Here is a 56,119-nt window from a genome sequence, read left to right as displayed (position 1 = left end):
GAGGCCTCGGGAACGGTCTTCTTTTTATGAAATAGAGAATTAGGGCGCTGCCGGGTCCGCGGGATGCGGGCCGCGCCCGTTGATGCGCTGCACCTTGAACAACCGCAGCAGAAGCAGGACCGCGCCGACGGCCAAGCCCGCGATCAGGCCCAGCCAATAGCCGAACGGACCAAGCGGCGTGTAGACGGCCAGCGCGAAGCCGAGCGGAAGACCGATGCCCCAGTAGGCGATCAGGGTGATGAAGAAGGCCGGCGTGACGTCTTTGTAGCCGCGCAGCGCGCCTTGGATCGGCGTGGCGAGCGCATCCGACAGCTGGAAGAAAATCGCGTAGCCGAGGAATTGGACAATCAGCGCCGTTACGGTCGGATCCGTGGAATAGATCAGAGCCACCTTGTCGCCGAACAGCAGCAGGACGACGGCCGTGAGCAGCGCCATGAATACGGCCGAACCGATTCCGATGGAAGCGTATTGACGCGCATCCTTATGCCGGCCGCCTCCCGCTTCGTAGCCGACCAGAATCGTCAGCGCCATACAGATCGCGAGCGGGATCATGTACAGCGTCGAGGCGAAATTGATCGCGGCGGAATGCGCGGCCACGGCATTGGTGCCGAAGCGGTTCATCAGCAGCGTCACGGCGGCGAAGATGGACGTCTCGAAAAAGGTGGCGAAACCGATCGGGATGCCGAGCTTCAGCAGCTCCCGCTGCTTGGGCCAGGAGACGGCATACCGTTTGCGGAAAAAGCCGAAGCTTGCGAACGGCTCCGCGCGGTGCATGACGGCCAGGGCGATCAGGAAGATGACCCAATACGTCACGGCGCTGGCGATGCCCGCTCCGACTCCGCCCAGCTTCGGAAAACCGAATTTGCCGAAAATGAGCAGATAGTTGAGCAGCAGCTGCACCGGCAGCGAGCAGAGCGTAATCGCCATCGAGACCCGGGTTTGTCCCAGCGCGTCGATACAGCCGCGAAGCACCGTATAGGCGAACAGCGGCACGACGCCGAAGGCGAGGCAGATCAGGAATTTGTAGGCGGTATCCGCAACTTCGGCGTCCGCGTTCATGAATTCGATCGCCGGACGCAGCAGCAGGGCGCCGAGCAGCAGCACGGCCGCCGAAAACAGCAGCGACAGCAGCAGCGCCTGGAAGACGTTGAAGCGCACGTCGCGCTCCCGCCCGCCGCCGACAAGTTGGGAGACGATCGGCATGATGCCGTTCAGGACGCCGTTAAGTCCGGTCTGGATCGGCATCCAGAGACTGACGCCGATCGAGACGCCCGCCTGTGCGGCGGGACTGACGTGTCCGGTCATGCTCGTATCGAAAAATGCCATCGCGGACAAGGCGAGCTGCGTAATAAAAATCGGCAGGAACACGACGACGAATTGAGCGAATTTTTGGCGAAGCGTGGATGTGGGGCGCATCGGTTTGACAGATCCTTTCGGCAGAGCGACGCCGCATGCGGACGCAGGGAAAAACCCGGCCGTGTAAGGCCGGGTTTGCGCGGTGCGTGTGCCGCGAGCGTAATCGCTTGAATGAATTCATTGAAGCGGACTGCTTGGGGCTCAGTCTTTCGGGCCGTAATTGCCGTCCTTGGTATAACGGTTGGAAGCGTTCCAGAGCAGATATTCGTCCACGTTCATGTCGGCCATCGCTTTGATCTGGGCGTCCACTTCGGCTTTTCCGTACTTCGTATAATGGCCGCTTCCCAGCCAGCTGGCCGTGAAGTCCTGAATCCACGGACGCACGATCGGACGCTGGGATTCCTCTTTGATTTCGTCCAGCTTTTTGAACGTGTCGACCATGGAGCCTTTGATCGTCTTGTAAGGCTCGATATCCGGATTCGTCGCGCCGAACCAGCCCGTCGAATAGTGGCTCGGATAGACCATCGGCGCGATGACGTCGACGTTTTCCGAGATCTTGGTGAAGTCCTGTCCGATGCCTTCGGCCGCCGGGACGGATGCCGCATAGCCGAAAATGTCGACCGATACGCGGACGCCGAGCGGAGCCAGCTCCTTGCGGGCGTACTGCACGAATTCGGACACCGCTTCGGTGCGCGTTTTGTCGGTTTTTTCGTAAATCAGCTCGTCGGCGCGTTTCTCGAAGCCTTCCGCAAAGCGGACGTAGTCGAACTGGATTTCCTTGAAGCCTTTCGCCGCCGCTTCCTTGGCGATCGCGACGTTGTAATCCCAGACTTCCTTGCTGTACGGATTCACGAAAGCGTCGCCGCCGCCGTTTTTCCAGACGGCGCCGCCCTTGTTCGTGAACGACAGTTCCGGATGGTTTTCCGCCAGTACGGTATCTTTGAACACGACGATCCGGGCGATCGGATAGACGTTATGTTTTTTGAGTTTGGCCATCAGGGCATCGATATCGGGAATGAATTTTTGGGCGGTGCCCATTTTCAGCAGTTCCTGATTGTCGGTCTTGTACGTTATGTACCCCAGGTCGTCCTTAATGTCGATAACCATGGCGTTGAGGCCGGTATTATCGAGCAGATCGAGCAGTTCGTTCATCCGGGAACCGCCCGCGCTGTAAGCCGTCACGTAAATGCCTTTTACTTTAGGCGCGTCCGGCTGCGGATCGATTTTGATCGGCGGGTTGTCCGCGTCGATGACCACGCTGTCTTTCTGGGCCGTCAGCGCGCTCAGGTTCCAGGCGGATTCGACCGCCACGGTGATCGGGTTGGCTTGTGCCTGCGCCGGCTGTACGCTGTCCGGGTTGGAAGCGCCTACCGTCAGAGCCAGCAGGCTCCATAAGATGTCCATTTCATTCTCTCCCTTGTCTGTGCGTGATTCGCGGCCGGTTTCCGGACTGCTTGCGGCGTTCCCGTCGGAACAAGCCGAGCCGCCGGCCGGAAGGACCGTTACCAGTATAGCGTTTTTTTGACCGTTTAAAACAACAAATTTGTCACGAATGCCTGATTATTCCGGCATCCGGCATGTCACACCCACTTGAAGACACACCTTCAACCTTTAACCGCCAAGCGGGCGGGCGAATCCGTAAATTTGCGAAAAAACCCCGGGTGCAGCTTCGAACGCATATGTAGGGCCGCTCCCTCCCGAAGGAAAAGAGCGGCCTTATAGAGAAATCTTTTGGAAAAAGACCGTGCGTGAAGCGCAGCTTACTGCAAAACTTCCGGCGACTGATGTTCCAGGATGCTGTGATGGATAATGTCGAGTGCGTCTTCGGCTTCGAGAATGCCCAGGCCGTCGCGCAGGACGATCACGGAATCAAGCTCCTGCTGCTTCAAGAACGTAAGCATGTCGGGGTACCATTTCATCACGATTTGTTCAAGTTTTACGGCTTCCATTTCCATAGTCGTCACCCTTTCTTTTCCGGAATCGTGCGTCATTGTCTGACTCGAATACCTGAGAAAAGCTAACCATGCGCTGCCTATGAAGCTGAAGCGTGAAGCTTGCCAACCCGGGACTCCGGGAAGCCCCGGAAGCGGTACGCGTTCATTATAACATACCCTTATACGGAATTCGATTTTACCTTTTTCCCATAAAAAAAGCCCGGAAAGGGCGGTGGGAAGCGATCGCGTTCGCCTTTGAATTCGGGAAATCCGCACATTAGGCCCGTTCGGATTTCCCGGGTTCAACACGCGACCGGAACGCGCTTTGTCCTCGGCGCCGGAGGCTGTCCGGCGAATGGGATTTTCGGAAAAACCGGTCGACCGGAACCTAGCGCTTGCGGAAAGAGCCCATGACGCCGGCCGTTTCTACAATGTTTACGAACGCCCGGGGATCGGCTTCCTTGATGATGCGCCTCACTTCGGCCAGCTCGTACATGGTCGTCACGGTCATCAAGAGATCCTTTTTCGTATGGGAAAAGGCGCCTTCGGCGGGGATGCGGGTAACGCCCCGTTCGATCTGCAGCAGCCGCTCCAGCATTTTGTCCGTATCGTCCGTCACGATGAACAGCGTCACTTTGATATGGCTGACGTGAATCATGTCGACCACTTTGCCGGTAATATAGATGGAGACCATCGACAGAAGAGCAAGATTCCAGTCGCTCTGCAGATAGCCCATCGCGAGAATGACGAGCGCGTTCAGCGCGACCAATATGGTTCCGACGGGGAAGTCCCGGTAGCGCGTCACGATGGAGCCGAGAATGTCGAAGCCGCCGCTCGATCCGCCGACCCGGAACGAAATCCCCGATCCGACGCCGACCAGGATGCCGCCGAATACGGAAGACAGAATTGGGTCGCTCGCCACCATTTTTTCCGGCACGAGGGCGATCATAATGGTGACGGCCGCGACGGAAACGATGCTGAGCAGAATGAAGCGGCGTCCCAGCAGGAACCAGCCCGCGATCAGCATCGGAACGTTATAGACGAAGTACAGTACGCCGATCGAGATCGGAGTGAAGTAGCCCGTCAGCATGGAAAGCCCGGATACGCCGCCGCTCAAAAGCTGATGCGGAATTAAAAACAGGTTGAAGCCGGCCGCGATCAGCAGGGCGCCGACGACCGTTGTAATAATGTGACCGAACCTAATGAACAAAATGACCACTCCTGAAAAACAAAATGAAAATTCAAAGTAAAAAATGAAAACCGTGAAAAAATGTGACAAACCCTTGAAGGTTTACTGGCTTTTTGATAGCCGCTTATGGTATAATGATTTAGATGTTCTTGAGTAGATCTTTCTCGTTTCCGTAACCGTCAGCGGCTGAACGGAAGAATCACGAGTAAAAGGATAAACGGTATATAATAAAGCTTCGGCTTTTCGGCTTCGGCTTTGAAGAAGCTCCTCCCTTGTCCAAGTGGTGCGGAGAACTTGGCGTCATCAGCATATGAGGAACCCTTCGGTTATCGATCGGTTGCGGCTACTTAAGAATACAGAATCCGAAAGCGGCTTGTCCACAGTTAAAGTGGCGATCCGCTTACAATAAAAGGAGCATGAATCTATTGGCAAATTTTGTAGACTTCGATTTGGAACCAAAGGTATTGCAGGCAATCACGGAAATGGGATTCGAAGAAGCGACACCGATCCAGTCGCAGGCGATTCCGATCGCCTTGACCGGAAGCGACATGATCGGCCAGGCGCAGACGGGTACCGGTAAAACGGCCGCGTTCGGCATCCCGATGATCAGCAAGATCGCCCGCGAAGAAGAAAAAATTTCGGCGCTCGTCATGGCGCCTACCCGCGAACTGGCGATTCAGGTTGCCGACGAGATCGAGAAGCTGGCACGCTTCAAAGGGCTGCGTTCCCTCGCCATCTACGGCGGTCAGGATATCGTTCGCCAGATCCGCGCGCTGAAGAGAAAGCCGCAGATCATCATCGGTACGCCGGGACGTCTGCTCGATCACATCAACCGCAAAACGATCAAGCTCGACGACGTTCAGACGGTCGTGCTGGACGAAGCGGACGAAATGCTGGACATGGGCTTCATGGAAGATATCCAATCCATCCTGAAGCTCGTTCCGGAAGAGCGTCAAACGCTGCTGTTCTCGGCGACGATGCCGGCCAACATCAAGCGTCTGGCCGAGCAGTTCCTGAAAAACCCGCAGCACGTATCGGTCATTCCGAAACAAATCAGCGCTCCGCTGATCGACCAGGCTTACATCGAAGTGCCGGAGCGTCAAAAGTTCGAAGCGCTGACGCGCCTGCTCGACATGGAATCGCCGGAGCTGGCCATTCTGTTCGGACGCACGAAGCGTCGGGTCGACGAACTGGCGGAAGCCCTGCAAAAACGCGGCTACTCGGCTGACGGCCTGCACGGCGACCTGTCGCAGAACCAACGCGATGCCGTTATGCGCAAATTCCGCGACGGCAGCATCGACGTGCTGGTGGCGACGGACGTGGCGGCACGCGGACTCGACGTATCGGGCGTGACGCACGTTATCAACTTCGACCTTCCGCAGGATCCGGAAAGCTACGTTCACCGGATCGGCCGTACGGGCCGTGCCGGCAAAGAAGGCAAAGCGTGGTCGTTCGTAACGCCGCGCGAGCTGGATCACCTGAACTTCATCGAGCGCGTAACGCGCCACAAGATCGCCCGCAAGCCTCTGCCTACGATGAGCGAAGCGATCGAAGGCAAGCAGCGCATTCTGGCGGAGCGCATTTTGGAAGTGGTGCAGGACGGCGAACTGAACGAATACAAAGGCATCGCCATCCAACTGCTCGAGCAGTACGATTCCGTGAACCTGCTGTCGGCCGCGATGAAGCTGATGACCGGCGAGAAGAAAGACGCCAAGATCGAGCTGACTCCGGAAGATCCGGTTCGCGTGAAGCGTCGCAAGCCTTCGGGCAGCTACGGCGGCGCTCGCACCGGCGGCGGCTACAAAGGCAGCGGCGGCGGTTACAAAGGCGGCTATAAAGGCGGAAGCAGCAGCGGACGCAGCGGCGGCTACCAGGGCGGCGGAAATCGCAGCGGCAGCGGCGGTTACAAAGGTTCGAAAGAAGGCGGCTACCAGGGACGCGGCGGCAAGTCCTCGTACCAGGGAGATCGCCCGACCACGAAACGCGATAACTACGAAGGTTAATTTGAACGGTTACGGAAGGGCGGCGCAGCGATGCGCCGCCCTTTTTTTGCCGCAAAAAAGAAGCGGGGCCGCGTAGAAAGGTTTCGAAAGCCTTTTACGCAAGGGTGGTTTTTGCGGGTCGGAATCGGTATAATTGAACTATGAACCGGCATGCAGCGTGTCTCCGGGCACCTTAATGGCGATTATGCGATTTTTGAGGAGGAATACCTGTTGGAATTTAGGGGGCTTACAGGAGGCATTTACCGCTTGACCGAGTGGATTATGCGTCTCTCGGCGACCAATCTGCTCTGGGTGCTGTGTTCGGCGCCATTCTTGTTTATTCTGTACATGCGGTTGGCGATCGATCCGCAGTTCGTGAACGAGGCGCTGACGCTGAATTGGGCGCTTGGAATTCTGGCACCGGTTACATTGTTTCCCGCGACTTCGGCGATGTTTACCGTGACGCGCAAATGGGTCATGGGAGAATCCGACGTTAAAGTCATGCGGACGTTTTTCAGGGGATATAAGGAGAACTACAAGCAGAGCCTGGTAGGCGGCATTTTCTACACGCTGCTGTTCGTCGTCATGTACGTGGACATCACCGTCTATATGGTGCAGTTCCGCAACATGCAGCTGTTCGGCATCCTGATGCTGATCCTGATGATTCTCCTGTTCGTGTCGTTGTTCAACTTCTTCTCGATGGTGACCCATTACCACATGAAGATCGGCGGCATTTTGAAAAACGCGATTCTGCTGACGCTGCTGCGTCCGTTCCGCGTATTTTCGACGCTGCTCGGCGCGATCGCCGTTTTGTACATCTGCTGGCAGATGCCCGTGCTGCTCGTCATTTTCGCCGGCAGCGTCATTTCCTGGTTCGCCTTCTTCAACTTCTACGCGACATTCCTGAAAATGCAGGAGCAGGCGAAGAAGCGGGAAGAGCAGCAGAACCCGGACGGCGAAAACGAACTGATCGAACTCGGCAAGGAGAAAAAGGGGAAATAAGAATCCGCGGCAAAAAGTGCTTGTCGGAGTTTACATCGGCGGCCGCAAGCGCTATAATAACTCTACATCCTGCGATGTACGTTTCGGTTTTTCGTTGTTTTGAACCAATGAATAAGTCTCGGGAGACCTACATTAAGCGCCGCAATGAAAAGCCCTGTCTATATGACATGGGGACTTCAAAGCCCGTTTTGCGGTCACCCACCTGCGATAGCAGGTTCGAGACAATGGCACCGGACGGCAGAGCGGGATCTCTTCCTTTTTATAAGGGAGTTACATAGGCGATAGCGTGATCCCGAATGGGATATGGGCGTCCTTGCACCGGAAGAGTTCCGGAGCGGGACGTTTTTGCTGTGTTTTTCTTTTGTTCTGAATCGAACAATGCTAAACTAAGAAGTAGATCGACGGGAAACGTTAAAGGAGGAAAGATCTTGTCGTTTAAACGTACATTGGTCGGAATCATTCGCAGTCAGGAAGGCACCAGCGACCGCGCGACCGACCCGAATATGAAAACGAGATACTACAGCCTTTCCAGAGACAAAGCTTGGGACGAAGTCAGCTCCACATTGAAAAAGATCCCCGGCTATAAAGTGCTGCACGAAGTGGCCGGCGTCGGCGAGATTACGCTGGAGAAACGCACGAAGTTCGGACGGACCATGGACATTACCGTTTCGGTTCTTGCGGTAGGCCCTGTAAAAAGCGCGGTCGATATCTATTCGGCTTCACGCGGTTCGCTCGGCGACCTCGGCGCGAATTACCGGACGATTCTGAGTTTGTTCGCGATTCTCGACAAAAAGCTGGCGGCCCACAAAACGACAAATTGACGTCCGCGGCCGCGCGAATCGGGAAGGTTGGCGCGTGCCGGCACTTTTGCTTGTTGTCCGGCTTTATGTAAGCGCACCCGCTCTGCGGAGTTCCGCAGGCGGGTGCGTTTTTTCGTGTCCGAATTTCGTTCGCGAGAAAGCGAAGGGAAAGGTTACAGCAGAGCTTTGACGGCGGATATCGCCTGCTCGTAGTCGGGGTGTTCGCTCATTTCTTTCAAATATTCGACGTAGGCGATGCGGTCGTTTTCGTCGAGAACGAAGATGGCGCGCATGTCGAGCTGCAGTTCGTCGATAAGGACGCCGTAAGCTTCGCCGAACGAGCGGGCTTTATAGTCGGAGAGCGTAACCACCCGGTCGACGCCTGCGGCTCCGCACCAGCGGGCCTGAGCGAACGGAAGGTCGACGCTGACGGTCAGGATGACGACTCGCTCGCCCAGATCGGCGGCTTCCGTATTAAAGCGCCGGGTCTGCGCGTCGCAGGTTCCCGTGTCGAGAGACGGAACGACGCTGATCAGTTTGATTTTGCCGGAAAAGTCGTTCAGGGAAGCTTCTTCCAGCAGATTGCGGTTCAGTTTGAAATCCGGCGCCTGATCGCCGACTTTGAGCTCGGGCCCGATCAGCGTGATCGGATTGCCTTTGAACGTGGCGATGCCGGTTCTGTGTTGTGCCATGGGGAACAACCTCCTTCTCTATTCTGCAAAAATCGGGAACTTTGGATTTTCCCGTGCCGTTTCATTATAATATTTGTTAGAGATCCTTTGCAAAAAGACAATAGAGGAAAAGGGGAAAATCATGATTTTTGTAAGGTACGAAAAATGGAACCAGTACCTGAAGTTCTATCCGGTCACGGCGCTGCTTGTTTTGATCAACGTCGTGATGTTTATCGTTCTGGCCGCAAACGGCGCTTACAGCCGCGACGCCTCGGGAGCGATCCTGCTGCAATACGGAGCGCTGTCCAACGTGCAGGGCGTGCCGGGCATCGGAAACGTGGACTCGCCTTGGCGTTACCTGACTTCGATCTTTCTGCACGGAGGCTTCGAGCATCTGCTGTTCAACTGCTTCGCCATTCTGGTTTTCCTTCCTCCGCTGGAACGCCTGCTGGGACATATCCGTTACGGAGTTTTGTATTTGGCCAGCGGTATGATCGCCAACCTCATCAGTATGGGCGCCTATAACCGGGCGAGCGAATACTTTATTTCGGTCGGGGCCTCCGGCGCGATCTACGGCGGGTACGGCGCTTTTCTGTATATGGCGCTGTTCCAGCGAGCGAAGATGGATAAGGGTTCGAGACAGACGGTCTACATCCTGCTCGTCATGGGCTTGATCTTCAGTTTCATTACGCCGAATATCAATATTTGGGCCCATTTCGGCGGTGCGGTTGCCGGATTCTTCTTGTACGGCCTGATGGTGCGCCTTCCGTTAGGGCGAAAGGTCGGTTGAACTGCTCGGACCTGCCGGCAGCGAAATACCGCGTTAAAAAAGAAAAGAGCCGATTCCTTCCGGGATCGGCTCTTTTCTTATGCAAGGCGGATCGTTCGGCGAGTTAAACGGATTGTCCGTGACGCAAGGAAGGGACCTCGCGGAGATCGGCGAACTCGACGCGGTTGCGGCCGTTTCTTTTGGCGCGATACAGCGGCTTGTCGACCTCGGAGAACAGGAAGGGCACATATTCTTCGAGGCTGAGCGGCCGCGGGTCCTGTCCCAAGTGTTCGACGGCGAGCACGCCAAGACTGACCGTAACGTTTACCGGATGAGGGCTTTGCTCCAACGGAACCCGATTGGCTTCCACCGACGAACGGACCCGCTCGGCGATTTGCAGGGCGGTGTCGCGATCCGTGCACGGCAGATACATAATGAATTCTTCGCCGCCGTAACGCGCAAGAATGTCCGTGCTTCGGATGCACGGCTTGACGATCTGCGCGGTGCGGTACAGCACTTCGTCTCCCGCGACATGACCGTAACGATCGTTGATCGTTTTAAAGAAGTCGATATCGAACAGGATAAAGGAAAAAGGTACGCGCTGTTCCAGGTTGGCAGGCATTTCCCGAAAGAGACGCTGCATCAGATAATGGCGGTTATAGCAGTGCGTCAGACTGTCGGTCAACGCCATTTCTTTGAGCCGGAGGTTCGCCTGAGACAATTCGAGACGGGTTCGATCGAGGGAACGGTTGCGCTCCTGCAGAAGATCGTTTTGACGATTCAGCTCGCGAACGAGCCGGCGTTCCTGCGAGACGTCCTGGAAAGTAAGAATGCGGCCGATCGGAGCGCGGTCGGTATCGAGAATGGGCGACGACTGCAGGATGAAATACAGGCCGTTGTCGTGTTCGGAAGACAGCTCGATTCCGAACGAATCGCTGCCTTTACTCTTATAACGCTCCAGAAATTGTCGGCTGCCGCCTGTCGATCGTGCGGAAGCCAAAAATTCATCGGGATTGAAAAGTTCTCCGACGGCGACGTTTGCGAATTTTCGAAGCGCGCGATTGGTTTCCACGACCGAATCGTTCTCGTCGAGCACGAGAATGCCGTGGGGAATCGTGTTCATGATGTCTTCGTGCGCGATCGAGACCAGATCGAACACTTTGTACCGGGTAATTACGAAAACGAAAAACAGATCGGCGCTAAAGATGCCGAGCGAAGTCAAGCCGGGAATGATCGGAAGCCGCTCGCGCAAAACGACGTTGAGCAAAATGTCCGCCGCCACGAAAACGAAGAGAACGCAAATTCCCCAGAGGATGATCCGGATCTGTTTCTTGAGGCTCGGAGAAGCCGTGAACGACCGGCCGGCGCGAAACAGAACCGCCAGGGAAGCCGCAAAGTAACCGGCGAGCACGGCCGCGGTGAGCCAAAACAAAGGACCGTAGGCGCGGTCGACGTAATTGTCGGTAGCGGGACTGGCGAACAGGCGGAACGGATTGGCGATTACGCCGATCGAAACGATCAAAGCGGGGACAAAAAGCAGGCTGACGAACCGGGGATTCAACGCCTGCTTATCCTCGGTCAGAAACAGGGTGAACAGCAGCCAGCCGCTCGCCAGCATCAGGAAAGCGACGAAAGACAAGGACACGCAGAGAAATTGGATATCCGGGTCCTGCACGACGTGGGTAGCGAACTGGCACAGCGGCCAAAGCATCATGAAAAAGTGAAACACGAAATAGACTTTATGTAAGTTCGTGATGCGCACCGCAAAAAAAATATAAGCGAACAAAGCGGCCAATAAGGCAAACAAGAAAAGATCGTACCACATTGATAGGCTCACAAACCTTCTCCTTTATATCCAAAACTTCGATCGGATTCGATGCTTCAAAGTAGTTGTATAGTACCATAATATCAAGCGAATTAGCTAATATTTATTGAAGACGCGTCGGATTGGTAGGACTCGCGTATGAGGTCTTCCTGTTTGTGCGAAGCAAAAAAAACGGCGTCCGCTTGAAGGCGGACGCCGTTTTTTCGTTGAAGGGGTGCAAGTCTTTCGCGGGCTTCGATCAGTCTCTGCTGTTGAAGATGCCGATCAGACGGACCAGCTCCAGCAGCGAGACGAGAGCGGCCGCAACGTAAGTGAGAGCGGCGGCGTTCAGCACTTTGCCGACTCCGCGTTCTTCTTCGTTCGTGATATAGCCTTCGGAGACCATGATCTCGCGTGCCCGGTTGCTGGCATTGAATTCGACCGGAAGCGTAATCAGCTGGAACGCAACCGTAACGGCGAAGAACAGGATGCCGAAGCCGACCAGGCCCATCGCGCCGAACAGCAGACCGCCGAGGATCAGGAACGGAGCCACGCCGGAAGCGAAGTTGACGACCGGGAAAATGCGGTGGCGCAGCGACAGCATCGGATAAGCTTCCTTATGCTGAATGGCGTGGCCGATCTCGTGGCAGGCGACCGAGACGGAGGAGATGCTGTTGCCGTAATAGACGTCTTCGGACAGCGCGACGGTGCGGTTGATCGGGTTGTAATGGTCGGACAGCATGCCCGGCACCGGAACGATTTGAACGTCGTGCAGGCCGTGCGTATCGAGCATATGGCGAGCGGCCTGGTATCCCGTAATGCCGCTGTGCACCGGCACTTCGCGCCATTTGTTATACGTGCCTTTGACCCGGAACTGGGCCCAGATCGTCAGGATAAATGCCGGAATGATCAAAATGTACATAAAAGCGTTGAAACTCATGTAGGGTTCCCTCCATTTGTAGTGAAAAACTTACATCATGGGATTCTGTCCGAGCAGCAGCTTGATCGCTTCCATGCACGCTATTCCCTGCGGAACGAGTTGGGAAAACGTTTTGCGCGCTTGAGCCGGATCGAGATCCTGCAGAAGCGGCTGAAGTTCTTTCAATTCCTTCTCGACCTGTGCCAGATGGCCTTCGAGCAGGGTCAGCTTTTCGGAAACGCGCTCGTCTTCCGTCGCATCGCTCCATCGATCAAGCCGCTCCCGGATTTCTTCCAAAGTAAACTTTTCGGTCTTCAATTCATGAATACGTTTCAAACGAAGCAAAGTTTCAGAACCATATAATCGGTAATTGGTCATCGACCGGTCCCGCGGCTGGATCAGTCCCAGCTTGGTGTAATAGTCGATGGTGCGCTCGCTGGTGCCTGCGGCTTTGGCCAGCTCCCCGATTCGGAATAGTTTCATATCCCCATCGCTGCCTCACCCTTTCCTGCAAAAGTATAAAAGTAAGCTGCTGTAAAAAGATGGTGTTGACAAATTCAATTATATCCAACTTAAAGCATACAGTCAAACGTTATGGTTTCTGTACTTCGGCTTGCTATAGCGCATTAACGCAGATGGAATTTTTCGTTCGAAAAAAAGTCTGAAATAAATTCGCTTTTTTATGAAAATACACTTGTCAGCTTTCTTGCCGCGGTTTATAATGACACCAAGAGTTTCACATAATGTTAGATAAAATTACATGAAGAGGGTGTGGGGAATTTGAAAAAGAAGTGGTGGGCAGCGCTTGGAGCAATGGCGGCAGTATCGGCTTTTCCGGTCAGCGCGTATGCGGCGGAAGCGGTAGACGGCGAAGCGCTGACGAACGGCGTGAACATGGCTTTCGTATTTATCGCGGCGGTACTCGTGATCTTCATGCAGGCGGGATTCGCCCTGCTTGAAGCCGGTTCGGTTCGGATGAAGAACGCCGGGCACGTAGCGGGCAAGACGATCCTTTCCTTCGGCGTCGCGAGCGTGGCTTTCTGGGCGCTGGGCTTCGGCTTCGGTTTCGGCAACGGCAACGGCTTCTTCGGCTTCGAAGGATTCTTTTTCGGCGGCGAAGGACAGGCGGCCTCGTTCGATTCCGTTAACGGTTACGGCCTGCCCGTTTCGCTGATGTTCCTGTTCCACCTCGCTTTTGCGGGCGTCTCGCTGGCGATTGCCGGCGGCGGCTTGGCGGAACGCGCCAAGCTGAGCGTATACATCGTATTCGGCGCCCTGTTCACCATTATCATCTATCCGGTCATCGCCCACTGGGTATGGGGCGGCGGTTGGCTCGGTTCCCTGGGCATGCAGGACTTCGCGGGTTCGACGGTCGTCCACCTGACGGGTGCGACGGCGGCGCTGGTTGCGACGATCATGCTGAAGCCCCGTTTGGGTAAGTACGGAAAAGACGGCAAACCGAACAGCATTCTCGGACACAATCAGGTTCTGTCGGTACTCGGCGTGATCATTCTGTGGGTAGGCTGGTTCGGATTCAACCCGGGCAGCGCCCTGACGGTCATGGACGGATTCTTCGCTTACGTGGCGCTGACGACGAACATTGCGGCGGCGGCCGGCGGCGTGGCGGCTCTCTTGATCTCTTGGGCGGTATTCGGCAAAGCGGACATTCCGAGCATGCTGAACGGCGTGCTGGCGGCGCTGGTCGCGATCACGGGTTCCTGCGCGTTCGTCGAGCCTTGGGCGGCGATCGTCATCGGTCTGGTCGCGGGCGTTCTGACGTTCTTCACGGCTCAGTGGTTCGAAAAAGCGGGCGTCGACGATCCGGTCTTCGCGTTTTCCGTACACGGCATTGCCGGCATCTGGGGCGCGCTGTCCACGGGATTCTTCGCGACGCCTGCCTTGGCGACGGATAAAGGCCTGGGCCAAGCGGGCCTGTTCTACGGCGGCGGCTTGCATCAACTGGGCGTTCAAGCGCTGGGCGTGATCGGCACGCTGGCGTTCGTCGGAGCCGTCACGTTCGTGATCTTCTACGTCATGAAAGTCACGATGGGCATCCGCGTGACGGAAGAAGAAGAAATGATGGGTCTGGATATCAGCGAACACGGCAATTATGGATACCCGGAACAAATGAAAATGGCAGGCGATACGACGTTCAACGGACCGACGACTCCGGAAAAAGGCGGTACGCGTAAGCCGGCGAACGCTTGATAAGCGGATTAAAGGCTTGTATGTGACATATTATGTCAGGTATAGAACTGCGAAAGCCGCAGCCGTAATAGAAGGAAGGGGGAGTTCGGTGAGGCCTACCGATTCGTATACGGACCCGTTATTCGCATCCGGCGAAGACTTATCGCAGATCCGTTCTCCCGAAGCGCTCCGCGCCAAGCGGGCCGCCATGCAGCAGGAACTCATGGAGGCAGGCCGCGGACTGGACATTCTCGGTTGGAACGCCTCCGTGAACGATATGCACGATCGACTGATGAAGCGGGCGGTCGATTTATGCGAGCATGAGATGGGGGAGGCGGGCTACGGTCCGCCTCCCGTCTCTTATGCTTTCGTCGTATTCGGCAGCGCGGGCAGACGGGAGCAGACGCTGTGGAGCGATCAGGATAACGGATTGGTTCTGTCGGATGACGAGCACGAAGACAAAGAAACGTATTTCGCCGAATTCGGACGAAGGCTGACCGACATCCTCGAGGCGGCCGGATACGAAAAATGCGAAGGGAAAGTGATGTGTTCGGAACCGAGATGGCGCCGCACGTCATCCCAGTGGGCCGCGCAGCTCCGGGAATGGCGAAGCGACCTCAGTTGGGAGCCGGTCAGATACTTGATTATCGCTTCGGATTTTCGTTTGATCGCCGGCAGCGAGGCGCTGGCGGAAGCCTGGCAGCGGAATTTTTACGACGGACTGCGCGGCAATACGGAACTGCACGCCGCGATTCTGCGCAATACCGTGCGCCACAAAAAGACACTCAACGTGTTGGGACAGGTGGTGACGGAACGATTCGGCGACCATGCCGGGGATTTCGACGTCAAATACGGCCTGTATATCCCGCTCGTCAACGCGGCGCGTTTCATGGCGCTGCAGCACGATGTCGAGGAGACGTCGACGCTGCGAAGGCTCGAGCGTCTTATCCAGTTCGAGGCGGCTTCCCTGCCGATGCTGGAGCCCGTCCACGAGGCTTTCCTGACGGCGCTGAGGCTGCGGAACATAACGGAAACGACCGAGCGGGACGGGCTGCTGCAGAGCGGCGGCTATCTGCCGAACGAACAGCTTAAGAAAAAAGAGCAGTTTTACGAACTGCGCGACAGTCTGGTTCTGGTACGCAAGCTGCACCGCGTGCTCCAGCGCCAGCTCAGGTTCGCGGAAAGGAGACGCGCATGAAGGAACCGGCCGGGTCGAGAAGCGGATTCTGGAACATGCTGCGCAGCGGAGGGGTTCCTTCCGCGGTAGCCTCGGTGTTCGGGGGACAAAGCGCCCATCAGATGGCGTTTATCCGCTCGCTCAGCCGGGAGCAGCGCAGACCCGAAGCGCTCATTACCCCGCTGTCGGAGCTCGAGACCGTCGTGTTCGATCTGGAGACGACGGGCTTCAACTGTCAGAAGGGCGATGAGATCCTGTCGTTCGGAGCGGTGAAGATGAAAGGGGACCGGGTGCTGGAGGACGAGACCTTCTATACGCTCGTCAATCCGCGCGTCGAGATTCCGCCGCATATTACGGAATTGACCGGCATTACGCCGGACATGGTGGCGGAGGCTCCTTCGCTGATCGAAGCGCTGCACGATTTTATGGCCTTTATCGGGCATTCCGTACTGGTGGCGCACGCCAGCGCGCACGATAAGGCGTTTTTGAATACCGCGCTTTGGAAGACGTCGAAAGCGCATTTGACGCATCGAGTGATCGACACGATGATGATCGCGAAGCTGCTTGATCCGTTCAGGGCCGGCTACGGGTTGGACGAACTGCTGCTGGAGGAAGGCATCGAGATCAAGGAACGCCATCATGCGCTGGGGGATTCGCTTATGACGGCCGAATTGTGGGGCGGATATATGAACCGGGTGAAGGAAAGCCAGATCTCCACGCTCGGGGATCTCTACGCGCGGCTGAGCAGCACATGACAGGAATCTTATTGCGCATTCTCCGGCACCGCGTCAAAAAGCCGGGGAACGCGGCGCTCCGGGACCGATAACGGCCGGGCGTCGCATCCCCCGGCCGAACCTTGGGCGGGCAGGACGGAATTCGCAAGCAGGCGGCGGGTCTGGCGCTACGGTGCGCACCGGAGTATCCGGTATGCATGCCGCCCGCTGCGTAGGCTTCCGCGTCGGAACGGGCTACCCGCATTCCGGCGCGAAGCGGCAAGGCCCAGGATTTACCCCCGCGGGTCCCGAACGGAACGGGCTTCGGCTGAAGGATCGGATTTCGTGCGGAAACCGATCCTCGATTTATGACGAGGCGCCGTTCCCTCAAGGCCTGCGACCCATGTTTACCCCTCTCAACTGGGCTTTCCGCTGCGGCGGCAAGCCTCTTTTTTTGCGTTCTTTTTGTTCACCGGTTAATGGTTGAGCAGTCCGGGACGGGGTTCGGCGGCCGCGACCGGAAGCGCCGGTTCCTGGCCCAGAAGGGCATAGCGCATACTGTCGACGAGCGCCTCCCAGCTCGCTTCGATCACGTTGCCCGATACGCCCACCGTGCTCCAGGCGCTGTCCGCGTCGCGCGATTCGATCAAGACGCGGACTTTCGAGGCGGTCGCCTCCTTGTCGTCCAGCACGCGGACCTTATAGTCGCTCAGGTGCATGTCGGTCAGCTGCGGATAATACTGGAGCAGCGCTTTGCGAAGCGCGTTGTCGAGAGCGTTGACCGGACCGTTGCCTTCGCCGGCCGTATACAGGCTTTCTCCGCCGATCCGCAGCTTGACGAACGCTTCGGACACGACCGGCTTGCCCGCCGATTTTTCCACCAGCATTTTAAACGATTCGAACGTGAACAGCTCGCGCACCTCGCCTCCGGCTTCGCGCAGCAGCAGCTCGAGCGAAGCGTCGGCGCCTTCGAACTGGTAGCCGCGATGCTCGAGGTCCTTGATTCGCCCGATGGTGTCCGCGGCCTGCGGGCTTTTGGGATCGAGTTCGATGCCGAGCTCCTGCGCCTTGGACACCAGATTGCTCTGTCCGGCCAGTTCGGAGACGAGGACCCGCTGCTTGTTGCCGACAAGCTCGGGGGCGATATGCTCGTACGTGCGGGAATCCCGCAAGATCGCGGAGACGTGGATGCCGCCTTTGTGCGCGAACGCCGCGCTGCCCACGTAAGGCTGTCCGGCCGGCATATGCACGTTGGCGATCTCGCTCACATAGCGGGCGGCCGAAGACAGCTGCGCCAGCTTTTCTTCGGGCAGGCACTTCAGACCCTGCTTGAGCTGGAGATTCGGAATAACCGAGCACAGATTCGCATTGCCGCAGCGTTCGCCGTAGCCGTTGATCGTCCCCTGGACCTGCAGAGCGCCCGCGGCGACCGCGCTGAGCGAATTGGCGACGGCAAGTTCGCAGTCGTTATGCGTATGGATGCCGAAGCGGACGGCGGGCATTTCCCGCACCAGGGCCGCCACCGTGCTTCCGATTTCGTCCGGCATGGTTCCTCCGTTGGTGTCGCACAGGACGAGCCAATCCGCCCCCGCCTCCGAAGCGGCGCGCAGCACCGACTTCGCATACTCCGCATTATGCTTGAACCCGTCGAAGAAATGTTCCGCGTCGAAGATCACTTCCAGCCCGCTCCGCTTCAAATAAGAGATCGAATCTTCGATCATCGCCAGGTTTTCTTCCAGCGTCGTCTGCAGCGCGGTATGCACGTGGAAGTCCCACGACTTGCCCACCAGCGTCGCCGCCTGCGCGCCGGATTCCGCGATTCGGCGAAGGTTCTCGTCGTCTTCGGCCGATCCGCCCTTGCGTCGCGTGCTGCCGAAAGCCGTAATTTTGGCCTTGAGATTCAGCTCCCGGACCCGGCGGAAAAATTCCACGTCCTTGCCGTTGCTGCCCGGATTGCCTCCCTCGATGTAATGCACGCCGAGTTCGTCCAGCCTCACGGCGATCTTCAGCTTGTCGTCGGCCGAGAGGCTGATGCCTTCCCCCTGCGTGCCGTCTCGGAGTGTCGTATCGAAAATGGTGATGGACCGTGTCATGGAACTGCTCCCTTCCGTTCGTATTAATTGTCGATTATAGCATGAACGCTTTAAACCGGTATAGTGGTCGGGCACACAATTTTGCGATAAAATAAGGAAACAAACGTTTGCCGGTCAGCGGCGGAAAAGGAGGAGCAAAGGTGGCGGAAGACGTGAACCGGTATTACCCGTCCAAGGGACGGGTCATTTTGCATGTCGACATGAACGCGTTCTACTGCTCGGTGCACGAAGCGGAAAATCCCGAATTGTACCGGGGGAAGATGACGGCGGTCGCCGGAGACAGCGAAAAAAGGCGCGGCATCGTCGTCACCAGTTCCTACCCGGCCAGACGGAAAGGGGTGCGGACGGGCATGACGGCGAACCAGGCGCTGAAGCTGTGTCCGTCGCTGATCCTGATCAAGCCCGACTTTCGGCTGTACCGGGCGTATTCGCGGGCTTTTCGCGAAATTCTGTACAGCTATACGCCGATGATCGAAGCGACGTCGATCGACGAGTGCTATATGGACATTACGGGCTCGAGGCAGTTCGGCACGCCGCTGGAGATCGCGGAACAGATTCAGCGGCGCATTCAAAACGAATTGTCCCTGCCGTGTTCCGTCGGAGTGGCTCCGAACAAACTGCTGGCCAAGATGGCGTCCGACATGAAAAAGCCCAGCGGCATTTCCGTGCTGCGCATCCGCGATCTGCCGCAGACGCTGTGGGGCAGACCGTGCGGCGAGCTGTTCGGCGTGGGCGCCAAAACGGCGGAGAAGCTGAACCGGCTCGGCATCCGGACGATCGGCGAGCTGGCGCAGACCGAAGAAAAAAGGCTGCAATCCGCATTCGGCGTGTTCGGGTCCTGGATGAAGCGGGCGGCCAACGGTCTGGATCAGTCGGAAGTGCAGTCGGTGCCCGAACCGAGCAAGTCGGTCGGCCATACCACCACGCTGCCGTACGACGTGACCGAGTCGTCGGAAGCGCTGCGAGTGCTGCTGAACTTGAGCGATCAGGTGGCGCGGCGCATGAGAAAGCAGCATCTGCTTGCCGGCGCGGTGCAGATCACGATCCGCACGCCCGAGATGAAAACGATCACCCGTTCGCGCACGCTGGAGATTCCGACGGAAGCGGCGGACGACATTTACCGCGAGGCGAAGGCGCTGTATCTGAGACACTGGGACGACGGCAAGCCGGTCCGGCTGCTCGGCGTGGCCGCTCAGAATTTGACCGACAAAAGCGCCGCCGCGATCCAGCTTGATCTGTTCGATTACGAACGGCAGCCGAAAAAGGAAAAGCTGACGGAAATTATGGACAAGCTGCGCGACAAATTCGGCGAAGACGCCCTGATGACCGCCGGCATGCTGGAAGAAGACGGCACGAAGCGCATGAAAGCGGGCCGCACGCCGGGCATTTCTTTCCATGGGGAGCGCGGCGGGAAGCGGGAAAACGAATGAAAATGAAACGTAAGATACATTGAAATCAAAAAAGGTTTATATTATAGTTAGAAGGATGAAAGCCTAGCGAAAGCAGCTTCTTGGCAAAAGAATCGGCACGGCCGATAGAGAATAGAGTAGGAGGGAACAAACATGGCTAAATATACGTGGGTTGACAAAGATACCTGCATCGCCTGCGGCGCGTGCGGCGCGACCGCTCCGGACATTTACGATTACGACGACGAGGGTCTGGCGGAAGTCATCTTCGGCGGCGACGCCAACCACGGCGTCACGGCAATTCCGGAAGACATGCACGAGGATATGCTCGACGCATGCGACGGATGCCCGACCGATTCCATCGTGATCGCGGACGAACCGTTCAACAAGGAAGGCTGATTCGACTCGCAAGCGCCGAATACAGGGCAGATCCGGGATAAAGCGTCTCTCTCCTGAACGTACAGGCGGGAGGCGCTTTTTTTGCGGAGAGGAGCCCTGCGGGTGCATATTCCGGCAAAGGAGCGAAGGGCAATGACCCGTTTTCCCCATTTGAAACAGTATGTGCGCGAACATCCGGACAACAAGATGGCCTGGTACTTGCTGGGCAAGGAGTATGAAGCCGACGGGCAGCCGGGCAAGGCGAACTACTGTTTCAACAAAGCGCAGGAAGTCTACGAGGCGTACGAACATGCGCATGTGCCGGAAGACATTCTGGCCGAATATGAGGAGAAACTGCATCTGGCCGCGGAAAAAAGGCAGAAAAAGGCGGCGGGGCGCCGCAGGTGGCTGCTGCTGGCGGTACTTCTGCTCCTGGCCGGCTTCCGCTACGCGGAGGCGCCGGGCATGAACGTGCCGAGAACAGCCGCGCAGCCGGACGTATTGGCGGGCGCCGCGCCGGACGCCGCGCCGGAAGTGTTCACGGCGGGCGAGACCGGCAATCCGGCTTCGCTCGGAACGGCCGCGGCCGCTTATCTGCAGGACGGGCGCAGGGTGCCCGTTTCCGTTCTCGGTCTGGAACGAAGCGGGAAATGGCTGCTGTGGAACAAAACCGCGCCGGTCATCGCGGAGATCGAGCCCGGGTCGGCTCCCGGGGAAAGCGTGCTGCGCAGCTACGATCCAAAGACGTGCGACTGCGAGGCGAACGTGTCGGGCGCCGAACGCAAAGCGGCTCGCGTCTGGATGAACGAGCAGGAGAGCCTTGCGGCGTTGTCTTCCGCCATCGTCCATTACCGGGAAGGCGCCGGAAAGCTGCCGGGAAGTCTGGAGGAACTGAACCGTCCGTTTCCCCGCAACGTGCTTTCGGGCTCCACGCCGGCGATGAAGCGCTCGTTCGCGGTCATGGCCGCGATGTCGAAGCGCAAAGCTTACGGCCAGGAAGTTCCGCCGCCTTCGGAGGGCGGCCCTTCCGTATCGGCGGCTACGCTCGGCGGCAGCCCGTATCTGGACGAACCGCTCGAGATCGTCGTCGATCGCAGCCGGCACCGCTTGGCTCTCGTAAGCGGAAACGTGCTGCTGCGGAGTTATGAGGTGGGGCTCGGAGGAAGCAGGACGCCGACGGGAACTTATGTCATCAGCGACAAGGTGGTCAACCCGAACGGCAGGTCGGACGGCGAATTCGGAAGCCGAGGCATGCAGCTGTCGGATACCGACTACGCGATTCACGGCACGGACGAACCGGAGAGCATCGGCGGCGACGAATCGCACGGCTGCGTGCGCATGAACAGGGAAGACATCGAAGAACTGTTCGATTTGGTGCCGGCGGGCACCAAAGTGACGCTTGCCGACGACGTGCTGCCGGAAGAGACGCTGGTGCCGAAACAGCGCTTCCGTTCGGAAAACCGGCAGGATCAGACCAATGACAAAAAAGTGTATAAGTGGTTGAACTGACGAAAGCCCGGATTCGGCGGATAGGCCGAATGCCGGGCTGAATGCTGGAAACGCGCCTTCGAATCCGCGGTGAAAAAGGTCAGAGCTGGGCCCAGACGATCAGCGCGCTGACCACGAGAATGAACAGCGCGATGCTGCCGCCGACCCAGAGGGCGGCTTTGCGGTTGATCTCTTCCTTTTTCTGCTGCAGGGCTGGCGGTTTGCGTTTGGCGGCCATCGACATCGACTCCTTTGAAATATCGGTATACGATTATTGTAAATCTCTTTGCGCCGGATTGTAAGTAGCTTTTTATCCGCTTCGGCCGGGCGCGGAGCAGGAAAAACGAAATCCGGAACGCTTTCCTTTTAACGTGGTTCCGGGTAAAATTAAGAGACTTGGAACCTGCCGGAAGCAAGCCGACGCGGCGTGAGGATGCGGCCATGCCGCATTCCTCCCGTTTCGTTCCTTGATTTCGGGCAGTGGTTCCCAGAAGAGAAGAATGGGAGTGAACCGCTTGCTGTATGAACGCCTTGCCAAACCGTTATTTTTTCGGATGGACCCCGAGAAAGCCCATCACCTCGTCATCGACGGCATGCGCCGGGCGGCCGATGCGCCCGGCGGCCTGAAGCTGCTGCGCAGCATGTACGGCGTGGAGCGCGACGAAGCGCTGGTCTCGGAAGTAGCCGGATTGTCCTTCCCGTCCCCGGTCGGCCTGGCCGCCGGACTGGACAAAAACGCCGAGGCGGTGCCGGGCTTTTCCTCGGTCGGATTCGGCTTTATGGAAGTCGGCACGGTCACTCCGCTGAGCCAGCCGGGCAACGAGCAGCCGAGATTGTTCCGCCTTCCGCCGGATCTGGCGCTGGTGAACCGGATGGGCTTCAATAACTCGGGCGCGGAAGCGATGGCGGCCCGGTTGGCGGGACTGAAGGAACGGCCGGTACCGATCGGCGTCAATATCGGCAAAAACAAAGTCACCCCCAACGAGGAAGCTTACCTCGATTACGAGCGCTGCATCCGGGTTCTGTACCCGCACGCGGATTTCTTTATCGTCAATATCAGTTCTCCCAACACGCCGGACCTGCGGCGCCTGCAGCACGGCGACGGGCTGCGGACGCTGCTGTCCGCGGTGAAGGGGGAGCTGGCGCGTCAGGCGGGCGAAGCCGATCCCAAGCCGGTATTCGTCAAGATCGCTCCCGATTTGAACGACGGCGAGCTGGAGGAGACGGTGGACGCCATCTTCTCGAGCGGCGTATCCGGCCTGATCGCGACCAATACGACGCTCTCCCGCGAAGGGCTTACGCACCGCAACCGCGGCGAATCCGGAGGCCTGAGCGGCCGGCCGCTGACGGGGCGTTCGACGGAGATCGTCCGCCGGGTGTATGCGCAGACCGAAGGCCGGCTGCCGATCGTGGGCAGCGGAGGGATCTTCACGCCGGAAGACGCTTATGCCAAAATTCGCGCCGGCGCCAGCCTGGTCGAAATTTACACGGCCATGATTTACAAAGGTCCGGAAGTCAATCGCCAGCTGCATGCCGGGCTCAAACGGCTGATGCAAACAGACGGGTTTGCTCACATTTCCCAAGCGGTCGGCGCCGACCACCGCTGAAAGGGCGAAGGAAGACGAGGAGGCACATAGCATGGACGGTAGAAACTGGGAAACATTTTTGCTTCCATATGAACAGACGGTCGAAGAACTGAAAGTCAAGTTCAAGACGATGCGCTCCGAACTGAAAAAGCGCGAAGAATACGCGCCGATCGAGTTCGTCACGGGACGGGTCAAGCGGATTTCCAGCATATTGGAAAAGGCCGAGCGGCTGGACGTTCCGCTGGACAAACTCGAGGAGGGAATCGAAGACATCGCCGGCATCCGCATCATGTGCCAGTTCGTCGAAGATATCCGCCGGGTGGCGGAGTACATCCGGGCCCGCAAAGACTTGACGGTCCTCTACGAGAAGGACTATATCACCAATTACAAAGAGAGCGGCTACCGAAGCTTCCATATGATTATCCGCTATCCGGTCCAGACCGCGCTGGAGCAAAAGATCGTGCTGGCCGAAATTCAAATCCGGACGTTGGCCATGAACTTCTGGGCGACGATCGAGCATTCGCTGAATTACAAATACCGCGGCGGGCTTCCCGGCGATATGCGGCTTCGGCTGCAAAAGTCGGCTCAGGCGGCTTCGGTGCTCGATAGCGAGATGTCCAGCATCCGGGAAGAAATTCTCGACGCGCAGAAGCTGTTCGAAGACGACGCCAACATCGTATCGACGCTGCTTAAGACGATTCATCGTCTGTACGCGTATCATCTGGTCGCGGAAGCGATCGACTACCAGCAGAAGTTCAGCGAGCTGTTCCTGGCGCGCGATTTCGAAGGGATGAAGGCGATGATGGCGGAGATCAAGGCTCTGATGGCTTCCAAGCACGAGGAAGAACCGGAAGATGAAGGTTGAACCGAATCTGGCCGCTTTCCTGGTCTATTTCAATCGCGACCGCGATTATTTCGAGTGCCATGAAGTGCTTGAAGAGCTGTGGTTGGAACGCGGCCGCGATCCTCTGTATTCGGGGCTGCTGCAGGTAGCCGTGGCTTTGTATCACTTTCGCAACGGCAGCGTGAAGCGGGCCTACAACAAAATCGAAGGCGCGCGCAAAATGATGCGCAGCGCGGTGCGGAAGCTGTCCGATTATCCGGCGGACAGCCTCGGCATCCGGATGGACAAGCTGACGGCGGACGCCCGCGAGTATTTGGGCAGGCTGGAGCGATACGAGCGCGAGCCTTTCGCGTTTTACCCACTGGAAATCGAGATCGCCGATCCCGAAGTCCGGGAGCAGGTGCGCGCGGCGGACGAAGCCATTGCGCCCAACGTGCCGCAGCGCACGGGTTACTCCCGCGGACCGAAAGCGAAGCCGGGACGCGGCACGGACGGCGAGGAGTAAAGCGCGCCGAGACATTCGGGCCGAGTCCCGACGGCGTTGTCCGACCAGGCAAGACAAGGCCCGCTCCGCCGGGCAGCGGCAGTCGGCCGCGAGGCGGGGCGGGCCGTTTTGCGCCCGTATTCGGGCCGTAACGGTCCGCGGATATTCAACAGCAGCAGGAAACGGGAGGAAACAACATGAGCATTCAGCTTCCGCCGCTGTTCGAGTCGCGCATGCAGCGCTGGCTCGGCGGCGAGTACGAAGATTTCGTCGCCAGCTATGACCGGCCTCGCCATGCGGGAATCCGCGTCAATACCCTTAAGATCGGGCTGGAAGACTTCAAGGCGGCCAGCCCGTTCGGACTGAAGCCGATTCCGTGGTGCGAGACCGGCTTCTACGTGGACGAGAACGAGCGGCCCGGCAAGCATCCTTATTATCATACGGGCCTGTATTATATTCAGGAACCGAGCGCCATGGAACCGGCCGAAGCGCTTCGGCCGGAGCCGGGCGACCGGGTGCTGGACCTGTGCGCCGCGCCGGGCGGCAAGTCGACGCAGATCGCCGCCAAGCTCGAAGGCCGAGGCGTTCTGGTGACGAACGACATCAGCGCGGAGCGAACGAAAGCGCTGGCGAAAAACATCGAAATGAGCGGCGTCCGCAACGCCGTCGTCCTGAACGAGACGCCGGAGCGGATCGCGCAGCGGTTCCCCGCTTATTTCGACAAGATTCTGATCGACGCGCCGTGCTCCGGCGAAGGGATGTTCCGCAAAGACCCTGACGCCGTGCGGCAGTGGGAGAAGCATTCGGTGGAAGTCTGCACCGTCATGCAGCGGGATATTCTCGATACGGTGGCGTCCATGCTGGCGCCCGGCGGGCGCATCGTCTATTCGACGTGCACGTTCTCGCCCGAGGAGAACGAGGCCATGATCGCGTTGTTCCTGGCGCGCCATCCCGACTTCGTCGTCGGCGAGATGCCGCATTCGCCGCTGTTCGCGCCGGGCCGGCCGGAATGGGCGGCCGGCCTGGCGGAAAGCGGCGGCGGGCTGTCGCCGCTGCTGCACGAGCCGGCTCAAGGCGGTGAGCCGGCGCTGCGGCCCGAAGCGCTCGCGCAGACGGCGCGGGCGGCGCGCATTTGGCCGCATCTCGCCGAAGGCGAGGGGCATTTCGTGTGCGTGCTGGAGCACACGGGAGAGAAGGCGGCGCGGGAAGCGGGCGCCGCCGGCACGGCTCCCGGCCCGTTCATCGGGGCCGGGGAACCGATGCCCGCCGCGGAAGACGGCGGGCGGGCCAGCGGCGGCCCCAAAGGAAAGGGCCGCCGGGAAGAGCGCGGCGCCCGCTCGCCGCGCCGCGAAGACAAGTCCGCGCGCGAGGCTCGCGGACGGGGCAGGGACGCCTATGTCCGCGAGGAGGCGTCCGAAGAGACCGTGCGCCGCGCGTGCCTGGACTTTCTGGCCGCGCACGTGAGCGTGCCGCTGACCGGCACGCTGCTGATCTCCGGCGGCTATGCGTACGCCTGCCCGGTGGAGCCGGAGCGGCTGCGCGGCTTGAAGGTCCGCCGCTCCGGCTTCCGGCTCGGCATGGTCAAATCCGGCGGCCGCTTCGTGCCGTCGAACGCTCTGGCCGCGGCGCTGTCGCCGCGCGAGTCGGCGCGAACGCTGAATCTGAGCTCCTCGCTGCCGGAGGCGGTCTCGTATCTGAAGGGCGAGACGCTGACGCCGGGCGAAGAGCGGATCGAACGCGCCGAAGGCGTCGACGCGAAAGGTTATGTGCTCGTCGCGATCGACGGATATGCCGCCGGCTGGGGGAAATGGGCCTCCGGCGTCTTGAAAAACGAATATCCGGCAGGATGGAGATGGAACGGATGAGCAACGAGAAGAAGACCGGCAAGAAGCTGCGCATCGATAAAATATTGTCCCATCTGGGGATTGCCACGCGCAGCGAAAGCAAAAAGTTGGTCAAGCAGGGCCGGGTTGCGGTCGACGGCAGCCCGATCAAGGACAGCGGGCTGCAGGTCGATCCGGAATCGGCGCTCGTCGAAGTCGACGGGCAGCCGGTCCGCTACCGCGAATTCGTGTATCTGCTGCTTAACAAACCGCAGGGCGTCGTGTCCGCAACCGAAGACCGGTACGACCGCACGGTGATCGATCTGCTGGATGCCGAGTATTTGGCGTTCGAGCCGTTTCCGGTCGGTCGGCTCGACAAAGACACCGAAGGATTGCTGCTGCTGACCAACGACGGAAAGCTCGCGCACGAGCTGCTGTCTCCGCGCAAGCACGTTTCGAAGACCTACGAAGCGGTCGTGTTCGGCGCGGTGGACGAGTCGGACGGATCGGCGTTCCGCGCCGGCGTAGAGCTCGACGACGGCTACCGAACGATGCCGGCGGAGCTGGAAATCGTGCGCCGTTACGAACGGGAAGGGGCCGCCCATTCCGACATTCGGCTGACGATCATGGAAGGCAAATTCCATCAGGTCAAGCGCATGTTCGAGGCCGTGGGCAAAAAGGTCGTTTTCCTGAAGCGCGTCTCCATGGGACCGCTGCTGCTTGATCCGGCGCTGTCTCCCGGACAATACCGGGAGCTGAGCGAAGAGGAACTGACGGCGCTGCGCGACGAGACATCCGTCTGAAAGCGCGCGGCGAATCTCAGAGAGCGCTATCGTTTTCGTTCAAGGAAGAGCCGTCCGGCCCGGGCGGCTCTTTTTTCGTGCGTACCCGCCGTTCGCCGCCTTGCCGGTACGCCTGTTCGCCGCCGGCTGGCGATGCGCACCGGCAAGGGGATGAAGCGTTTTCGGCCCGAATGACTTTGCGGACGCCTTCCGAAAAGCGCCGACTCGCCCTTTACGTCTTGCTCCCTTGTGGGCTATCATCAAGAGAAAGAACGTGTGAAGCGGAAGGGGAGACTGGCTGTGAGATTGCTTCAAGCTTTATTTTTTCCGCCCGAACAGCCGGGGGGCGTATCATCCATGATCCCGTATCTGCAGGAGAAATTTTCGTCGGCCCGTTGGGAGATGGAACTGTTTTCGCTGCCCAAGCGGATCCGGGGCAAGGGCCGCGAGGAAGTAGTGTTCGAGACGTTCGATTGGACGCGGTACGGGGACAGCCCTATCGTGCAAAAATACATGCAGACCTATCGCGATTATCTGTGGTGGACCCGTTTAAGGCTGCAGAAGCCTTACGATTTGATCCACGCGCATCATCCGATCGCCGCATTGGCGATGAAGACGGTATTTCCGGATACGCCTGTCCTGCAGACGATCCACTCCAGTTACGAACGGGAATTGATTTTGAACGGAAAAATCGAGGAAAACGGCCCGGAACATCGATTTTTGACTTCCGTTTACCGCGAACTCGAAGCGAAAACGGATCAGCTGATTACGGTGTCGGACGCTTTTCGGCGCTATATGGGAACGTACATCGAATACCCGGAGCGGGTGAAAATCATGCCCAACGGCTACGATGAACGCCGGTTCAAGCCCGTTCCGCACGAAAACGAAGTGCCGCAGCTGATGGCGGTCTGCCGTCTCGTTCCCGCGAAGGGACTCGATGTGCTGCTTCGAGCCTGCGCGCGTCTGAAGGAGCGGAATATTCCGTATGTGCTGCATCTGATCGGGGACGGGCCGTCGCGGCAGGATTTGGAACGGTTGGCGCAGGAGCTGGGCGTCTACGACGATACCATCTTTTACGGATACACGCTGCATCCCGAAGAGTTCATGCCGTTTTTCGACATCTTCGTGCTGCCCTCGCGCGCGGAGGCGTTCGGCTCGGTATTTGCCGAAGCCGCCCTCTGCTGCCTGGCGCTGGTCGGAACGAGCGTGGGCGGCGTGCCGGAGCAGATCGAGCACGGCGTGAACGGGCTGCTGGTTCCTCCGGACGATCCCGAAGCGCTGGCAGAGGCGCTGGAGCAGGTTATCGGGGACCCGGCATACCGCTACGAACTGGCGCGGACGGCCTGCGAAAAAGCCAAAGCCCAGTATTCGCTCAACCGCGTCGCGATCGAACTGAAGCGGATGTACCTCGGCTACGAAGCGCGAGGCAGTCAAAGCCTTTGAAGAAAGAGGCGGAAGGCGACATCCGGTGTCATCTTGAAAAAAAACGAACAAAGTGCTATTTTTACGAAAACGCGCTCGGCGCTTATGCAGCATGACCGGTTCTTTCCGAACGAACGCGGGAATTCGGCGGACCGATGCGTCATTCGTGCAAATGCCGGAATAGCGAATCTGGAGGGCTGAGCTATGGAAGAATTAAAAGAACGGATCAAGCGGGAAGGGGTTATCGCCTCGCAGCAGGTGCTGAAGCTGGACGCGATCCTGAATCACCAGGTCGATCCGGCGCTGACGATGGAGATGGGACGGGAATTCGCGTCGCGTTTCGGGGCGGACGGCGTGACCAAGGTCGTGACCGTCGAGTCTTCCGGCATTCCGGTGGCTTTTGCCGCAGCGCTCGAACTCGGCGTGCCGATGATCTTTGCCCGCCGAAAAAAAACGCTGCTGGCCGATCCCGATTCCTACGTGGAACGGGTGCCTTCGTTTACGAAAGGGATCGTAACCGATTTAATGCTGCCCAAACGGTTTATTAAAAAAGAAGACAGGGTTCTGCTGATCGACGACATCATTGCCAATGGCGACGCCGCGAGAGGACTCGTCAAGATCATCCACTCGGCGGAGGCGACGCTGGTAGGCGCGGGCATCGTGGTGGAGAAATGCTTCCAGTCCGGCGCGCAAAGTTTGCGGGATCAGGGAATCCGTCTGGAATCGCTGGTTCGCATCCGCTCGCTGGGAGAAGACGGAGTCGTTTTCGAAGACTGAGGGGATTTGGCGCAAAAGCTGCATTTCCCGCTTTACCCCTCCGATAATGTTACGTATAATACCTTTGTAAGTAGGGAGAGGAGGAAGACGAACATGAGCGATCAAGCTGTGAACGCCGAATTTTTTATCAACAAAGTCAACCAGGCCAAGGTACATTTCGAACGGGCTCTCGACTGCAAGCATACGGAATTTGACGACCTTTATCCCTATATGATTGAACATCCTCAATTCTTCTGGTATAAACGCTATGTTGCCTGGTCCGAACTTCTGACGCTCGCCGATCTGTGCGAGGAGCTGTCTTTCCCTTGGAGAGAACAATTTACGCCTCAGCAGGTCGAATATATCGAACAGCGGGTGATGTCGGCCAAAGTGCTCGACTTCTGGTTCGAGAATACGGATTCGAAGGAACATGCCCAGCGTTAACGGACATTCCGTCCGAAAGTGAGAGGTTTACCCGCTTTTCAGACCGGCCCGTTCGCGATAGCGCGTTCGGGCTTTTTTCGTTTAACGGAAAACAATAAGCAGGCTTAAGCACGGCGCTGCGAACATACGGCGCACCTGCGGCAGCCCGAACGGAGGGGAATATTTCATGATTAGCGATGAACAGCTCAATGCCTATCGCCTATCCGGAGAGAAAGTCCGGGTCGTGCGCGACGGGCTGAAAGAGAACGACGTCAGAGGAATCGTGGTCGCCTGGGACGATACGCATGTGCTGATCCGGCGCCCCAACCGCAATGTAGTCAAGCTGGATCGGAATTACGCGATCCAGCCGTCCAAGGAAGAGCGGATCAATCTGTTCGCGGAAGAGCGGGAAGAGACGTCGCGAACAGAGGAGAACGGCATTTAAAGCCGTTCGAACCCTCCGCTGGAGGGCTGCCGGCGCGAATGCCGCGGCGGCCGCTTCCCTCAAAAAAACCGCCGCGACCGAAATTCGGGTCGCGGCGGTTTTTTTGAGGGGTAAAAATAGGGAGTCCTCTATATAAGTAACCGGCATTCGGCCGGGCGCCGGGGGGCGGCATCCGGGTCGAATGCTGGGAGAGGGGCAAAGGTTACGCGTAGGCGCCCGCGGAATAAGGGCGACCTGAAGCTTTCTTAAGCGGCTTGCCGGGAGAAGACGGCCGCTGTCCGTAGCCGCGCATCGGCGGAGCGCTCTGTCGGCCGGAGTCGGTTACGATCGGTGCCGATTGTATGCTCAAGTAAGCGCGCATCCGCTGATCGACTTCGAGATCGAAAGGTTCTTTGTCGATGTGAAGGGCACCGTGCAGACCGCGGCACAAGTAATCGGCGTCCACGCCGCTGCCGTCGTGCTTTACTTCGCAGACGCGGATGCTGCGTTTCTTGAATTCGCGCCGGATTCCCGACAGGAGCACAGCCGTGCAGCGGGAAGCGCTGCGAATCATTTCGGTATATAAAGGGGAAGTCTGCATCGAGTCGTCGGATTCCAGACGTTTGGCGTCATTCTCGAATGCTTTCAAAATATGCGTAAGCAGCAGGTAACTTTTGATCAGCGAGAGTTCGTCTCGGGTCGTCTGTACAGCGGTCATGCTCTTCACCACCTTGTAGGAACTTGTGTTCTGTTCTCATTATAACCGAACACATGTGCGCGTGCAAGCGAAAGGAGAGGTTTTTTAAAAAAATGTTGACGTCTATTCCCGATTCGTGCTATGATCTATCTTGTCGCTGCGATAAACGGTGACGTGAATGAATGAGCGGTCGTGGCGGAATTGGCAGACGCGCACGGTTCAGGTCCGTGTGGGCTAACCCCCGTGGAGGTTCGAGTCCTCTCGACCGCATCAGAAGAAGAGACCCGCATGTGCTGCTTCGGCAGCCTATGCGGGTCTTTTTTTGTATGTTTAGAGGATTTGAACGGAAATTCGCCATTTTCCGTCTCCTTGTTTGTCGTATAATGAAAGAAACTTAAATTTAAATGAAGTCACGGGGGGCACAATGAGCGAGCGCATAATGGAATTGAACAAGATGGTCGACGTATCCGCGGGCGGTCATATTTTGTACCTCTACGACGACGAGGACGCTTACGCGGATAATGCGGCCGCTTATTTGATTTCCGGGGTGCGCGCCGGCGACCTGGCGATTTTGATGGATTCCGGAGAGAGGACCGAACGCATACGGGCCCGCGTGTCTGCGCACCTCGACGAGAATCAGCGCGAACAGGTCGTTTACGTGGACGCGGAAAAATTTTATGCGGTGCACGAAAGCTTTCATTATAAAGTCGTCATCGAACATTTCGCGGAACTGCTGCAGCCTTACGGCGATAGAACGACGGGGATCCGTACCTGGGCGCATGTTCTCTGGAAAGCGGAGGACGGAGTCGAATCCCAGTTGGAGAAGTTCGAGGAATTTGCGGATCGCAGCGTGCATGGCTACCGTCTCCTTTCGGTATGTGCCTACCGCGGCGGTTCCGTCAGCGCTTCGCTGCAGGTGAAGATGCTGCGCTCGCACGATTACGTCATGACCGACGAGGAGCTGAGCAGTACGGATTTGTCCGGGCGCAGCGCGGCGACGGTATTCCCTTCGCTGTCCGAACAGCAAATGCGGGACGAGCGGAACCGAGACACCCGGCATCGCCTCGAAGAGGTCTCCCGGCAGTTGGAAAAAGTGATCGCGAACAACCTTGATCCCGTGGCTCTTTTCGATGAAGAAAGGCGCCTATTGAAAGTGAACGCCGCTTTTGAGCGGATGTTCGGCTGGTCGTCGGAAGAACTTGCCGGACAAAGCGAACAGCGGCTGCGGGAACGGATCGCTTTGCGCGAAACATCCGGCGGCTCCGAGGAACGGCCGGGGCCGGAAGTTCTTCCGAATCCCGAGACGCCGGCGAGAAAAAGTGAGAGCGCGACGGTACGGACCCGAAGCGGGCGATCCGTCGATCTGCTGCTGACCGGCTTTGCGCTGGGCGATGCCGGCCAGCCCGGAGGCTATGCCGTCATTTACCGGGACGTCACCGATTTCCGCAGTTCGGAAAGACGGCTGCAAGAGTCGGTGGAACGTTATACGTCGCTTAAAAAGCATAACCACGACGCGGTATTTTCCATCGACGGAGAAGGCCGGGTCATCAATACGAATCCGGCCGCTCAGCGTCTGACCGGATTGACGACCGAAGAAATGATCGGGCGGCGGTTTGTCGATTGGATGGCGAGCGGCTCGCTGCGGGATATCGTGCAGGAGAACGCGGCGCAAGGCGAAGACGCGATGCGTCCGACGGTTCGGATCCGCCATGCGGACGGCGGCGAATTCGAAGTGCTGACCTCCACGGCGCCGATTATCGTCGGAGGAGAGAATGTCGGCTGCTATATTTTGGCCAAAGACATTACGGAGCACAAGCGTTTGCTGATCGAAAAGCAGGTGGCCGAGGAGAGGGATCGGGCGAAGAGCGAGTTTTTGGCCGTGATGAGCCACGAAATCCGGACGCCGATGAACGGAGTGATCACGCTGACGCAGCTGCTCTTGGAAACCGAGGGGCTGAACGATCAGCAGCGCGAATACGTGGAGGTTATCCGCCGCAGCGGCGATGCCCTGCTGAACATCGTCAACGACATTCTCGATTTTTCCAAGATCGAAGCGGGCAAGGCGGATCTGCAGCCGGAACCGATGAATCTGCGCGAGGACGTCGCCCGTTCTTTCGACATTTTGCTGGCGGATTCCCGGGCGAAGGGACTGGAGCTTGGCCTTTCGGTAGCACCGCGGGTGCCGGACATCGTACTGGCCGACCCGAACAAGCTGCGCCAGATTCTCGTCAATCTCATCGGAAATGCGATCAAGTATACGGAAAAAGGCGGGGTGTTCGTCTCGGTCGATACCGAAGAAGAAGCACCCGAAGGAAAAGCGCGTCTGGTGTTCCGCATTCGCGATACCGGCGTCGGCATTCCGGAGGAGCAGAGGGAGCATCTGTTCGAACCGTTTTATCAATTGGACAATTTCATGACTCGCAAATCCGAAGGCACGGGTCTCGGGCTGGCCATCACCAAGAAACTGATCGAGCTGATGGGCGGCGAGATCGGCGTTTCTTCGAAACCCGGGGAAGGTTCCGTCTTTCGTTTCGCGATCGAAGCGCAGCTGCCGGATTTCGGAGATTCGGCCGCCGATCGGGGAGAATCTCCGCTGTTTCCGAACGAAGAAGAATCGTTCTCGCTCCGAATCCTGGTCGCCGAAGACAACAAGGTCAACCAGCTGGTCATGGAACGTCTGCTCGGACGCCTCGGCTATACGGCGGATATGGCCCCGGACGGCGTGGAGGCGCTGGAAGCGGCTTCGAACCGGCATTACGACATGATTCTCATGGACATCCGGATGCCGAGGATGGACGGTTTCGAGACTTCGCGCCGAATCAGGGAAAGTCCGCAAACCTATGGAACTCCTTATATCGTCGCCGTTACCGCGAATGCGATGACGGGCGACCGCGAGCGCTGCCTGGCGGCGGGGATGGACGAATACATGAACAAACCCGTAGATGTAAAAAGGTTGGCGAATTTGCTGCAGGAGGCGGAGGAAGGGATTCGGCATTCCGGCGAAAATAGTGGTAAGATAAGAGGCGAATCGAAAAGTCCCGCAGAGGGCGAAGAACGATAAGGAGGCACGGATAGATGATCGATTGGCAAAAAGAAGCGGAAGCGCGGCGAGAGGATCTGCTTCGCGATTTGGACGGCCTGCTTCGCATCGAGAGCGTCAAAGACCCGGCTACCGCGTCGAGAAAGCGTCCGATGGGCGCCGCGATCGGCGAAGCGCTCGATTATATGCTGAATCTGACGGAAGCGATGGGCCTGCGCGTCGAAAACGTGGACGGCTATGCCGGCTATGCGCAGTACGGGGCGCACGATCCCGTTACGACAATCGGCGTGCTGGGGCATCTGGACGTGGTTCCGGCTGCCGGAAGTTGGACGAGTCCGCCTTTCGAGCCGACGATCCGGGAAGGTAAGCTGTATGCCCGAGGAGCGATCGACGACAAAGGGCCGACGATTGCCGCCTTGTACGGATTGAAAATCGTTATGGAATCGGGGCTTCCGCTGAGCAAAAACGTGCGTATGATTTTCGGCACGGACGAGGAGAGCGGGATGAGCTGCATGCGTTATTACGCGGATAAGGTCGGCATGCCGACCGTCGGCTTTGCGCCGGATGCGGAATTCCCGATGATTTATGCCGAAAAGGGACAGTTCAATCCGACGCTGACGCCTAAAATCGCGCCTGTGGAATCCAAATCTCTCGTGCGTCTGGAATCGTTCGAAGCGGGCCTGCGAATCAATATGGTGCCCGAACGCGCGCATGCGGTGCTGAGCGGAGATATCCGTCCGCTGGTCGAATCGTTCGAAGAGTTCTGCCGCCGGCACCGGGTAAAGGGAGCGGCGGAAATCAACGCGGGACAAGCGATGTTTACCCTTACCGGCGTTGCGGCGCACGGCTCCGAACCGGAAAAAGGCACCAATGCCGGCACAATGCTGGCCCTGTTCCTTGAAGAGGCGTCGCTTCAGCCGGAAGGCAAAGCGTTCATCGGCCTGCTGAACGCCATGCACGAAGATTTTCACGGCGAGCGTCTCGGCATCGCGTGCAGCGACGAAGTGACGGGACCGCTGACGGTCAATCCGGGAGTCATCCGGTTCGGAATGGAAGAAGGCGACACGCAGATCCAATTCACCGCGCGCTGTCCCGTGAGCGCGGATTACGGATGGATCAAAGCCCAGCTTGAAGAAAAAGTCGACGGCTTCGATTTCCGGATCTCGGACGTTCGCGAAGCCGGCTCCCACTATGTGGCCAAAGACGAGCCGGTCATTCGGGCGCTGCAGACCGCTTATGCGGAAGTGACCGGGGACGAGCCCAAGCTGCTGACTTCGGGCGGAGCCACCTACGCCAAATTCATGGCGAAAGGCGTGGCGTTCGGCGCCTGCTTCCCGGGCAAGAAAATGACGGCCCATCAGGCCGACGAATACATCGAAATCGACGACCTGCTCAAAGCGACCGCCATTTATGCGCGCGCCATCTACGAGCTGGCGAAATAATTGTCGGGAACGCCCTATCATACACAGAAAGAAGAGATTAACCGATGTCCCAGGATGTGCAAGTTACCCGTGGCCAGTATGTAGAAAGCAATCACGAAATTCACGCGGCGGTCGTGGACGGCGCCGGCCGTCTGCTGTATTATGTCGGCGATCCGCGGCGCCTGACGTTTCCTCGTTCTTCGATGAAGCCGTTCCAGACGGTGCCGCTGATCGAATCCGGAGCCGCCGACGCATTCGGATACGGAGATGCCGAAATCTCGCTGAGCTGCGCGTCGCACAGCGGAGAGCCGATTCACCGCAATACGGTTCTGGACGTGCTGTCGCGCGCGAATTTGTCCGAAGACGACCTGCAGTGCGGCACGCATATTCCGCGCGACGGCGCCAGTTACCGGGAGCTGATTCGCGAAGGGCGCGAACTGACGCCCGTGTTCAGCAACTGCTCGGGCAAGCACTCCGGCATGCTGCTGACGGCCGTGCATTTGCATGAGGATATCTCGACGTACCGCGAAATCGATCATCCGCATCAGCGGCGCATCCTGTCGGTCATTTCCGACGTATGCGGCCTTCCCGAGGACGAGATCGGTATCGGCGTGGACGGCTGCGGAGTGCCGGTACATCGTCTGCCGCTGTACCATGTCGCACTCGGTTTCGCCCGGCTTGCCAAACCGGAAGGCGCGGTATCGCCGAAGCGGGCCGAAGCGCTGAACCGCGTTCGCCGGGGCATGACGAGCCGGCCGGAGATGGTGGCGGGACGAGATCGCTTCGATACCGACCTGATGCGAGTATTCGGCGGGGAGCTTGTGTCGAAAGTCGGAGCGGAAGGCGTTCAGTGCATCGGCGCGGCCGATCGGGGCATCGGCATCGCAATAAAAGTCGAGGACGGCAGCGAGCGCGCGACTTCCGTCGCCGCGATGGAAGTGCTTAAGCAGCTCGGTATCGGGACGCCGGAACAGTACGCGGAATTGGCCGAATACGTGCATGCTCCGGTGCTGAACGCGCGCCGGGAGCGGATCGGCGAGATCAAGCCGAATTTCACGCTTCTTCCTTCCGCGGAGTGAGCGAATCGGCGCAAGGCCGCGGTTCGATCCGCGGCCCGGAAATACTTGAACAAGCAGAGGAGCGGAACTTCATGACGCAGGAACAACAGGGCTTCGCGCAAAACGCGGGCGAAAACAAAATCGAAAAGGCGACGTTCGCCGGCGGCTGCTTCTGGTGCATGGTAACGCCGTTCGAAGAGCAGCCGGGCATCCGCGGCATCGTCTCGGGCTACATGGGCGGCACGGTGGAAAATCCGACGTACGAGCAGGTCAAGACCGGCACGACGGGGCATTACGAAGTGGTGCAGATCACGTTCGAACCGGACGTCTTCCCTTATGAGCGGCTGCTGGAGCTGTACTGGCCGCAGACCGACCCGACGGACGGCGAAGGACAATTCCAGGACCGGGGGCCTCAATACAAGCCGGCGATCTTCTTCCACAACGAAGAGCAGCAGCAGGCGGCGCTGGCGAGCAAACAAGCTCTGGCGGACAGCGGACGCTTCGACAAGCCGATCGCGACGGAGATTCTGCCCGCGCAGGATTTTTACGAAGCGGAAGACTACCATCAGGATTATCACAAAAAAAATCCGAAGCATTACAAAGAAGATCGCCAGCAGTCGGGACGGGACGAGTTCATCGAGTCCAACTGGTAAGCCGGCGAAATTCCGTGAACGACAAAAGGACGTGCGGCATGCACGTCCTTTTTGCGCGGAAACGGGGTTTACAGCATTTTCTCGATCTCGTTCTTGATTCGTTCCGATTGCGGCCCGAATACGACCTGGACCGTGCCCTGACCGAGCCTCATAACGCCCGACGCGCCCAGTTTCTTGAGCGCCGAGTCGTCGACCGCTTTATCGTCGGCGACCACAAGGCGCAGCCGGGTGACGCAGGCGTCGATATCGAGGATATTGGAAGGACCGCCGATATGTTCGAGAATCTGCGCGGAGCGGCTGTCGGCGGACTGGGCCGCTCCCGTTTTCGGCACGTTGGCGGCCCCTACGGCGGCGCCGTCCGCCGTCTGAACGGCTTCCATGAAGTCGTCTTCGCGTCCCGGCGTTTTCAGGTTGAACTTGACGATGATGAAGCGGAACAGCAAATAGTAGACGACGAAGAAGACAAGCCCGATCGGCAGCAGCAGCCAGGCGTTTTGCGACAGCTTCAAGTTGACCAGATAGTCGATCAGACCGGCCGAAAATCCGAAGCCCAGATGCACGTCGAGCACATACATGATCAGCCCCGAGAGGCCGGTCAGAACCGCATGCACGGCATACAGGACCGGCGCGACGAACATGAACGAAAATTCGAGCGGTTCGGTGATGCCGGTCAGGAAAGAGGCGACCGCCGCACCGACGAAAATGGAAGCGACTGCCTTGCGGTTTTCTTTTTTCGCCGTATGAATGAATGCGAGCGCGGCGCCCGGCAGGGCGAACATCATGATCGGGAAGAAACCGGTCATGAACATCCCGGCCGTCGGGTCTCCCGCGAAGAAGCGCGTCAGGTCTCCGTGCACGACTTCGCCCGCCGCGTTCGTATAATCGCCGAGCTGGAACCAGGCGATGGAGTTCAGCACGTGATGGAGGCCGATCGGAATCAGCAGGCGGTTCGCCGTGCCGAACACGAATGCGCCGAGTCCCCCGAGTCCGACGACCCAGTTGCCGAAGGCGCTGATCACGTCCTGGATCGGGCTCCAGACCATGCCGATCAGCACGGCCAGCACCATGGTGGAAGCGGCGGTCGCGATCGGAACGAAGCGCTTGCCGCCGAAAAATCCGAGCCAGTCCGGCATTTTGACGTCGTGATAACGCTTATACAGGAAGGCCGCCCAGCCGCCTGCGAAAATGCCGCCGAGCACGCCCATGTTCAGCACGACGTCGTCGCCGATAAACGGCATTTGCAGAGGTACCGCTTCAAGAATGTTCCCCAGCACGAGATAGGCGATCAGCGCCGAGAGCGCAGCCACGGCATCGCCCGCGAAGCCGATCGCCACGCCGATCGCGAAGATCAGAGGAAGACTGCCGAAGATGGCGCCCGCGCCGACGTTGAGAAACGGAGCGACGTACTGGTTCAGAAAACCGCCGACTGCGCTTCCGAAAGGCAGGTCTTTCTCGTAATCCAGCAGACCGAGGCCCTGGAGAATGGCTGCCGCAGGCAGCGTGGCGACCGGAAGCATGAGCGACCGGCCAAGTTTTTGCAGAAACGCTAACATAGTCATCACCCTTCGTATGTAAAATGGTTGAATCCTACTGGGAGGCGTGCATCAAGCGATGCAGATGAACGGCGAGAAAGCCGATTTCGGGCTGCGGGACGTCGACGTCCAGCGAATCGCCTATGATCGAGGCCAGCTTTTTCGCAAACCGGAAAGCGTCGGCGCATTCCTGCTCGATCCAGGGAAGAAGAGGATTGGAGGAGCGGGAGCTTCGCAGCAGACGCTCGACCAGACAGCGCAGATGAATCATCATTCGGACCATTTCCATGCTCCCGGCGTCAAATTCCAGCTTTGCGTCGCGCCGGATCATGTCCATAAGCTCGCCTACAAGATTGGAAGCCTGCACCACCCGTCCGACCGGCACGCTGCTTACGGCGGAGTAGACATGGTAGGTCAGGAATCCGATCTCGTCTTCGGGAATGTCGACGCCGAATTCCCGCGAGATGCGCTCGGCGGCCCGGGAGGCCAACTCGAACTCCTGGGGAAAAGTCAGCCGGGTCGCCTCCAGCAGCGGATTGGCGATGTCCATGCCGTTGCGGAGCCGATACAGCGTAAACTGGATATGGCTGGGCAGCGCCAGATAGATTTTGCCGTCCGGTTCGGTTCCGGTCCGTTCCGCAATCGCTTTCACGATTTCGTTCGACACCTCGATGACCCGAGGGTCGATATTTTCCAGCAGCATTCGGTAGCGGCCCCATTCCTCCCGGTCTTCCAGCCGGAATCTCTTCTCGATTCGACGGTCGTCCATCGCGAGGATTCCTCCCGCTTTGAGCGTAAAGCCGATGCCTTTGCCGATGATGACGAATTCTTCGCCGCTTCGTTCTCCGTTGGCCATGACGACGTTGCTGCCGATTACGCGCTGTACGCAAAAGTGTTCTGTCGATTTCGTCATGCTGCTTGCTCCTTTCCCGATACAGGGCCGCAAAAAACAAAAAAAGCCAAGAACATTCCCTCTATGAGTGAACAGTTCCTGGCTCATGCCCTTGCGGTAACACGCCGATTGGTTATTTGAATGTGAAAAGTCGTTTGCTGCATTTATAATAAAAGGAAGAAGCGAGACCGTCAATCATTTTATGAAAAAAATTATCGCGAATAAGTAGGCAAACATGAAAAATAAGCGCGATCTGCCGATCTCGCTGCCGAAAGATCTTCGATCCCCGGGTGTCGGTATGGGACCAACTTCGCATCCGTTCTCCGCCGCTTTTCGCAGAAATAGGAAAGAGCGGGGTTATCAGGCCGACGAATTGCGGATAAAATAAGGCTTACATAACGCTGTCGGACGCGCCGGTCGATCGAAAGACAAAAGACGAAAAGTCGGAACATCCAAGTCGCCTTCACTTCATTTTACATACAAAGGGGAATTCATATGCTGATTCCGGATAACGAACACACGATGGAGCGTTTGAAAGCGTTCATCTGCAAATGGGCGGGCCCGGCTAGACCGGAATACGGATTCCGCAGAGAGGACATTCCGGCAGAGCTTCCCGCGGTTCTCAAAGATTTCTACGCGTTTGCCGGCAGGTGGCCGAACCCTTCGTTCGGCTCCGGCGTCTATCCGGCCGGATTCGGTCCCAAGCTGCTCGGCGTACAGGATATTTGGCTGGAGCCGGAGGAAGTAAAGCGGCAGGACGGCCGCATTTCGTTTTTGTTGGAAAATCAGGGGAACTGGAGCTGCGAAGTCGATGCGGGCCGGGACGATTCCCCCGTATACAGCGACGCTGCGCGTCTATGGGACGATAAGTTGGAAGGCAGCGAGATCGTTTGTTCGTCGCTGCCGCACTTTCTGACGACATTCTGCCTGCAGGAGCTCGTCTTCGGCAGCCGTTATTTCGGCAAACTGGAGGGCAGCCTCGATCCGGCGGTATTCCGCGATACGCTGCATCCGATCTGGCTGGACGGGCATTACGTTTTTCAAGAACCTTCGCATTCGTTTTATCTGTGCGGCGACAATCTGCTGATCATGGACTATTATTCCGACGTCTGGTACGGATCTCTGGAGGAGAGCGCTTTGTCTCTGATCGCCGATCCGAGCATGGTCAGACCGATCGAGCCTTGACGGGCCTTCCCTCGGGACGGCGCAAAGCCCGGGCGCACCATAGTGCGCACCGGGCTTTTTTGGACATCGGCTCGGCGGCCGGGCATCCGCGGAGACTTACAGCCAGCCGTCTTCCGTACGAACGCCGATGATCAGGCGGCTCGACGGAAGCACGCGCACCGTGCGGATGTCGGGCAGCGTGCGGAGGATGTCGATCAGTTCGCCTTTTACGACGAAGTCTTCGCCGTCTGTCGACCGGAATCGCAGCTTGCAGTTGGAAGTGCCGCCCCGCCTGCAAATTTCGTGAACCGAAGAAGCGTCTATTTCTTTTTCCGCGACCGCATTCGAAGCATAGTAGCGGGCCAAATCGAGAGTCGCCTGAGGGGTACGATAGCCGAAAGTCAGAACTGCCAGCAGCATAAGCGGTATGGCAGTCACCAATACGGCAAGCAGCCAGGAGGGATAAACGCCGGCGTTTTTCCGTGTGCTGCGCAGCATCAGGCGGATCGTGACATAGCCGAGCGCGAAGGCCGATAGCCAAAGGGCGGCGCAGCGGACAGCGATGACGACGAGCCGCGCCGTTTGCAGGTCAAGACCCAGAGCTTGAACGTAAAACGACTCTGTGGCAAATACGGCAAGCAGCGCCACGACGAGCGCCATCCACGCGAGCGGGGGGAGAGACGCAGCCCGGCGGGTTTTCTCGGGTGCCGAAGACGAGTCGCCACGGGGATCGGGTTTTTGAAGATCAGGTTTGGAAGGCATAATGAACTCCTTTCATCGTTTTACATCCAGCCCTCTTCCGTACGGACGCCGACGATGCGGCGGCTGAGCGGCAGAATCCGGATCGCTTTGACGTCCGCGCGCTGCTCGAATAGGTCGGAGAGAGCCCCTTTGGTCGCATACCGGCTGCCGTCTTCCAGCTCGATCCACAGCGTGCAGGTCGTCGTTCTGCCTCCTTTATTGCAAACTTCGTTGGTCGCGGCGACATTGGAAATCCGTTCTTCGATCGCGCCCTGCGCGTAATAATGAAAAAGATCGGAGGTGACCCGGGGAGTTTCGAAGAAACCCAGGATCAGGACTGCGACGGCCAAAAGGGCAAACCAGCACAAAGCATAAAAAAAGGCCGGATACTGTTTGACGATTTCTTTTCGCATGCGAATCAGCAGCCGGCTGCCGAAGTACAAGAGGGCGAGCACGGACAACCAGGCCAGTGCCGCTTGAAGCGTAATCGTAATGAGCATCCCGCGCTGCAGGCCGAGTCCGAGCGTATCCGAATAAAGCCCCGGAACGAACACGAGGAACGAGACGAGCAGCAGGAGAAGCATCCAAGCAAAAGGCGAACTCCGGAAGGAAAAGCTTGTTTTTTTGCGTCCCGGACGCGAATTTCGTTTCGATTTCATGAACCTTTTCTTCCTTTCCCGATTTGTCAAACGATTTTTATTATAGCCTAAAAAGGGGGAGCGAGAAAGGAAGGACTCGACTTTGCCGCGAATTTGGGGCATAGTCAAAACAACCGGGAACGACACAAGCAACCGACAAGGAGGCCTCGGACACATGGTGGTCATCAAACTGCATACGGAAAAACCGATTCCCCCGCTTCAACTGATGCGGCTTTATCAGGATGTCGACTGGTGGCCCGAGCGGACGAAAGACGGCATTCGCAAACTGCTGGCGCACGGCGTGGTATTGGGAGCCTGGGAGGACAAAAAGCTGGTCGGCTTCTGCCGTGCCGTGTCCGACGGGGTGTACCGGGCTTACGTGGAAGACGTGGTCGTGCTGCATGCGCATCGAAGCCAAGGAATCGGCCGGCAGCTGATGGACAAAATGATGAAAGAACTAAGCGGAATCGAAGTCGTCAGCTTATTCTGCTCGGCAAAGCTGAAGGAGTATTATCAGGAGAGCGGCTTCGAAGCGACCCGGCAGGTCGTTATGCACCGCAGCAAAGGAAGCCGGCCGAACAGCATCTAAAACGAAAGGGATGAACTCATGATTCCGATTACACTGCCCAAGGAACGAAAGGACGAAATGGTCGCCGATCTGCAGGCTTATTTTTACGAAGAACGGGGCGAAGAAATCGGAACGATCGCGGCGGAAGCACTGCTCGACCATATGCTGCACCGGTTCGCGCCCTACATCTACAACCAGGCGGTGCGCGACGCCAAAGCGGCGGTCAACGAAAAGCTTATGCAGATCGAAGACGAACTGTACGCGCTGGAACGCCCGACCGCTCGGAGATAACAGCCGCGAAGGCGGAGGGGAGAGGTGACCGATGGAAGTGCGGGAATGGAGCCGGGTCGGCGACGGCGGCACGGCCGAGATTTTCACGGATGATCAAGGACGGATCGTGAAGCTGTTTCGCGAATGGTTCGGGAAAGAAAGCGTCGATAACGAGTATCGGAAAAGCGAATGGGCGTACGCGCAGGGACTGCCTGCGGCAAAGCCGCTCGGCAGAGCGCGGTACGGCGGCCGCGAAGCGATCCTCTTGGCGCGCATCGAAGGGGAGTCGCTGCTGCAGCGGCTGCAGCGCGAACCCGAGACGGCGGAAGCGGCGGCAGGGGAGTTTGCGGCCTATCATGTTCGGCTGAACGCACTCGGAGCGGACAACCTTGATGATTCCCAGAGGGAACGTCTGATCGAGCGGATCGGACGGGCGGAGCTGCTCAGCGAAGACGAACGGAGGACCGTGCTGGCGGAATTGCGGCGGCTGCCGGATGACGGCCGGCTGTGCCACGGAGATTTTCATCCCGGCAACGTGATGGAAAACGAGGAGGGCTGGCGGGTGATCGACTGGATCGACGCCTGCTGCGGCCATCCGCTGTATGACGCCGCGCGCACGCTGCTGCTGCTCGGCTTCGGCACGGAAGCCGGAGGGCCGCGCGGAAGCATGGCGCATGCGGCGGAGATCTTTCGCGGCGTCTATTTGAAGAGCTATGCGGAACAATCGGGCTTCTCCGAAGCGGAGATCGAGCGCTGGATGCTGCCCGTGGCGGCCGCGCGCCTGATCGAGCCGATTCCGGAAGCCGAGAAGGTCAAGCTGCTCGGCCTGGTACGGCATCGTCTGGAGCGGCTCTCCGGCGAAGAGCGCGAAGACGGATCTGCCGAACAGGAGGAATCGAACGAATGAAGATCAGGCAAAACGGAATGCGAATCCGCTCGGCGTCGCCGGCGGATGTGGAGCGGCTCGCGCCGCTGTTCGACGCCTATCGGGTCTTTTACCGGCAGCCGTCGGACCTCGAAGGGGCAGCCCGCTTCCTGGGCGAGCGGCTGGGACAGCTTCAATCCGTCGTTCTGCTGGCGGAGGAGGCGGATACGGCCGCGGCCGCGGGCTTTGTGCAGCTGTATCCGACGTTTTCCTCGGTATCGATGAGGCGGTCATGGATCTTGAACGATTTGTACATAGAAGAAAGCTTTCGGGGACGAGGGATCGGCGGGATGCTGCTGGATGCGGCCCGGCATCACGCGGAGCTGACCGGAGCGAAGGGGATTGCCCTGTCCACCGCGCCGGACAATCTCGCCGCGCAGCGCTTGTACGAAAATCGGGGATACAAGCGCGACGAGGAGTATCTGAACTATTTTTTGACGCTGTAAGCTCGGTCGTTCTGCGTCAGGGCACTTCAAATCGATTTGGCGGATTCGCCTGCGGATTAAAGAATCGTATCTTTTCGCCGTTTTCTTCTTTTCCATTTTTTTGTTTTGTTTTGGAACTTTTTTCTTTTCGAGGCGTTTATTTAAGAAAGAACGGATTTGCGGAAAGGAGACAGGATCATGGAAAAAGAAGCTCGGACTTACGAGGTGCGCAGCGCTTATCCGGTGACGGCTGCGGCAGGCTGCGGCATTCAATCCGTTTTGTGGTTTATGCTGGCTCGTCAGCATTACGAACAATGGAGCGCGGGATGGAGCGATCCGTTCAATTTCCGTTTTTCATTAGGGATCGCCATTGTCATGGCAGGGATCACTTTGATTTCCGTCTGGCAGATGTTCCGTCCTCCGTACAAAATCGAATGGGGCGAGGAGAACCTGAAGCTTCGCCGAAAAAAACTGCCGAAAGAACGGATCAAGCGCATTTACGTATCGTGGGAAGAAAAGCCTTCGATCGGTATCCAGCCGAGGGGCGCTTGGTTCGTGCCGAACGATTACTCCTTCAAGTTTTCGGACGAGGATTCCGGTGATCGCCGGGTCAAAGAGCTGATCGCTTGGGCGGACAGCCGCGGAATTCCGGTCATCCGGCGCAAAGCGGCGCGCTGGCTGTAAGCCGCGGCTCCATAAAGAAAGGGATGCCGAATGGCATCCCTATTTTTCGCAGGCGATAAAGTCGTGGTCGCGGTCTTTCTTCTTGTTCGCTTCGTACAGCTCGGCCGATACGAACGGCTTGTATTTCGTTTTGCCGCCTTTGTTTTTGATGCCGGCCGATTTGGCGACGCCGCCTTTGTAGTCCTTGTTCAGCTCGGTGCAGTTTTTGTACTTCTTGGCTTCGGCGCGGGCCGTCTGCTGGGAGACCGGCACCGCGATCGCAAGCAGCAGGGCGAAGCTCAGGCCGTAAGCAAAGCTCTTTTTCATGACAAATTCCTCCAATGTCCGATAGGATAGTCCGGATTCGAAAAAGCCCCGGGGTATGCAGAACTTATATCGGCCGTAGAGTCGGGAAAATGAAGCCGTTTGAGTCCGCATTCCCCTTTCTATACAATAAAAAGCAAGAGATGTGCGGAAAGGATGAATAGAAACGATGAAAGAATTGCATGAGCTGCTGTCCGAAGACAGCGCCTGGCCGGAACTGTCGGAAGCGCTGCGAACGGCGAAAAACGAAGTCAGAGTGCTGGATAGGGACCGGCAGCGGGCCGAAGAAACGCTGGTCGGCATGCAGACGAGCGACCGGACGACGCTGGGCGCGGTCGTGCTGAACTGCGGCGGACTGCTGATCGATCGCGGCTGGCTGAGGGTGCTCGGTTCGGGCGGCGAAGAGATCGCGGGCGATATCCGTTCCTGGAACGGGCTGGGGCCGGAACCGCTTGAGCTCAAGTTCAAGCCGGAAGGTTATGTCATTGCGGCCTACGACATCGCGGGCGGCTTTTTCGCGATCAACAACGGCGCGTTCAACGACCGTGCGCCGAACGTTTATTATTTTGCGCCGGATACGCTGGAGTGGGAAGACACGGAGAAGGGATATACGGACTTTTTGGACTGGGCACTGAATGGCGACCTGGAGCAGTATTACGGAACGTTCCGATGGAACGGCTGGGAAGAAGAAGCGGAGGCGCTGGGCGGCTTCCAGGCGATGCGGATCTATCCGTTCCTGTGGTCGGAAGAAGGACGCGACGTGAACAGAGCGGACCGGACACCGGTTTCCGCCGCGGAATTGTGGGATCTGCAGCAGGACATGAGGCGGCAGCTGGCGCAAAGTTGAAATCCGAAAGGAGACGCGAACATGGACAGGCAGCGATTTTATAACGAGGATTGGGAAGGTGCCGGACCGCGCGGTTTGACGAGACTTTACACCGGTTACGCATTTTGCCGCATTATGCAGCGTTTGCTGCCGGAGAGCACGCTCTGGGCAGAGCGGGCAAAAAAGCTGCGGACCGCGATCGTCGATTCCAAAAAGATAAGGGTTAACGACAAGATCGCGCGATCTTAAGCGGGGAGACTGCCGAGCGCCGAAAAACTCTCTCCGTAAGTCGGATCTCTTTTCGATAAAAAGCGATCCCGAAATGTCCATCCCGGAAGGAGTGACGTCTATGGTTGTCGTGAAGGAAGAGGTCGTCGTCCATGCGCCGATCGCGCTCTGCTTCGATGCCGCGCGGGACGTGGGACTGCATCCGCGGACGGTATGGCCTTCGACGAAAGAGCGGACGATGCCCGGCGGGCGGAGGGACGGCCTGATGGAAAAAGGAGAGACGGTCGTGTTCGAAGCGGTTCATTTCGGCGTGCGGCAGCGGCTGTCGTCGATCGTGGAGGAGCTGGAGGCGCCGCGCTTTTTCGTCGACCGGATGACCCGGGGCGCTTTCGCGCGCATGATGCATCGGCATGAATTCGAGGAGACGGCCGCAGGGACGATCGTGCGGGACATTTTGGACTTCGCTTCGCCGCTCGGGCCGCTCGGACGCCTGTTCGACGCTTTTGTGCTGAAGCGGTACATGCGCGCATTCATCTTGTATCGGCAGAGCGAATTGAAAAAAAGAGCGGAAGAGATGTACGCCGATCATGGACAACTGTCCTCGAAATTTGGCGAATCCCCTTAAACCGGCCGGGAATTTTTGAATGCGAAATGTAAAAAAAGACTGTCATCGCATGTCCGTTTCGGGGTATGATTGAACAAATAAAATCGCGGGCGGCGAATTTCGAACCGCGAATCGTCCATGGTTTCCGCCTGGCGGAACGTAGGGCGCGCCGCAGCGCACGACAACTTTTTCGATCATTGGGGGCTTACGATGAACTACATCAGTACAAGAGGTCAAGTTGCACCGAAAGGCTTTATCGATACCGTCCTGATGGGGCTGGGCGAAGACGGCGGCCTGATGGTTCCGGAACGAATCCCGGCCGTGTCTTCGGACACGTTGGAGTGGTGGAAAGGTCTGCCTTTCCGCGAGCTGTTCATCGAGATCTTCTCGCTGTACGCGAACGACGAAATTCCGCAGGGGGATCTGAAAGAGCTGGTAGACGCCAGCTACGCGACTTTCCGCGATCCGGAAGTGACCCCGCTGCGCAAGCTGGACGATTCGCTGTACATTCTGGAGCTGTTCCACGGCCCGACGTTCGCGTTCAAAGACGTGGCGCTGCAGTTCATGGGCGAATTTTACTCGTACGTCTCCAAGACGCGCGGCGAGATCATCCATATCCTGGGCGCGACTTCGGGAGACACGGGAGCGGCGGCGATCCAGGGCGTGCGCGGCAAGGAAGGCATCAAGATCTGCATCCTTCACCCGCACGAAAAAGTCAGCAAGGTGCAGGAACTTCAGATGACGACGGTACACGACGAAAACGTGCTGAACCTGTCTGTCAAAGGCAACTTCGACGACTGCCAGCGCATCATCAAGGAGCTGTTCTCCGATCTGGAATTCAAGGGCGAACATCATCTGCGCGCGATCAACTCGATCAACTTCGTGCGGATTCTGGCGCAGACCGTCTACTATTTCTACGCCTACTTCCGCGCGGCCGAGCAGGCCGGCGAATCGAAGAAGATCAACGTCAGCGTGCCTTCCGGCAACTTCGGCAACATCTTCTCGGGCTTCCTTGCCAAAAAGATGGGGCTGCCGATCCATAAGCTGATCATCGCGACCAACGAGAACAACATTTTGGAGCGCTTCGTCAAAACCGGGGAATACCGGCCGGGCGAGTTCCGCAAAACGCACAGCCCGTCGATGGACATCCAGGTGGCGAGCAACTTCGAACGCTATTTGTATTATCTGCTGGACGAAGATTCCGCTAAGGTGTCGGCGTACATGGGCACATTGGCGAGCGAGGGCCGGATCGTCGTGGAAGGCGATCTGCTGCGGCGCGTACAGTCCGAGCTTCAGGCGCTGGGCGCCACGAACGAGCAGAATCTGGAACTGATCGGGAAATACCGTTCCGAGACCGGCTATCTGCTCGATCCGCATACGGCTTGCGGGGTAGCGGCATACGAAGCGTTCAACGAAGACGGCGAAATCACGGTCTCGTTCGCGACCGCGCATCCGGCGAAGTTCGACGAGGCGATCCGCCTGCTCGACATCGTGCAGGAATTCCCGGTCGAAATCGCGGAGCTGATCGCGAAAGAGCAGTACCAGACCGTGATCGAGAACGATAAAGCCGAAGTTACGCGCCAGCTCGAAGCCTTTTTTGCGGGCGACGCGGTAAACAAGGCTTAAATCGGATACGGATTGTTGAGCGTTCCCGAAAAGGGGACGCTCTTTTTTTGATTAGGGAAAAAATATCTTTTTCGAAAAAGCGGAAAGGGTTAAAATGGAAAAGCAAGCAGGGAGTACAAAGCGTAGGGTAATCTGCCTGACGCATTCGACAAGAAGGGACGAATCATGATGGGGGCTTCCGATTATAAAAAGCAGGTACGGAAACTGAGATTAACCGGCTGGGCGGGTCTGATTTTTTTCGGGCCGGTTATTCCGCTGGCGATAACCGAAGGGGAAGCCGGAATAATGCTTGCCGGACTGCTGATGACCGCAGCCAGCATCTGGGTGCTGATCCGCGCGCGGCGCGTCGGCAAAGCGAACGAACATTATCAGCTGCAGTACGTTCCGGGAGAAGGATTCAAGCGGTATCGCCGGACCCGGGAGCAGAAGCTTCGGATGCTGACGATCAGCCAATGGGCGGCGGTCGCCGTGCTGGCCGCGGCGCTGTTCTTCGGAGCGGGCAGCGGGCCGGTGAATCTGTTTATCGGGCTGGTCGTATTTCTGTCGATCCAGTTCTATATCAAGCCGCGCATCAAGCGCCATCTGCGCGTCGATCCGCAGACGGAAGCGGAGCTGCGAAACGCGGGGGCGATCGGGCCCGACGAGGAAATCCGAGCGCTGTATAAAGATTTCGAAAGTTGGAACGAGCTGCGTGCGGATGCGACCGTTCTGGCGATCACAAGCCGCGACCTGGCGGCTTTCGCGCTGCTGCCAAGCGGCAGCTTCGAGGCGGCGTACGTGCCGTTGAACGAGATCCGGCAGATAACCGTGCAAAATATCGGCTATTCGGGCAGACGGCTGCTTCTGTCCGTCGGCGACGGCGGACACCGGATCATCGAGCGTCATCTGCACGGGCGCAGCCGTCTGGACTCGCCGGAAGAATTCGTATCGGATCTGCTGAAAGCCGCGGACGAAGCTCTGCTTGGATACGGTCCCGGTCCGTCGGACAGCGATTGGAGAAGCGCTTGATTGGAACTTTAAGGAAAACTTTTGCGAAGCGACCCGCGTTCAGTAAGGCGGAAGAACATTTTGCCCAACAAAAGTAAAAGAGAGGATGAACGCTGAATGGAAAAACTTTTTTCTGCGCTGGCGCTTTCCGCCCTGATCCTGGTCCCTTCCTATTCTATCGTTACCGTACAGACCCATTCCTCCCTGCAGAGCCGTCTATCCGAAACGTCCGATCAAGCCGAGGCTGCTCCGAGCATTCAAAATCTAGGTACCGGCTTGAGCGAGGCGGAGGCGGTTCAAGTGGCGGAAGATCTTCAAGCGCGAATCGCGCGAAAGTATGAACCGACTTACAGTCTGGATCGTTTCAAATTCGAGTTCGAACACGAAGAAACGAAAAACGGATTCGTCGGGATCGACGTAAGCGTGAACGTCGAGATGACGCTGAAACGGGATCCGTCGCAGAGCCCTTACGCGAAAGGCATGGAGAAAGGAAAAGCCGCCCTGACCGAAGAAGCGGAAAAAGAAGCGGCGCAGGAAAAAATCGACGATTTTCTGGAGGAATCGGAGAGCTATCTCGATAAGCCTTCGAACAGCTGGCTGCTGTACCATATCCGAATCCCCGAAGCCGAGTTTCGGGGGACGAGCCCTGGACGTGACCTGACCGCCGGCAATTCCCGTTTGAATTACGAATTGTTTTACCGCGAAGACGTAAGAGAAGACGAGAAGATCCTGAGCCCCGCAGAGCCGGCAGCGCCGCTGAACGAATCGGAAGCCGAATCGGACGGTATCGAAACGGTGCGGGAAGCGGCTTCGAAGGCTTCGCGGCCATAGCGTCAGTCAAGGGCGGCCTAACGGCCGCTTTTTGGCGTGCCGACCGGAAGCCGCAAATCGCGCAAACATGACTCCCGCCGAAGATTCGGGTATGCTGTAAGAAAGAAGACATGCCGAATTTCGGAAAAAGGAGTCGAGGAACGATGAAGAAACTGGCTTGGATCGGAACGGGATATATGGGGCTGCCGATGGCCCGGAACCTGCTCGCGGCAGGTTATTCCGTGCGCGTCTACAACCGGACGGCGGAAAAAGCGCGTCCGCTGGAAGAAAAAGGAGCCGAGCTCGCCGCTTCCCCGAAGGAAGCGGCGCAGGACGCGGAAGCCGTATTCGTCATGCTGACGAAAGGTTCGGCCGTCGAAAACGTGCTGGAGGGCGAAGGCGGCCTGCTGGCAGGGCTGCCGGAAGGAACGTTCGTCATTAACATGAGCACGATCTCGCCGGGCGAAGCCCGCGAGTTCGCGCGCCGAGTCGGGGAAGCCGGCGGCGTCTATGTCGATGCTCCGGTATCCGGCTCGGTCGCTCCGGCGGAGAACGGACAGCTGGTTATTCTGGCCGGCGGTCCGGAAGAAGCCGTGAACCGGTGCATGCCGTTTTTCGACGTGCTCGGCAAAAAGACGATTGTCTTCGGCGAGGTCGGCGCGGGCAGTTCGGCCAAGCTGTCGATCAATCTGCTGCTGGGCGTCGTGGCGCAGGGCATCTCCGAAGCGCTGCTGATCGGGGAAGCCGCGGGACTGCAGCGGGAGCAGTTGATCGAGATGATCGGCGAATCGGCCGTCAGTACGCCGATGCTGTCCGCGAAAAAAAACATGTGGATGAACGAAGAGTTCCCGGCCGCCTTCATGGTCGGCCTGCTGTCGAAAGATCTCGGTCTGCTGACGGCGGAAGCGCAGCACGAAGGAATCGAGCTGCCGCTGGCCGAGGCCGCCGACCGGACGTATGCCGACGCGGTTCGCAGCGGCAAAGGCGAACTCGATATGGCGGCCGTCTGGTTGGAGCTCAAGGAACGAGCCCGCAAGGAACGGTAAAAGGAAGACCGCGCAGGCTCGGATAACCCTATTCGGGCTGCCGCGTAAATAAGGAGTTTTGCTGATGAAAGCCAAAACGATCGCCTTCAAGCTGCTGGCGGGCCTGCTGCTGCTCGGCTACGGCGGAGTGCTGCTTTACTGGATGTTCTGGGGATTCGGCCGTTCGGCGCATATCGGCCTGGACGAACCGTTTCGCTACAATGCCGAACCGTTCGAGACGATTCGGCTGTTCACCCGTTCCGCCGGATGGGACAATCTGCGGGCTCCGCTGATCAATTTGGCCGGCAACGTGGCGGTATTCGTGCCGTTCGGCATCCTGTTCCCGATTCTGTTCCGCAAATGCCGGAACTATTTCGGATTCATTCTGCGCTTTCTGCTGCTGATTCTGCTGCTGGAACTGGCGCAGGGATTCTCTGGAGCGGGAGTGGCGGACGTGGACGATTTGATCCTGAACGGGATCGGAGCCACGATCGGCTATATCGGATATCGGCTGGCTGTCGGCCCGGAGAAAAAGCGGGGCGCAAGGGCGGGCAAGCGGACGCATTCCGCCGCTGCCCGCGCCGACAGCCGAAGCCGGGCCGCGCAGGATCGGAGGCGATAAGCCCGTGATCGCGATCCAATCTATTCTGCTGCAATGGACGAAGGAGACGCGCGGCGAGCCTTACGCTTCGCCGCGCAGCCGGCATCCTCGAAGTTATGCGCTGCCTGTCCTGCCAAGCCGCCGAACGGAAGCGGAGGCGTCCCGCACGGAGAGCGGCGGAATGCTGCTGCAGCGTCTGGCGTTCCGGCAGACGACGGACGGATTTCGGCCGCTGCAAAGCGAACAGGAGGTACTGCCGCTGCCGGAGCCGGGCAGTCCGGTCGACGGACGGCTGATGGCCGGCGTGCTGCCCGAGCTTCGGGATGGACGATTGTCCGTCAGGCTGCGGTACGTGCCGGAATTCGGCAAGCCGGTGCGAACGGACGGACGAAGCGTCCTGCTGGAGAAGCTTGTTTTTGAACTGGCGGCCGGGGAATACGGCCGAATTCGGATCAACGGCAGGCATGTCGAAGAAGCGGGCCATCGGTACGAGCTGCGGACGATCAATATCGCGTTCGCGGACGACATCGCCGCGAATGTTTTTACGCGGAGAGAGCCGGATCGTCGCTGCGACTGGCTGGAGCCGCTGTGGTAAACGACGAAGGAGGCGCAACTTGCGCCTCCTTTTTGACGTCTAGAAGAAAAAGGAAGCATCGACAAGGAGGTCGAAGCAATGGGGAAAAGAAGGCGTTTCTGCGAAGGAGGCAGGCCGGGGCTCAATAAGCCGCAGAGCCGCGCTGCTGCGCTTCTGGCGCTGCTGCTTATCGCGACCGGGGTTCTCGCGGGACTGACAGCATCGCCGAAGCCGGCATATGCTTGCAGCTGCGCGTTCGGCTCGGAAGGCAGCGAGCAGATCGATTTCGCGGACCTGATCTTCTCCGGTACCGTCGTTAAGCGTCAGGACAGCCTGCCGAACCTGCTCGGCGTCCGCTCTTCCGGCGATCCGGTCGATTACGTATTCGAAGTGGAGGGGGCCTGGAAAGGGGAAGTTCGCGAGAAAGTGACCGTGTCGACGGCCGCGGGTACGGACGCCTGCGGGGCGGATTTTCGCGAAGATTACCGATATATCGTTCTGGCGAAGCGCAGCGGCGACAAGCTGACGACAAGCCTCTGTTCCGGAAACGCACTGTATCTTGCCGGCACGCAGCCCGACATTCTGCAGAAACTGGGCGAGCCGGCCGAGCCGTCGGCCGGAATGTCGTTCGGCACATGGATTCGATCTTATCTGTGGGCCGTCGTGTTATTCGCCGCCGCGACCGGGTTCGGCATCGCGCGGTTGGCGGTCCGGCGCAGACGCGCCCGGCGCCAGCCCCGAGCTTGACGGCCGCTTCCTTATGCGGTAGGGCGGCCGAATAGGACGGCAAACGGGCGTTACGGCGGCGATTAAGCCGCGTAACGCCCGTTTTCGGGTCAAGCCTGTCTATTTCGGTCGGCGTTCGCCTGCCGTTCAGCGCGTCGGTTTGCCGCCCAGCAGTTCGAAGATGATTTTCGCGTTGTCCGTGTTGTCGATCAGCCCGGCAAAACGGCTGCTGCTCGGTCCGTAAGCGTAGACCGGCACGTCTTCGCCGGTATGTCCGCCCGTCGTCCAGCCGGTGAACGAGCGGACGTTAAAGATGTTTTCGATCGCGTTGTCGATCGCCGTGACGTCTTTGGTCGCAGCAGCCGTTTTGACCGAAGTACGCTCTTCCGCCGTCAGCTTCAGCTTGATGTTTTTCTTCAGCACGCTGTCGACCGATTCGCCGGCCGCGATTTTGGCCGCCATGTAATCCGGCGTGTGCACGGCCGCTTTGATCGGCGCCACATCGAAATTGTATTCGCCGTTCGCGCCGAGGCTCAGACCGCCCGTGGAATGGTCGGCCGTCGCGACGACGAGCGTATGGCCGTCTTTTTTGGCGAAATCGATCGCGGCCTGGAAGGCGCTCTCGAAATCCGCCATCTCGCTCATGGCGCCGACGATATCGTTGTCGTGGCCGGCCCAGTCGATCTGGCTGCCTTCGACCATCAGGAAGAAGCCTTTGTCATTGTCGCTCAGCCGGTCGATCGCGGCGTTCGTCATTTCTTTGAGCGAAGGAGTGGCGGAAGTACGGTCGATCATTTTGTCGAGACCGCCGTCGGCGAACAGGCCGAGCAGCTGCCCGTCTTTATTGGCGAGCAGGCTCTTGCGGTCGGTCACGTAGCCGAAACCGGCTTTTTTGAACTCGGCCGTCAGGTCGCGGTCTTTGCGGACGAAGTTGGACTTGCCGCCGCCGAGCATGACGTCGATCTTGTGCTTGCCGCCGATCATTTCGTCGAAATAGTCGTCGGCGATCGCGTCCATGTTTTTGCGGCTGATATCATGCGCGCCGAAGGCGGCAGGCGTGGCGTGCGTAATTTCCGAAGTGGCCACGAGTCCGGTGGACATGCCGTTTTCCTTGGCTTGTTCCAGCACCGTTTTGACTTCGGTCTTGTCGTTGTCGACGGCGATCGCGGCATTATAAGTCTTGACGGCCGCAGACATCGCGGTCGCCGCGGAGGCGGAGTCGGTAATATTCTGGTGCTCGTCTTCCGGGTAAGTGGTCTGCATCCCGACCAGATACGGATCGAAAGCCGTTTTTTCCATCAGCGGAGTGGACGCTTTGTCTTTCATGTAACGGTAGGCCGCCGTATACGAAGGACCCATGCCGTCCCCGATCAGGAAAATGATGTTTTTGACCGTTCCGTCCGCCGGAGCGGGTGCTTTTGCCGGGGCGGCTGCTCCCGTCAGTGCGGGTACGGTCGCGATTGCCAGACCCAACACGGCGGGAAGTCCTTTTTTCAACAAGCTGTTCATCTTAAAATCCTCCTCTGTTATGTATGCGTCTCTAACTCGTTTTGCTCAACCGTTCCGCTTCATTTTTCTGTCCGAATACAATTGAACATATGTTCAAGTATAGGCATGAATGTGAAATGACAGACATAGTTATGTAAAAAATATGAAAAAAGCAGGTTTGAAAGAAGGGGCGACGATCCGTAGGCAATCAGGCAAGCTTTTGGTACAAACGGCGCTTCCTTTTTCATCGGGAGAACGGTAGAGTGGAAACAAGACCCGACTATGAGGAAGACGACGTGCCGCCGCGCATAAATGTCATTCTGTCGGTCAATGGTCGAATGGGGCAGGACAACTCGGCTGGACGCCGGTTACCGTCAAACGGGTTTTCGCGGAACCGCGCCGAAAGCGAAACGAAAAGGTGAGCAGCGTTGACGATTTTTTATTTGATCCGGCACGGAGAGCCGGACTGGCATACGTATAAGCCGCTGAATCTGAAAGGAAACGGTCGGGATCTGGTGCCCTTGACGGAGAAGGGGGCGCGGCAGGCGGCGGAAACGGCAGGCGACCCCCGCTTGAAGGGCGCCGAGCTGATTCTCTCGTCGCCGTACACGCGCGCGATGCAGACGGCGGCCGTCTTGTCGCGGAAGCTCGATTTGGAGTTGAAAGTCGAATACGATCTAAGGGAATGGCAGCCGGATCTGACGTTCGAGTACGACAGCGAAGAACGGATGCGCGAGCTGCGCGACGAATATAACCGCTGCGGCGGCGTGTACCCGGACGGCGAGAGCCGGTTGTGGGAAAGCCGGGAACAGCTGCTCAAGCGTCTTCGCGGCGTGCTGGAGCGCTATTCGGGTTATTCGAAAGTGATCGCCGCCGGCCACGGCACGCTCTTCGGCACGCTGATCGGCCGCACGGATATCGCCCATGCGGAGATTGTGGAATACGACACGGAGGCGGAGCGGCCATGAGGGCGGATCGCCGCCGTAGGCACCGCCGGCGTTTGCATCTCAGGAAGCGAGGGATTTATCTGGCGGCTGCGCTCGCCGTCATGCTGTCGGGACTCGCTTCGCGCGCGTACGCGGCGTCGCTGCCGGATTTTTTGGCGGCGAATGCCGGAGATGCGCTGTGGGCGGCGATGGTGTATCTGGGGGTTCGCCTGCTGCTGCCGGAACGGCGCCGGAGCCTCTGCGCGCTGTGCGCG

General features: G+C 58.4%; 58 protein-coding genes, 1 tRNA gene and 1 other RNA gene (1 of these 60 cut by a window edge). 43 read left to right on the top strand and 17 right to left on the bottom strand.

Features of this window, described 5'->3' with window-relative positions; genetic code table 11:
• Positions 1-39 precede the first annotated feature (39 nt).
• The 4 genes from GYN08_RS10330 to GYN08_RS10315 form a co-directional block, all read right to left on the bottom strand.
• Positions 40-1,416, bottom strand: a complete 1,377-nt coding sequence (locus GYN08_RS10330; protein ID WP_166274128.1) for an MATE family efflux transporter — start codon at positions 1,414-1,416, stop codon at positions 40-42.
• A gap of 141 nt (positions 1,417-1,557) precedes the next feature.
• Positions 1,558-2,760: a putative glycoside hydrolase gene (locus GYN08_RS10325; protein WP_166274127.1), complete on the bottom strand. Its 1,203-nt coding sequence runs from the start codon at positions 2,758-2,760 to the stop codon at positions 1,558-1,560.
• Between the two features lie 356 nt (positions 2,761-3,116).
• On the bottom strand, positions 3,117-3,311 hold the full coding sequence (locus GYN08_RS10320) for a hypothetical protein (RefSeq protein WP_166274444.1): 195 nt from the start codon (positions 3,309-3,311) through the stop codon (positions 3,117-3,119).
• A gap of 367 nt (positions 3,312-3,678) precedes the next feature.
• On the bottom strand, positions 3,679-4,500 hold the full coding sequence (locus GYN08_RS10315; protein WP_166274126.1) for a YitT family protein: 822 nt from the start codon (positions 4,498-4,500) through the stop codon (positions 3,679-3,681).
• Between the two features lie 404 nt (positions 4,501-4,904).
• Here GYN08_RS10315 and GYN08_RS10310 point away from each other — a divergent pair, with 404 nt between their 5' ends.
• The 4 genes from GYN08_RS10310 (at position 4,905) to GYN08_RS10295 (ending at position 8,284) form a co-directional block, all read left to right on the top strand.
• Positions 4,905-6,482 carry a DEAD/DEAH box helicase gene (locus GYN08_RS10310; RefSeq protein ID WP_166274125.1) on the top strand — a complete coding sequence of 526 codons (1,578 nt, stop codon included), beginning with the start codon at positions 4,905-4,907 and terminating at the stop codon, positions 6,480-6,482.
• A 210-nt stretch (positions 6,483-6,692) separates the two neighbouring features.
• Positions 6,693-7,463: a YesL family protein gene (locus GYN08_RS10305; protein WP_166274124.1), complete on the top strand. Its 771-nt coding sequence runs from the start codon at positions 6,693-6,695 to the stop codon at positions 7,461-7,463.
• Positions 7,464-7,526: 63 nt separating this feature from the next.
• A non-coding RNA gene (gene ssrS, locus GYN08_RS10300) (6S RNA) lies at positions 7,527-7,716 on the top strand.
• Between the two features lie 175 nt (positions 7,717-7,891).
• Positions 7,892-8,284, top strand: coding sequence for a DUF1499 domain-containing protein (locus GYN08_RS10295; RefSeq protein WP_166274123.1), 393 nt, complete (start codon positions 7,892-7,894; stop codon positions 8,282-8,284).
• Between the two features lie 152 nt (positions 8,285-8,436).
• Here GYN08_RS10295 and tpx read toward each other — a convergent pair whose 3' ends face one another.
• Positions 8,437-8,955, bottom strand: a complete 519-nt coding sequence (tpx, locus tag GYN08_RS10290) for a thiol peroxidase (RefSeq protein WP_166274122.1) — start codon at positions 8,953-8,955, stop codon at positions 8,437-8,439.
• A 121-nt stretch (positions 8,956-9,076) separates the two neighbouring features.
• Between tpx and GYN08_RS10285 the strand changes: the two genes are divergently transcribed.
• Complete coding sequence (locus GYN08_RS10285) at positions 9,077-9,724, top strand: rhomboid family intramembrane serine protease (RefSeq protein WP_166274121.1); 648 nt, start codon at positions 9,077-9,079, stop codon at positions 9,722-9,724.
• A 103-nt stretch (positions 9,725-9,827) separates the two neighbouring features.
• On the opposite strand, the gene GYN08_RS10280 is transcribed toward GYN08_RS10285, so the two are convergent.
• The 3 genes from GYN08_RS10280 to GYN08_RS10270 form a co-directional block, all read right to left on the bottom strand.
• Positions 9,828-11,540, bottom strand: a complete 1,713-nt coding sequence (locus GYN08_RS10280; RefSeq protein WP_328802920.1) for a histidine kinase N-terminal 7TM domain-containing diguanylate cyclase — start codon at positions 11,538-11,540, stop codon at positions 9,828-9,830.
• A gap of 226 nt (positions 11,541-11,766) precedes the next feature.
• The gene (locus GYN08_RS10275; protein WP_166274120.1) at positions 11,767-12,447 is read right to left on the bottom strand and encodes a zinc metallopeptidase; all 681 of its coding nucleotides are present in this window, start codon (positions 12,445-12,447) and stop codon (positions 11,767-11,769) included.
• A gap of 30 nt (positions 12,448-12,477) precedes the next feature.
• Positions 12,478-12,909, bottom strand: coding sequence for a MerR family transcriptional regulator (locus GYN08_RS10270; protein WP_166274119.1), 432 nt, complete (start codon positions 12,907-12,909; stop codon positions 12,478-12,480).
• 297 nt (positions 12,910-13,206) lie between these two features.
• On the opposite strand from GYN08_RS10270, the gene GYN08_RS10265 reads away from it, so the two are divergent.
• From GYN08_RS10265 to GYN08_RS10255, 3 genes are all read left to right on the top strand, one after another.
• The gene (locus tag GYN08_RS10265; protein ID WP_235946114.1) at positions 13,207-14,634 is read left to right on the top strand and encodes an ammonium transporter; all 1,428 of its coding nucleotides are present in this window, start codon (positions 13,207-13,209) and stop codon (positions 14,632-14,634) included.
• 88 nt (positions 14,635-14,722) lie between these two features.
• Complete coding sequence (locus tag GYN08_RS10260) at positions 14,723-15,811, top strand: DUF294 nucleotidyltransferase-like domain-containing protein (RefSeq protein ID WP_328802919.1); 1,089 nt, start codon at positions 14,723-14,725, stop codon at positions 15,809-15,811.
• On the top strand, positions 15,808-16,545 hold the full coding sequence (locus tag GYN08_RS10255; protein WP_166274118.1) for an exonuclease domain-containing protein: 738 nt from the start codon (positions 15,808-15,810) through the stop codon (positions 16,543-16,545). The genes GYN08_RS10260 and GYN08_RS10255 overlap by 4 nt, the downstream gene beginning before the upstream one ends.
• Before the next feature lie 434 nt (positions 16,546-16,979).
• Here GYN08_RS10255 and cimA read toward each other — a convergent pair whose 3' ends face one another.
• The gene (cimA, locus tag GYN08_RS10250) at positions 16,980-18,596 is read right to left on the bottom strand and encodes a citramalate synthase (protein WP_166274117.1); all 1,617 of its coding nucleotides are present in this window, start codon (positions 18,594-18,596) and stop codon (positions 16,980-16,982) included.
• 200 nt (positions 18,597-18,796) lie between these two features.
• Between cimA and GYN08_RS10245 the strand changes: the two genes are divergently transcribed.
• The 3 genes from GYN08_RS10245 to GYN08_RS10235 all read left to right on the top strand — a co-directional run bounded on the left by GYN08_RS10245 (position 18,797) and on the right by GYN08_RS10235 (position 21,889).
• Positions 18,797-20,026, top strand: coding sequence for a DNA polymerase IV (locus tag GYN08_RS10245; RefSeq protein ID WP_235946169.1), 1,230 nt, complete (start codon positions 18,797-18,799; stop codon positions 20,024-20,026).
• Between the two features lie 132 nt (positions 20,027-20,158).
• Complete coding sequence (locus tag GYN08_RS10240; RefSeq protein WP_166274115.1) at positions 20,159-20,401, top strand: ferredoxin; 243 nt, start codon at positions 20,159-20,161, stop codon at positions 20,399-20,401.
• Between the two features lie 132 nt (positions 20,402-20,533).
• Positions 20,534-21,889, top strand: a complete 1,356-nt coding sequence (locus GYN08_RS10235; protein WP_166274114.1) for a L,D-transpeptidase — start codon at positions 20,534-20,536, stop codon at positions 21,887-21,889.
• A 79-nt stretch (positions 21,890-21,968) separates the two neighbouring features.
• Here GYN08_RS10235 and GYN08_RS10230 read toward each other — a convergent pair whose 3' ends face one another.
• The gene (locus GYN08_RS10230; protein ID WP_166274113.1) at positions 21,969-22,106 is read right to left on the bottom strand and encodes a hypothetical protein; all 138 of its coding nucleotides are present in this window, start codon (positions 22,104-22,106) and stop codon (positions 21,969-21,971) included.
• 277 nt (positions 22,107-22,383) lie between these two features.
• On the opposite strand from GYN08_RS10230, the gene GYN08_RS10225 reads away from it, so the two are divergent.
• The 9 genes from GYN08_RS10225 (at position 22,384) to GYN08_RS10185 (ending at position 30,433) form a co-directional block, all read left to right on the top strand.
• Positions 22,384-23,475, top strand: coding sequence for a quinone-dependent dihydroorotate dehydrogenase (locus GYN08_RS10225; RefSeq protein ID WP_166274436.1), 1,092 nt, complete (start codon positions 22,384-22,386; stop codon positions 23,473-23,475).
• A gap of 31 nt (positions 23,476-23,506) precedes the next feature.
• Positions 23,507-24,319: a GTP pyrophosphokinase gene (locus tag GYN08_RS10220; protein WP_166274112.1), complete on the top strand. Its 813-nt coding sequence runs from the start codon at positions 23,507-23,509 to the stop codon at positions 24,317-24,319.
• Entirely contained in the window at positions 24,309-24,803 is a 495-nt protein-coding gene (locus GYN08_RS10215) for a DUF309 domain-containing protein (protein WP_166274111.1), read from the top strand. Before GYN08_RS10220 ends, GYN08_RS10215 begins: the two co-directional genes overlap by 11 nt.
• Before the next feature lie 176 nt (positions 24,804-24,979).
• On the top strand, positions 24,980-26,647 hold the full coding sequence (locus tag GYN08_RS10210) for an RsmB/NOP family class I SAM-dependent RNA methyltransferase (protein WP_166274110.1): 1,668 nt from the start codon (positions 24,980-24,982) through the stop codon (positions 26,645-26,647).
• Positions 26,644-27,408, top strand: coding sequence for a pseudouridine synthase (locus GYN08_RS10205; protein WP_166274109.1), 765 nt, complete (start codon positions 26,644-26,646; stop codon positions 27,406-27,408). The genes GYN08_RS10210 and GYN08_RS10205 overlap by 4 nt, the downstream gene beginning before the upstream one ends.
• A 279-nt stretch (positions 27,409-27,687) precedes the next feature.
• Positions 27,688-28,830, top strand: coding sequence for a glycosyltransferase family 4 protein (locus tag GYN08_RS10200; protein WP_166274108.1), 1,143 nt, complete (start codon positions 27,688-27,690; stop codon positions 28,828-28,830).
• A 183-nt stretch (positions 28,831-29,013) separates the two neighbouring features.
• Positions 29,014-29,586, top strand: coding sequence for a xanthine phosphoribosyltransferase (locus tag GYN08_RS10195; protein WP_166274107.1), 573 nt, complete (start codon positions 29,014-29,016; stop codon positions 29,584-29,586).
• A gap of 93 nt (positions 29,587-29,679) precedes the next feature.
• Positions 29,680-30,009, top strand: coding sequence for a hypothetical protein (locus GYN08_RS10190; RefSeq protein WP_166274106.1), 330 nt, complete (start codon positions 29,680-29,682; stop codon positions 30,007-30,009).
• A 166-nt stretch (positions 30,010-30,175) separates the two neighbouring features.
• Entirely contained in the window at positions 30,176-30,433 is a 258-nt protein-coding gene (locus GYN08_RS10185; protein ID WP_166274105.1) for a hypothetical protein, read from the top strand.
• A 202-nt stretch (positions 30,434-30,635) separates the two neighbouring features.
• Here GYN08_RS10185 and GYN08_RS10180 read toward each other — a convergent pair whose 3' ends face one another.
• Positions 30,636-31,130, bottom strand: a complete 495-nt coding sequence (locus tag GYN08_RS10180; RefSeq protein WP_166274104.1) for a hypothetical protein — start codon at positions 31,128-31,130, stop codon at positions 30,636-30,638.
• Positions 31,131-31,295: 165 nt separating this feature from the next.
• On the opposite strand from GYN08_RS10180, the gene GYN08_RS10175 reads away from it, so the two are divergent.
• The 5 genes from GYN08_RS10175 to msrA all read left to right on the top strand — a co-directional run bounded on the left by GYN08_RS10175 (position 31,296) and on the right by msrA (position 37,281).
• Positions 31,296-31,379, top strand: a tRNA-Leu gene (locus GYN08_RS10175).
• 154 nt (positions 31,380-31,533) lie between these two features.
• Positions 31,534-34,170: a PAS domain S-box protein gene (locus tag GYN08_RS10170; RefSeq protein ID WP_166274103.1), complete on the top strand. Its 2,637-nt coding sequence runs from the start codon at positions 31,534-31,536 to the stop codon at positions 34,168-34,170.
• A 14-nt stretch (positions 34,171-34,184) separates the two neighbouring features.
• Positions 34,185-35,591 carry a dipeptidase PepV gene (pepV, locus tag GYN08_RS10165; RefSeq protein WP_166274102.1) on the top strand — a complete coding sequence of 469 codons (1,407 nt, stop codon included), beginning with the start codon at positions 34,185-34,187 and terminating at the stop codon, positions 35,589-35,591.
• Between the two features lie 44 nt (positions 35,592-35,635).
• Positions 35,636-36,649 (top strand): asparaginase, encoded by a 1,014-nt coding sequence (locus tag GYN08_RS10160; protein ID WP_166274101.1) that lies wholly within the window; start codon positions 35,636-35,638, stop codon positions 36,647-36,649.
• Between the two features lie 119 nt (positions 36,650-36,768).
• The gene (msrA, locus tag GYN08_RS10155) at positions 36,769-37,281 is read left to right on the top strand and encodes a peptide-methionine (S)-S-oxide reductase MsrA (protein ID WP_166274434.1); all 513 of its coding nucleotides are present in this window, start codon (positions 36,769-36,771) and stop codon (positions 37,279-37,281) included.
• 68 nt (positions 37,282-37,349) lie between these two features.
• Here the strand turns inward: msrA and GYN08_RS10150 are convergent, their stop codons facing one another.
• Entirely contained in the window at positions 37,350-38,834 is a 1,485-nt protein-coding gene (locus GYN08_RS10150) for a PTS transporter subunit EIIC (RefSeq protein WP_166274100.1), read from the bottom strand.
• Between the two features lie 34 nt (positions 38,835-38,868).
• Positions 38,869-39,726, bottom strand: a complete 858-nt coding sequence (locus GYN08_RS10145; protein ID WP_166274099.1) for a PRD domain-containing protein — start codon at positions 39,724-39,726, stop codon at positions 38,869-38,871.
• A gap of 474 nt (positions 39,727-40,200) precedes the next feature.
• Between GYN08_RS10145 and GYN08_RS10140 the strand changes: the two genes are divergently transcribed.
• The gene (locus GYN08_RS10140) at positions 40,201-40,890 is read left to right on the top strand and encodes a hypothetical protein (protein WP_166274098.1); all 690 of its coding nucleotides are present in this window, start codon (positions 40,201-40,203) and stop codon (positions 40,888-40,890) included.
• A gap of 96 nt (positions 40,891-40,986) precedes the next feature.
• Here the strand turns inward: GYN08_RS10140 and GYN08_RS10135 are convergent, their stop codons facing one another.
• Together GYN08_RS10135 and GYN08_RS10130 are read right to left on the bottom strand one after the other, a co-directional pair.
• Entirely contained in the window at positions 40,987-41,631 is a 645-nt protein-coding gene (locus tag GYN08_RS10135) for a hypothetical protein (protein ID WP_166274097.1), read from the bottom strand.
• Between the two features lie 20 nt (positions 41,632-41,651).
• Positions 41,652-42,269, bottom strand: coding sequence for a hypothetical protein (locus GYN08_RS10130; RefSeq protein WP_166274096.1), 618 nt, complete (start codon positions 42,267-42,269; stop codon positions 41,652-41,654).
• 154 nt (positions 42,270-42,423) lie between these two features.
• Between GYN08_RS10130 and GYN08_RS10125 the strand changes: the two genes are divergently transcribed.
• The 5 genes from GYN08_RS10125 to GYN08_RS10105 all read left to right on the top strand — a co-directional run bounded on the left by GYN08_RS10125 (position 42,424) and on the right by GYN08_RS10105 (position 45,120).
• Positions 42,424-42,837: a GNAT family N-acetyltransferase gene (locus tag GYN08_RS10125; RefSeq protein ID WP_166274095.1), complete on the top strand. Its 414-nt coding sequence runs from the start codon at positions 42,424-42,426 to the stop codon at positions 42,835-42,837.
• Between the two features lie 18 nt (positions 42,838-42,855).
• Positions 42,856-43,107, top strand: coding sequence for a DUF2164 domain-containing protein (locus GYN08_RS10120; protein ID WP_166274094.1), 252 nt, complete (start codon positions 42,856-42,858; stop codon positions 43,105-43,107).
• 31 nt (positions 43,108-43,138) lie between these two features.
• On the top strand, positions 43,139-43,993 hold the full coding sequence (locus GYN08_RS10115; protein WP_166274093.1) for a phosphotransferase: 855 nt from the start codon (positions 43,139-43,141) through the stop codon (positions 43,991-43,993).
• Positions 43,990-44,457 carry a GNAT family N-acetyltransferase gene (locus GYN08_RS10110; protein WP_166274092.1) on the top strand — a complete coding sequence of 156 codons (468 nt, stop codon included), beginning with the start codon at positions 43,990-43,992 and terminating at the stop codon, positions 44,455-44,457. Before GYN08_RS10115 ends, GYN08_RS10110 begins: the two co-directional genes overlap by 4 nt.
• A gap of 177 nt (positions 44,458-44,634) precedes the next feature.
• Positions 44,635-45,120 carry a hypothetical protein gene (locus GYN08_RS10105; protein ID WP_166274091.1) on the top strand — a complete coding sequence of 162 codons (486 nt, stop codon included), beginning with the start codon at positions 44,635-44,637 and terminating at the stop codon, positions 45,118-45,120.
• Positions 45,121-45,159: 39 nt separating this feature from the next.
• Here the strand turns inward: GYN08_RS10105 and GYN08_RS10100 are convergent, their stop codons facing one another.
• Positions 45,160-45,426: an excalibur calcium-binding domain-containing protein gene (locus GYN08_RS10100; protein ID WP_166274090.1), complete on the bottom strand. Its 267-nt coding sequence runs from the start codon at positions 45,424-45,426 to the stop codon at positions 45,160-45,162.
• A 166-nt stretch (positions 45,427-45,592) separates the two neighbouring features.
• Here GYN08_RS10100 and GYN08_RS10095 point away from each other — a divergent pair, with 166 nt between their 5' ends.
• The 10 genes from GYN08_RS10095 (at position 45,593) to GYN08_RS10050 (ending at position 53,451) form a co-directional block, all read left to right on the top strand.
• The gene (locus tag GYN08_RS10095; protein WP_166274089.1) at positions 45,593-46,270 is read left to right on the top strand and encodes a DUF2625 family protein; all 678 of its coding nucleotides are present in this window, start codon (positions 45,593-45,595) and stop codon (positions 46,268-46,270) included.
• A 21-nt stretch (positions 46,271-46,291) separates the two neighbouring features.
• Positions 46,292-46,498 (top strand): hypothetical protein, encoded by a 207-nt coding sequence (locus GYN08_RS10090; protein ID WP_166274088.1) that lies wholly within the window; start codon positions 46,292-46,294, stop codon positions 46,496-46,498.
• Between the two features lie 100 nt (positions 46,499-46,598).
• Positions 46,599-47,102: an SRPBCC family protein gene (locus GYN08_RS10085; protein WP_166274087.1), complete on the top strand. Its 504-nt coding sequence runs from the start codon at positions 46,599-46,601 to the stop codon at positions 47,100-47,102.
• Positions 47,103-47,291: 189 nt separating this feature from the next.
• Positions 47,292-48,707, top strand: coding sequence for a threonine synthase (gene thrC / locus GYN08_RS10080; RefSeq protein WP_166274086.1), 1,416 nt, complete (start codon positions 47,292-47,294; stop codon positions 48,705-48,707).
• Between the two features lie 165 nt (positions 48,708-48,872).
• Positions 48,873-49,715: a hypothetical protein gene (locus GYN08_RS10075; protein ID WP_166274085.1), complete on the top strand. Its 843-nt coding sequence runs from the start codon at positions 48,873-48,875 to the stop codon at positions 49,713-49,715.
• 96 nt (positions 49,716-49,811) lie between these two features.
• Complete coding sequence (locus GYN08_RS10070) at positions 49,812-50,525, top strand: hypothetical protein (protein WP_166274084.1); 714 nt, start codon at positions 49,812-49,814, stop codon at positions 50,523-50,525.
• Positions 50,526-50,668: 143 nt separating this feature from the next.
• On the top strand, positions 50,669-51,550 hold the full coding sequence (locus GYN08_RS10065; RefSeq protein ID WP_166274083.1) for an NAD(P)-dependent oxidoreductase: 882 nt from the start codon (positions 50,669-50,671) through the stop codon (positions 51,548-51,550).
• A 64-nt stretch (positions 51,551-51,614) separates the two neighbouring features.
• Positions 51,615-52,151 carry a VanZ family protein gene (locus GYN08_RS10060; protein WP_166274082.1) on the top strand — a complete coding sequence of 179 codons (537 nt, stop codon included), beginning with the start codon at positions 51,615-51,617 and terminating at the stop codon, positions 52,149-52,151.
• A 4-nt stretch (positions 52,152-52,155) separates the two neighbouring features.
• Positions 52,156-52,725, top strand: coding sequence for a hypothetical protein (locus tag GYN08_RS10055; protein WP_166274081.1), 570 nt, complete (start codon positions 52,156-52,158; stop codon positions 52,723-52,725).
• 78 nt (positions 52,726-52,803) lie between these two features.
• Complete coding sequence (locus GYN08_RS10050) at positions 52,804-53,451, top strand: hypothetical protein (RefSeq protein ID WP_166274080.1); 648 nt, start codon at positions 52,804-52,806, stop codon at positions 53,449-53,451.
• Positions 53,452-53,577: 126 nt separating this feature from the next.
• Here the strand turns inward: GYN08_RS10050 and GYN08_RS10045 are convergent, their stop codons facing one another.
• Positions 53,578-54,939, bottom strand: coding sequence for an alkaline phosphatase (locus tag GYN08_RS10045; RefSeq protein ID WP_166274079.1), 1,362 nt, complete (start codon positions 54,937-54,939; stop codon positions 53,578-53,580).
• Between the two features lie 407 nt (positions 54,940-55,346).
• On the opposite strand from GYN08_RS10045, the gene GYN08_RS10040 reads away from it, so the two are divergent.
• Positions 55,347-55,886: a histidine phosphatase family protein gene (locus GYN08_RS10040; protein WP_166274078.1), complete on the top strand. Its 540-nt coding sequence runs from the start codon at positions 55,347-55,349 to the stop codon at positions 55,884-55,886.
• Positions 55,883-56,119 carry the 5' portion of a ribosomal maturation YjgA family protein gene (locus tag GYN08_RS10035; protein ID WP_166274077.1) on the top strand. It continues 204 nt past the right edge of the window, so only the first 237 of its 441 coding nucleotides appear in the window; it begins with the start codon at positions 55,883-55,885; its stop codon lies beyond the right edge, outside the window. Before GYN08_RS10040 ends, GYN08_RS10035 begins: the two co-directional genes overlap by 4 nt.

The organism is Saccharibacillus alkalitolerans, assembly GCF_011090185.1.
Taxonomy (GTDB): Bacteria; Bacillota; Bacilli; order Paenibacillales; family Paenibacillaceae; genus Saccharibacillus; species Saccharibacillus alkalitolerans.
This window is presented reverse-complemented; position numbering and strand designations above follow the sequence as displayed.

Coding starts and splice junctions, on each gene's coding strand:
- GYN08_RS10330 (WP_166274128.1), bottom strand. CDS start 1,416: ATGCGCCCCACATCCACGCTTCGCCAAAAATTCGCTCAATTCGTCGTC.
- GYN08_RS10325 (WP_166274127.1), bottom strand. CDS start 2,760: ATGGACATCTTATGGAGCCTGCTGGCTCTGACGGTAGGCGCTTCCAAC.
- GYN08_RS10320 (WP_166274444.1), bottom strand. CDS start 3,311: ATGGAAATGGAAGCCGTAAAACTTGAACAAATCGTGATGAAATGGTAC.
- tpx (WP_166274122.1), bottom strand. CDS start 8,955: ATGGCACAACACAGAACCGGCATCGCCACGTTCAAAGGCAATCCGATC.
- GYN08_RS10285 (WP_166274121.1), top strand. CDS start 9,077: ATGATTTTTGTAAGGTACGAAAAATGGAACCAGTACCTGAAGTTCTAT.
- GYN08_RS10275 (WP_166274120.1), bottom strand. CDS start 12,447: ATGAGTTTCAACGCTTTTATGTACATTTTGATCATTCCGGCATTTATC.
- GYN08_RS10270 (WP_166274119.1), bottom strand. CDS start 12,909: ATGAAACTATTCCGAATCGGGGAGCTGGCCAAAGCCGCAGGCACCAGC.
- GYN08_RS10255 (WP_166274118.1), top strand. CDS start 15,808: ATGAAGGAACCGGCCGGGTCGAGAAGCGGATTCTGGAACATGCTGCGC.
- cimA (WP_166274117.1), bottom strand. CDS start 18,596: ATGACACGGTCCATCACCATTTTCGATACGACACTCCGAGACGGCACG.
- GYN08_RS10245 (WP_235946169.1), top strand. CDS start 18,797: ATGAACGCGTTCTACTGCTCGGTGCACGAAGCGGAAAATCCCGAATTG.
- GYN08_RS10240 (WP_166274115.1), top strand. CDS start 20,159: ATGGCTAAATATACGTGGGTTGACAAAGATACCTGCATCGCCTGCGGC.
- GYN08_RS10235 (WP_166274114.1), top strand. CDS start 20,534: ATGACCCGTTTTCCCCATTTGAAACAGTATGTGCGCGAACATCCGGAC.
- GYN08_RS10230 (WP_166274113.1), bottom strand. CDS start 22,106: ATGGCCGCCAAACGCAAACCGCCAGCCCTGCAGCAGAAAAAGGAAGAG.
- GYN08_RS10220 (WP_166274112.1), top strand. CDS start 23,507: ATGGACGGTAGAAACTGGGAAACATTTTTGCTTCCATATGAACAGACG.
- GYN08_RS10215 (WP_166274111.1), top strand. CDS start 24,309: ATGAAGGTTGAACCGAATCTGGCCGCTTTCCTGGTCTATTTCAATCGC.
- GYN08_RS10210 (WP_166274110.1), top strand. CDS start 24,980: ATGAGCATTCAGCTTCCGCCGCTGTTCGAGTCGCGCATGCAGCGCTGG.
- GYN08_RS10205 (WP_166274109.1), top strand. CDS start 26,644: ATGAGCAACGAGAAGAAGACCGGCAAGAAGCTGCGCATCGATAAAATA.
- GYN08_RS10195 (WP_166274107.1), top strand. CDS start 29,014: ATGGAAGAATTAAAAGAACGGATCAAGCGGGAAGGGGTTATCGCCTCG.
- GYN08_RS10190 (WP_166274106.1), top strand. CDS start 29,680: ATGAGCGATCAAGCTGTGAACGCCGAATTTTTTATCAACAAAGTCAAC.
- GYN08_RS10185 (WP_166274105.1), top strand. CDS start 30,176: ATGATTAGCGATGAACAGCTCAATGCCTATCGCCTATCCGGAGAGAAA.
- GYN08_RS10180 (WP_166274104.1), bottom strand. CDS start 31,130: ATGACCGCTGTACAGACGACCCGAGACGAACTCTCGCTGATCAAAAGT.
- GYN08_RS10170 (WP_166274103.1), top strand. CDS start 31,534: ATGAGCGAGCGCATAATGGAATTGAACAAGATGGTCGACGTATCCGCG.
- pepV (WP_166274102.1), top strand. CDS start 34,185: ATGATCGATTGGCAAAAAGAAGCGGAAGCGCGGCGAGAGGATCTGCTT.
- GYN08_RS10160 (WP_166274101.1), top strand. CDS start 35,636: ATGTCCCAGGATGTGCAAGTTACCCGTGGCCAGTATGTAGAAAGCAAT.
- GYN08_RS10150 (WP_166274100.1), bottom strand. CDS start 38,834: ATGTTAGCGTTTCTGCAAAAACTTGGCCGGTCGCTCATGCTTCCGGTC.
- GYN08_RS10145 (WP_166274099.1), bottom strand. CDS start 39,726: ATGACGAAATCGACAGAACACTTTTGCGTACAGCGCGTAATCGGCAGC.
- GYN08_RS10140 (WP_166274098.1), top strand. CDS start 40,201: ATGCTGATTCCGGATAACGAACACACGATGGAGCGTTTGAAAGCGTTC.
- GYN08_RS10135 (WP_166274097.1), bottom strand. CDS start 41,631: ATGCCTTCCAAACCTGATCTTCAAAAACCCGATCCCCGTGGCGACTCG.
- GYN08_RS10130 (WP_166274096.1), bottom strand. CDS start 42,269: ATGAAATCGAAACGAAATTCGCGTCCGGGACGCAAAAAAACAAGCTTT.
- GYN08_RS10125 (WP_166274095.1), top strand. CDS start 42,424: ATGGTGGTCATCAAACTGCATACGGAAAAACCGATTCCCCCGCTTCAA.
- GYN08_RS10120 (WP_166274094.1), top strand. CDS start 42,856: ATGATTCCGATTACACTGCCCAAGGAACGAAAGGACGAAATGGTCGCC.
- GYN08_RS10115 (WP_166274093.1), top strand. CDS start 43,139: ATGGAAGTGCGGGAATGGAGCCGGGTCGGCGACGGCGGCACGGCCGAG.
- GYN08_RS10110 (WP_166274092.1), top strand. CDS start 43,990: ATGAAGATCAGGCAAAACGGAATGCGAATCCGCTCGGCGTCGCCGGCG.
- GYN08_RS10105 (WP_166274091.1), top strand. CDS start 44,635: ATGGAAAAAGAAGCTCGGACTTACGAGGTGCGCAGCGCTTATCCGGTG.
- GYN08_RS10100 (WP_166274090.1), bottom strand. CDS start 45,426: ATGAAAAAGAGCTTTGCTTACGGCCTGAGCTTCGCCCTGCTGCTTGCG.
- GYN08_RS10095 (WP_166274089.1), top strand. CDS start 45,593: ATGAAAGAATTGCATGAGCTGCTGTCCGAAGACAGCGCCTGGCCGGAA.
- GYN08_RS10090 (WP_166274088.1), top strand. CDS start 46,292: ATGGACAGGCAGCGATTTTATAACGAGGATTGGGAAGGTGCCGGACCG.
- GYN08_RS10085 (WP_166274087.1), top strand. CDS start 46,599: ATGGTTGTCGTGAAGGAAGAGGTCGTCGTCCATGCGCCGATCGCGCTC.
- thrC (WP_166274086.1), top strand. CDS start 47,292: ATGAACTACATCAGTACAAGAGGTCAAGTTGCACCGAAAGGCTTTATC.
- GYN08_RS10075 (WP_166274085.1), top strand. CDS start 48,873: ATGATGGGGGCTTCCGATTATAAAAAGCAGGTACGGAAACTGAGATTA.
- GYN08_RS10070 (WP_166274084.1), top strand. CDS start 49,812: ATGGAAAAACTTTTTTCTGCGCTGGCGCTTTCCGCCCTGATCCTGGTC.
- GYN08_RS10065 (WP_166274083.1), top strand. CDS start 50,669: ATGAAGAAACTGGCTTGGATCGGAACGGGATATATGGGGCTGCCGATG.
- GYN08_RS10060 (WP_166274082.1), top strand. CDS start 51,615: ATGAAAGCCAAAACGATCGCCTTCAAGCTGCTGGCGGGCCTGCTGCTG.
- GYN08_RS10050 (WP_166274080.1), top strand. CDS start 52,804: ATGGGGAAAAGAAGGCGTTTCTGCGAAGGAGGCAGGCCGGGGCTCAAT.
- GYN08_RS10045 (WP_166274079.1), bottom strand. CDS start 54,939: ATGAACAGCTTGTTGAAAAAAGGACTTCCCGCCGTGTTGGGTCTGGCA.